Genomic DNA, 57,671 nt, shown 5'->3' with positions numbered 1-57,671 from the left:
TGACGTGCAGTATTGTCGGCACGAACGTTAAAGCCCAGCAGTACCGCTTCTGAAGATTCAGCCAGCGTTACGTCAGATTCAGTGATCGCACCGACACCTGAACCAATCACACGGACTTTCACTTCATCCGTTGAAAGCTCGGCCAGTGCCACGTGTAATGCTTCCAGCGTACCACGTACGTCAGTTTTCAGTACCACATTCACAATCGGCACATCTTTCTTGCCCATAGACGCCATGATGTTCTCAAGACGCATTGCAGACTGACGCTCAAGACGTTTCTGACGTTCACGATCCATACGCGCATCAGCAACTTCACGCGCTTTCTTCTCGTCATTGACCACTAGTACTTCATCACCCGCCATTGGCGCTTCTGGCAGACCCAGAATTTCCACTGGAATTGATGGACCAGCAGACTTGATGCGTTTACCGTTTTCATCGGTCATGGCACGTACACGGCCATAAGATGAACCGGCAAGTACCAAGTCACCCACTTTCAGGGTACCGTTTTGAACCAGAATCGAGGTCACTGCACCACGGCCTTTATCAACACGTGCTTCAATCACCACACCTTGTGCTGCACCTTCTTCAGAGGCTTTCAATTCCATCATTTCTGCTTGAATTGAAATCAGGTCAAGTAATTCGTCAATGCCGGCACCGGTATGCGCGGAAACTTTGGCGACTGGAACATCACCGCCCCATTCTTCAGGCACGATTTCCTTGGTGGTTAATTCGTTCAGTACGCGGTCTGGATCAGCTGAATCTTTGTCCATCTTGTTGATGGCAACAATGATTGGCGTACCCGCTGCACGCGCATGGTCAATCGCTTCTGCAGTTTGTGGCATCACGCCATCATCTGCTGCAACCACCAACACCACGATATCAGTCGCTTTGGCACCACGTGAACGCATCGCGGTAAACGCGGCGTGACCCGGAGTATCTAGGAAGGTGATGATACCTTTGTCTGTTGTCACATGGTAAGCACCGATATGCTGGGTAATACCACCGGCTTCGCCTTGTGCCACTTTAGCACGGCGGATACGGTCAAGAAGCGAGGTTTTACCATGGTCAACGTGACCCATGATGGTAACAACAGGTGGACGCGTAGTTTGCTCACCACGTGCTTCTTCAGCCGCTTCCAGCAGGTTGTCTTCTGCCGCAGTTTCAGACACCAGCACCGGATTGTGGCCCATTTCTTCAACCACAAGCACCGCAGTATCCTGATCAATGGCCTGGTTTTGTGTGACCAGCTCACCCATCTTCATCAGGGTCTTGATTACTTCACGTACTTTAATTGCCATTTTCGCAGCCAAGTCAGCCACAATAATGGTTTCACCAATTTCTACATCATAAACCTGTTTTTTCACCGGTTTTTCAAAGCCATGCTTGTTGGCCTGACTGGTTTTTAAACCACGTTTATGCGAGTTGTCACGGAATGACTGTTCTTCACCACGACGGCCGCCTTTCTTCTGGCCACGGGTATCTTTGGTTCCGCCACCACGTTTGATTTCACGGTCTTCTTTGGCAAATGAATCTTCATACGCCTGACCCACCAGACCTGCGGCCAATGGTGAATCATCAATTACGCGAATGGTCGGTGCAGCATCATCAGATGAATACTTCGATGCCATTTTACGCATTTGCTCAAGGGTACGTTGCTGCGCTTCTTCAGCTGCCTTACGACGTGCAGCTTCTTCAGTCGCTTTCAACTGTGCTGCCTGTTCTTCACGGGCGCGTTTTTGCTCAGGCGTTTCAACCACTTTAACCTGGGCTTTCACCACTGGCTTGTTGGTTGATTTACGCTTCACCACCACAGCGGCTTTAGAAGTTTCCTGTTTGGCGGTTTCCTGTTTCGCAGCAGCACGCATTGCTTCTAAGGCCTGTTTGGCTTTAGATTCGCCTTTGCTGGCAGCTTCTGGCGCAGCTTTTGGCTTCGCCGGTTCACGGGCTTGCTGTTCAGCTGCTTTGGCTTCTGCTTCAGCCTGTGCTTTAGCCAAAGCTTCTGCTTTGATTTGCTCAGGGTCTGGCTTGACAAATGTATGCTTCTTGCGCACTTCTACATTAATTGTTTTCGCCTTACCTGACGTACTTGCCACTTTAGCAGTACTGGTAGTTTTACGTTTCAACGTGATTTGTCCTGCATTACCCGCATCTTGACCATGTACTTTTTTCAAGTGGGTCACGAGGGTATCTTGTTGTTCAGTGGAAATAATGTCGTCAGCTTTACGTTGCGGTAAACCTGCATCACGAACCTGCTCCAGGAGTTTCTCAACTGGACGTCCTACGCTGAGCGCTAACTCTTTAATCGTCTTGTCCGTCATACATTACCTCCTAGTTAAACCATGATTCGCGTGCTTTCATAATGAGTTGACCCGCTTTGTCAGCACCTAGACCTTCAATATCTGCGATATCGTCGGTGGCCTGGTCTGCCAAGTCATCAACGGTCACTACACCACGAGCAGCAAGCGCATAGGCGATCTCTTGTGTCATCCCTTCCATTGCCAGAAGTTCGTCACTCGGATCCTGAATATTTTCTTGCTGTTTTAACGCATCTGCCAAAGCCACTTCTTTGGCACGACTTTGCAATAATTCAACCAGCTCGGCATCAAGCTCAATTTCATCAAATGTTTCTGCTGGTACATAGGCAATCTCTTCCAGTGAAGTGAAGCCCATTTCAACCAGTGCCATCGCCAGGTCTTCTGCAATGTCCAAACGCGATACAAACATATCCAGATATTGCTGCGCTTCATTTTGCTGACGCGCGTAATATTCTTCTTCCAGCATCATGTCCAGTTTATAACCGGTCAGTTCAGATGCCAGACGTACGTTTTGACCTTGTGAACCAATGGCACGGGCCAATTGATCGCTGGTGGCAAAAATAATGTCAGCAGTACGTGCATCTTCATCAATCACGATACTCGATACATCAGCCGGCTCTAAAGCGCTGGCAATGTACTGTGCCGGATCATCTGACCACACCACCACATCAATACGTTCACCATTAAGTTCCTGCTGGACTGCCTGGATACGCGTACCACGCATACCAATACATGCACCAACCGGATCAATACGATGATCGTTGGTTTTCACTGCAATCTTAGCACGAACGCCTGGTTGACGCGCAGCCGCCTTGATTTCAATGATTTCTTCAGAAATTTCAGGAATTTCTTTTTTCATTAACGCCATCAGCATTTCAGGTTTCGCACGTGACAATAGTAATTGCGCACCACGACCTTCACGGTTGACGTTAAATAAAATGGCATTCACGCGCTGTTTTGGACGCAGAATTTCCTTTGGAATCATTTCTTCACGTGCCAGATACGCTTCGGCATTGTCACCTAAATCAATGATAAAGCCATCTTTGGTCTGCTTTTTCACTTCACCGTAAATCAGCTCGCCCACTTTGGCTTCATAAGCATCGGCAACGAGTGCACGTTCTGCTTCACGAATTTTCTGAACAATTACCTGTTTGGCAATTTGCGCCGCAATACGACCGAAATCAATTGATTCCACTTCAAGTTCGCGAATGTCACCAATTGACCACTGCGCCGGATCGACATCAGAAATCGCATCCTGACATGCTGGCATTTCATGATCTTCATCCGCCACCACTTCCCATTGACGGAAAGTACGGTAGTCACCTGTTTTACGGTCGATTTCTACACGTAAACGTGCTTCTTCCGCATTTGTGCCTTCGTAAAATTTCTTTTTCGTCGCAGCAACAAGAGCCTGCTCTAGCGCCTCAAAGATTGCTTCACGACTTACACCTTTTTCGTTACTAACCGTTTCAACGACGGTAAGAATTTCGCGTGCCATAAGTCACCTATTTTAGATTCTTATTTATTGAATTAATCTTGATAAACCAGATTGGCCTTATCGATATTGTGGCTGTCAATTTCCAGCACTTGCTGTTTTTCAACTTCAACCTGAATGGTTTCATTTTCAAGGTCAACTGCCACCAGTTTCGCCTGGAATTTACGACGGTTTTCTACCGCGCTAATCAAACGCAAGGCAATGGTCTGGCCAATATAGGCAGGAAGCTGTTCCAGCTGGAAAAACGGACGATCCCAACCTGGTGAAGACACTTCGAGTGCATATTCACCTGAGATCGGATCATGAACGTCCAAAATGGCGCCCACTTGCTGAGTCACGCGCACACAATCCTGTACGCCTACACCACGACCCTGCTCGAGTTCACCGTCTTCATTCAGGACCGGTGCGGCATTTTCATCAACCGCTTTGTCGATATAAATACGCAATAGTGAGCGTTTACCTTGTGGCAGGAATTCAATTCCCCACAAATCTACATCACAGGCTGCAACTGCGGGTGCAATCAAGTCCTGGAGTGCCTGGGTTTTATTTGATAGCTTCATTTACTCTCGTCATATGGGTGCGATTCAATGGCCTGATCTGACCACTACAGTCTCATTCAAGCTATAGTAGTAGTGAAACATGACACTTGAGTTTATGCCGTATCCGGCTCATATCGACACTACACGATAGCCAATAAAAAAGGGCGTAAATCGCCCCTATTATTACACAGAAAAACCAATGTCCACTGTGCAAAAAGGCCCACCTTGTTGTGAGCCTCTTAAGAAACTTGGTAGCGGGAGCTGGATTTGAACCAACGACCTTCGGGTTATGAGCCCGACGAGCTACCAGACTGCTCCATCCCGCATCAACGTGCAAAAATTATATACAAAATATGCGCAATTTTCAATGAAAATCGTATGTCCTGTATATGGCGTTATTTATCGCTGAATAATGAGTAACAAGCGTCAGATTCAACCAACATGAAATATATTACTCAACCATTAAAAATGGTAGCGGGAGCTGGATTTGAACCAACGACCTTCGGGTTATGAGCCCGACGAGCTACCAGACTGCTCCATCCCGCATCAGCGTACAAATAACTCTTCTCAGCTCAAGAAACTTAAGCCGCCTTTTAAAGTTTGCATCTTTAAAAAGGATTGATTGGTAGCGGGAGCTGGATTTGAACCAACGACCTTCGGGTTATGAGCCCGACGAGCTACCAGACTGCTCCATCCCGCATCAACAGAAGTTTTGCTGCATACACCAAACTTATGTTCTGGATTATAAGTTTGGTGCGGAAGGGGGGACTTGAACCCCCACGCCCGAAAGCACTACCACCTCAAGGTAGCGTGTCTACCAATTCCACCACCACCGCAGCTGTGACGCATTCTAGTCGCATCACCGCGAAAAATAAAGGCCTAATTGCAATTATTCGCCAGTTTGAGGTGTAGTTGGTGAAGAATCAGGCAATGTTGCCGGCGCGGTTGTGGTCGCCGGAATTGATTTTAAACTGTAGGCATCGGTGGTTTGCTGTTTGGCAAATACCGCCAGGGTCAGACTGGTGATAAAGAACAAAGCCGTTAAAATTCCAGTCAAACGGGTCATAAAATTACCCGAACCAGAGGCACCAAATACGGTCGCCGCACCGCCGCCACCAAAAGAAGCACCAGCATCTGCCCCTTTGCCGTGCTGAACTAGAATCAGCACAATCATCAAGACGGCTAAAATAATATGTACTACCAGCACAAAAGTTTGCATGCTGAACTCCTAATTATTGTGTATTGGCAAAGGCCTGCGCAATTTGATGGAACGATGCCGCATTTAAAGAAGCACCGCCGACCAGCGCGCCATTAATATCTGGGCAGGCTGCTAACTCTACTGCATTTTCCGGCTTAACACTACCACCGTACAGAATAGCCATTTGCGGACCATAGCTGGTCAGCTGGGTCAGACCTTCACGAATTTTGGCATGCATGGCCTGTGCATCTTCAGGCGAAGCGGTTTTACCGGTACCAATCGCCCAGATTGGCTCATAGGCAATTACAATATTCTGCCACTGCTCTGCCTCAACCACTGCTGCAATGTCACAAATCTGCTGTAACACCACCTGCTCGGCCTGGCCACTTTCACGCTGCTGCAGGCTTTCACCGACACAGTAAATTACGGTCAGACCGGCTGCCAGTGCATTTTGAATTTTTGCATTTAGAATTTGCACATTTTCAGCAAAAATTTCACGGCGTTCTGAATGACCGACTAGTACAAAGCCAATCTGGCTGTCTTTTAATAGCTCGGCACTCACCTCACCAGTATAAGCACCTAAACCAGCAATACGTGAAACATCTTGTGCCACGGTATACACCGGACGTACCGCAGTTTTCAGCTGTTCCTGAACACTGCCCAATGCGATTGCAACTGGCGCAACCCCTAAATGACACTGTGCGGCATCAATGGCCTGCTGTTCTAATAATGTTTTAAATTCTGAAACCAGCTGTTGCGCTTCTGCTTGCACTGGGTTCATTTTCCAATTGCCAATCACCCAAGGCGTAATCGCCGAACCCGACATACAATACCTATTCAAATACCTATGTTTCAATCGCGCACATTCTACACGTAAATCGGTTCAGGGCAGAACAATTTGTTGCAGCATTTTTAGATCTACAGTCTAAATAAGCCCATCTGAACACCGGCTTAACAAAAAATCTTTGCCGATTAATTGCGACTGGTTCATGCTTTTAGGGGATACTTAGGTGGTGACATCATTTTCAGATATGGTATTTTTATGCAACAAAAGTATAATTTTGTGATACCAATTATAAACAAACTTTTTTGATTTTTTTTAAGGACGTTGGGGAATGTCAGTACAACAAGCAATGCCTAGATTTACAGGTTTTATTCGGCGACTGGTCGAAGAAGGGCTTGTGACGGCTGAAAATATGCAGCAAGCCATTGTCGCGGCGAAAAAAGCCGAGACCGATATTGTGCCGTATTTAATTCAGCAGTTGCAGATTTCACCGCTGACCATTGCTGAAAAAATTTCCTATGAATTTGGTGAACCGATTTTTGACTTGGCGGTGTACGATTCGCGTCTGATTGTACGTGAAGGTCTAGATGAAAAACTGTTCACCAAATACCGAATTCTGCCCATTTTCCGACGTCACAATCAGCTTTATATTGCTACCAGTAACCCAACCAATATCGAAGCCATTGATGCGATCCGCTTTAACAGCAAGCTGAATATTGAAGTGGTGATTGTTGAGCATGACAAGCTGGAACGGCTGATTGAACAGAACTTTACCGAAGACAGCACCTTTGACTTTGATGAAGACTTTGATCTAGAAGTTGGCGACAACGCTCCCGAAACACAAGAAGATAACGATGAGCCACAAGGCGATGAAGCCCCAATCGTCAAATATATTAACAAGTTACTGGTCGATGCAATCCGTATGGGTGCCTCGGATTTACACTTCGAGCCTTATGAAAAAAGCTACCGGGTCCGTTACCGGATTGACGGCGTTTTGCGCCAGATTGCCAATCCTCCGTTACAGCTGGCCACACGCCTCGCCTCACGTTTAAAAGTTATGTCACAAATGGACATCTCGGAAAAACGTATTCCGCAGGATGGCCGGATCAAGCTCAAGCTGTCAAAAAACAAAGCCATCGACTTCCGTGTCAACTCATTGCCGACCCTGTTTGGAGAAAAAATCGTACTGCGTATCCTCGATCCATCTAGCGCCATGCTGGGGATTGATGCACTTGGTTATGAACCGGAGCAAAAAGAGCTGTTTATGGAGGCGCTGGACAAACCACAAGGCATGTTGCTGATCACCGGCCCGACCGGTTCCGGTAAAACCGTATCTTTATATACCGGCTTAAACATTCTCAACCGCGAAGACACCAATATTTCTACCGCCGAAGATCCGGTGGAAATTAACCTGGAAGGCATCAATCAGGTCAACGTCAACCCGAAAGTGGGTCTGACCTTTGCCGCAGCACTAAAATCATTCCTGCGCCAGGATCCGGATATTGTCATGGTCGGTGAGATCCGTGATCTGGAAACTGCAGAAATTGCCATTAAAGCCGCACAAACCGGTCACATGGTCATGTCGACGCTGCACACCAACAGTGCACCCGAAACCCTGACCCGTTTACGCAACATGGGCGTCCCCTCATTTAACATCGCCACCTCGGTGAACTTGGTGATTGCCCAGCGTCTGGCACGTCGTCTGTGCCAGAAATGCAAGGCCCCGGTGGAGATTCCACGCCAGAGCCTCTTGGAACTCGGTTTTACCGAAGAAGATTTAAACCAGCCAGAGTTCCAGCTGTATCAGCCGGTTGGCTGCCCGGAATGTCGTGAAGGTTATAAAGGCCGTGTCGGGGTCTATGAAGTAATGAAAGTCACCCCGGAAATCTCACGCATTATTATGGAAGATGGTAATGCCTTGCAAATTGCAGCAGCCTCGGCAAAATCCGGGTTTAACAATTTACGCCGTTCAGGATTAATCAAGGTCATGCAGGGGGTCACTTCTTTACAGGAAGTGAATCGTGTGACCAGCGAATAGATGAAGCATTTAAAATAAGGATAAACACGCATGGCTGTCAAAAAAGCACAGATGATGCCCACCTTTATTTATGAAGGGATTGACCGCAAAGGGGCAAAACTTAAAGGGGAACTGCCAGCACGTAATATGGCGCTGGCCAAGGTCACGTTGCGCAAGCAAGGGATCACCATCAAAACCATCCGCCAGAAGAAGAAAAATATTCTTGAAGGCTTGATGAAGAAAAAAGTCTCGACCCTGGACATCACGATTTTTACCCGCCAGCTGGCGACCATGATGAAAGCCGGTGTACCGCTGGTGCAAAGCTTTGAAATTGTGGCTGAAGGTCTGGAAAACCCGGCCATGCGTGAAGTGGTATTGGGGATTAAAGGCGAAGTCGAAGGGGGCAATACCTTTGCTGGTGCACTGCGTAAATATCCGCAACATTTCGATAATCTGTTTTGCTCGCTGGTTGAATCGGGTGAACAGTCGGGTGCTCTAGAAACTATGCTGGACCGGGTAGCGATCTATAAAGAAAAGAGCGAATTACTCAAACAAAAAATCAAGAAAGCCATGAAATACCCGGCAACGGTGATTGTGGTGGCGGTGATTGTCACCATTATCCTGATGGTCAAAGTGGTGCCGGTGTTTGAAGAACTCTTCACCTCTTTTGGTGCCGACTTACCAGCCTTCACCAAAATGGTGGTGAATATGTCGCAGTGGACCCAGAAATACTGGTTTGTGCTGATTATTGTGGTCGGCTTTGCGATTGCAGCTTTTCTGGAAGCCAAGAAACGCAGCAAGAAATTCCGTGACCTGCTGGACAAAGCCGCCCTGAGAGCACCAATTTTTGGTGATCTGGTGTATAAGGCGATTATCGCGCGTTATAGTCGTACCCTGGCCACCACCTTTGCTGCCGGTGTTCCCTTAATTGATGCACTGGAATCCACTGCCGGCGCCACCAACAACGTGGTTTATGAAGAAGCAGTAATGAAAATCCGTGAAGATGTCGCCACCGGTCAGCAGTTGCAGTTTGCCATGCGGGTCACGGATAAATTCCCATCCATGGCCGTGCAGATGGTTGCGATTGGTGAAGAATCCGGTGCGCTGGATGCGATGCTGGATAAAGTCGCTACTCACTACGAAAACGAAGTCGATAACGCCGTCGATGGCTTAACCTCGATGATGGAACCACTGATTATGGCCGTTCTCGGGATTCTGGTCGGCGGTCTGGTGGTCGCGATGTATCTCCCAATCTTCCAAATGGGCTCTGTGGTTTAATGCAAGAATTCATTCATTATCTGATTCAACACCCAACTGCGCTGTATTTCGTAGTTGGGATTTTTAGTTTATGTATTGGCAGTTTTCTGAATGTGGTGATTTACCGCACGCCAAAAATGATGGAACAGGAATGGCGCAATGACTGTCAAATGCTGCTGCATCCTGAACAGGCCATCATTGATGAAAGTAAAATCAGCCTCAGTCAGCCAGCCTCGACCTGTCCGAAATGCCACAGCCCGATTCGCTGGTATCAGAATATTCCAGTAATCAGCTGGCTGCTTCTACGTGGCAAATGTGGCCAATGCCAAAACCCGATCAGTATTCGTTATCCTTTTATTGAACTGCTGACCGCAGTGTGTGCCTTAACCGTAGTCGCGGTTTTTGGCCCGACCCTGCAAATGCTGTTTGGCCTGGTGTTGACCTATGTGTTAATTGCCCTGACCTTTATTGATTTTGACACCCAGCTGCTGCCTGACCGCTATACCCTCCCCCTGGCTGCACTCGGCTTGGGGGTGAACAGCTATGCCCTGTACACCTCCGCTAGCTCTGCCATTTGGGGATATATCATTGGCTTTTTATGTCTGTGGGTGGTGTATTACCTGTTTAAACTGGTGACTGGCAAAGAAGGTATGGGCTATGGCGATTTTAAATTGCTGGCCGCCTTAGGTGCCTGGATGGGCCCGCTGATGCTGCCGCTGATTGTGTTGCTATCTTCTCTGGTTGGTGCAATCATTGGCATTATTTTGCTGAAAATCCGCAAAGAGAACCAGCCTTTTGCCTTTGGCCCTTATATTGCCATTGCCGGCTGGATCGCCTTTTTGTGGGGTGATGCAATCATGAAGCTTTATTTAGGTCAATAAGGACAACAGGATGACATTTGTTTTGGGTTTAACTGGCGGCATTGGCAGCGGTAAATCGGCAGCAAGTCACTGGTTTGAAACCCAAGGCATTGTGGTGGTCGATGCAGATGTGGTGGCACGTGAAGTGGTTGCGCCAGGCCAGCCGGCCCTGAACCAGATTCATCAGGCCTTTGGCGACTGGGTCCTGCTCAATGGCGAGCTCAACCGCCGTGCCTTACGCGAGCATATTTTTAAAGAACCGGCAGCACGCAAAACCCTGGAAGCGATTACCCATCCGGCCATTCGCCAGTCGATCATCCAGCAGTTACAGGCAGCCCGCAGTGCCTATGTGGTGCTGGTGTCTCCACTGTTATTTGAAAGCAACCAGCATGAACTGACCCAGCGCAACCTGTTAATTGATGCCTCTGAAGAACTGCAGATTCAACGCGCCTCACAACGCGATGGACAAAGTATCGAACAAATTCGCAAGATTATTCAGGTACAGATGTCACGCGCAGACAAACGCCAGCGGGCAGATGATATTGTGCTGAATGATGGTCATCTGGAGCATCTCTATGCCCAGCTTCAACCCTTACATCAACACTATCTGACTTTGGCGCAACAGCAGCAGTCGGTTTAAGACGGCTTGTTTTGTCGTTCGATTTGCTGGCTTAAGCTGTCTTTCCGGCCCCACCAGCGCCAAGGCTGTAACGCCCCAATGCCCATACCAAGCAGACCACAGACAATCGCCAGGCTCAATGGCTCATTCAGTAACGGTACCGCCAGAATAGCGGCAATAAACGGTGCCAAGGTCACAATACTGCCAGCCTTAAAAGCACCTAAACGCTTAATCGCTTCGACATAGCTGAGCGTGGCAATAATCACCACAAAAATTCCATGAAACAGGGTCTGGCCGATTAAATGCAGTGGTTCGGGACCACTCAGGTTTTTTGGAAAAAATAGGCAATAAATAGGCACATACACCAAAGCTGACCAGATGGCTACACTGGCCATAGAATGCCAGGCCGACAGCTTCCATTGCCGCAACAGCACCGTAAAGACGCCCCACCATAAGGCACTCAGGAAAAACAGCAGATCGCCAAAACCGAAAGCGACACCGGTTTCCTGATACATCAGCAGACTCATGGCAGCAATCGCCAGCAGCATGATCAATACGCTGATCCAGGTATGCCGGTCAAAGGGCTGTCGAAACAGCAACCAGGCCGCCAGTGCAGTACATAAGGGAATACAGCCATTCAAGAAAATCGCCGCATGCGCCGCTGGCACAAAATGAAATGCACTATAAGCCGTCAGGCAGTAACCGACACCGCCAATCATCGCCAGGATAAAGGACTGTCGGGTCCATAAAAATGCCGTATCTTTGCGATATAGCAAAACCGGCATCAGCAGGCAAAAGGCCAGCATAAAACGCAAGGCCACCAGATCCCAAGCACTAATGCCCCACAGGGCACTTAAACGGGTACTCAGGGTAAAGCCACCCCAAATACACATGGTGATGGCCAGTAACAGATAGCCTTGCTGACGCGCGTTGATCATTAAGATGGAAAGAGCGCTTAAGCCGGTTGACGCTGACGGCAGGCTTCATACAGCGCCATGCCGGTGGCCACACTAACATTCAGACTTTGCAGATTGCCCATCATCGGGATATACACGGTTTGATCGCACTGCGACTGGGTGATTGGGCGCAAACCGGTATCTTCGGCTCCCATCACCACACACACCGCTGTACCGGTGAAGTCAAACTTCTGGATTGGCAAGGCTTTTTCATCCAGCATAGTGCCGACCACGCGCACATTAAACTGCTCTTTAATTTGCCCCAAAGTACGGGCCAGATTGGTGACCTGAATAAATTTAACTTTCTCGGCACCACCAGCAGCCACTTTACGCGCCGTTGGGGTCAGGCTGGCTGAACGGTCACGCGGTACAATCACCGCTTCTACACCCATGGCTGCTGCCGTACGGATACAGGCGCCCAGATTATGCGGATCGGTGACCTGATCCAGAGCCAGTAACAGTGGCTGATTGGACTGCTGCAACAGCTGTTCCAAATCTTTTTCATTTAAGGTTGGATGCGGACGCACCGCAGCTACCACGCCCTGATGAAATGGCAAACCGGCCAGTTTTTCCAGGCTGTCACGACTGGCTTTTTGTACGCTAATACCAAACGGCTCTGCCAGTTCCAGAATACGCTGTAAACGCTGGTCATCACGACCTTTGAGGGTAAACAGGGTTAATACACGCTCCGGTTCAAGTTCTAACAATGACTCTACCGAATGAACGCCATAATAATATTCTGGTTTTGCCATGAATGACCTCAACGCTGTGCTGTAAATCCAAAAGAAAAATCCTGCAAAGGAAACTTTACAGGATTTCTGTGTCGGCCTAGTTTAACCGATTTGGGCTAAAAATGCTTAGCCTTCTAAATGACAAACGTAGTCCAGTACATCATCAGTTTCAATCTTAAAACGGCTGTTGCCCGGTACATAAAAAGACTGACCAGCGCGGAAAAGCTCACTTTCTTCACTATCGGCGATTTGCACACGACATTCACCTGAAATAATTTCCATCCGTTCAGGAACATGCGTTTCGAAAGTTAAGGCTTGTTCAGTCGGTAAAATCACACCCAGCGTCTTTTTGGTGCCATCTTCAAATTGCACCGTATGACTAATGCAGAGCCCGCCAAAATAAACATTGGATTTTTTTACCACTGATACATGATCAAACTGAGCTGACATGCGTATTCTCCAGCTAACGCGTTTTTATATTTTATGATTGAGGTAGTGTAATGTTGCCTACTGAACTAATCAATCAATCTTCATCTAAGGTAAATCACTCTATTTCCTGTCGTTTCAGGCAAGTCATTTTGCCCGGCACGCGAATAAATTCACCTCATTTTTGCGAGAGTCTAAATCAACTTTCAGGCAAGTACAAATACCTTTTAATCGCAGATGAACTAAAGTTCAACGCCCCCATTGCACTCTCCGACCATCTGTATTTTCAGCCTGACAAATCCTGCGCCGAACTGGTTCAATTCGGGTAATGCATCTGACTGATTTTCATCTGAATCTCTAAATATAGTGAGCCTTTTCTGCTCGTTTTCAGCTTGTCTGATAATCATAAAAAATTTGATGATTGGCAGATAAAGTTATGCAACATTCTGCCGACGCTGTATTGCAAGCACATGAAACTGGACACAGTTTTCTGTTTCAGATGAAGATAAGAGTAGATATTCCGATTGCAACAGTAGCGACTTGATCTACATGGTGGATATAGAACCTCTGCTCACAGCATGCCGCTGAATATTCTGTACCGAGAAGTTTTATTTTTCTGCAAAAATTAAGCTAGAATGATTGTGTTTTTTCAGTTGCTTAAAATAAAGGGTAATGCTTTGCACTGCCCAACCTGACACTCTTCAACTCAAACTTTTCGCAGCCTGGATGCGTTTATGCTGACACATTTAACCCTGATCAATTTTGCCTTAGCCGACCGTTTAGCCATTGATATTGAATCTGGTTTTAACGTCCTGACCGGGGAAACAGGTGCCGGAAAATCATTATTGCTGGATGCACTTTCGGCCTGTCTAGGCGAACGCACCGACACCAATTATGTTCGTTATGGCGCAGACAAGGCCGATGTCACTGCCACCTTTAGTTATCATGACGGTAGTCCAGAAGCCGAGTGGCTAAAACAGCAGGAACTGGATGATGAATCAGGCGAAATTCATTTACGCCGGGTAATTTTCGCCACCGGACGCAGCAAGGCCTGGATTAACGGCCGTCCGAGCAGTCTGTCTGAGCTCAAAGAAATTGGCCGTTTGCTGGTGCAACTGTATAGCCAGCACAGCCAGCAGCAGCTGTTAGAACCGCCTTATCCAAAACACTGGCTGGATCGTTATAGCAATTTTTATGCGCCAGCCCAGGCCGTACGCGATGCCTATAGCCAGTGGCAAAAAGATATTCGCCAGCATCAGGCGGCTTTGGATGCCCAGGCGACGCGTAAACAGCGCATCGACACACTGGAATTGCAGCTGGAAGAATTAGAAGAAGTGGTCCAGGTCGATTATGCCGATATTGAACAGGAATTTGATCGCTTAAGCCATCATGAAGCGATTATGCAGGATTGTGCCTATAGTCTGAACGGGCTGGATGAAGCAGAGCCAAACCTGAGCCAGGAACTGTCCTCGATTTTACGGCGTCTGGAAAGCCATGCCGGCCGCAGTGAACAGCTGTCAGAAATTTATACTTCCCTGCTGAATGCGCAAAGTGAAATTGAAGATGCCACCGCCAGTTTGCGTCATTTTATTGACCGGCAGAGTTTCGATCCGGAGCGGATGGAAGAACTGAATTCCAAACTGGAAATTTTCCATCGTCTGGCCCGTAAATATCGCACCCAGCCAGAATTATTGAAAACCGAATATGACAACTGGCAGGCCGAGCTGGAACAGCTGCATCAGCTGGAAGATCCGGAAACCTTGGCCGAACAGGTCGAAGTGTCCTATCAGGACTTTTTGGCCAAGGCCGAACATTTAGACCAGATTCGACGTGAAGCGGCCGGACCGCTGGCCAAACAGCTGACCGAACAGGTGAAACAACTGGCCTTACCGGAAGCACATTTTGAATTTAAATTTGAGCCTTTAGAGCAGCCATCGAGTGAAGGCTTAAGCTTTATCCAGCTGCTGTTTACGGCCAATAAAGGCATTCCAGCACAACCACTGGCGCGTGTCGCTTCGGGCGGTGAACTGTCGCGTATTGCGCTGGTGATGCAGGTCATGAATGCTGAAAAAACCGAAGCAGAAGTGCTGGTGTTTGACGAAATTGATGTCGGGATTAGTGGCGGTACTGCGGAAATTGTGGGTCGTTTACTGGCCGGTCTGGGGCAGCACGTACAAATTCTGTGTATTACCCATCAGGCGCAGGTTGCGGCTCAGTCTGACCAGCACCTGCTGGTGAAGAAACAGCAGACTGATCCGGCCAGTAGTACTATTTTAATGCTGCAAGAAGAAGAGCGGATTCTGGAACTGGCACGGATGACTGGTGGCGTCGAAATTAACGAAACCACCTTGCAGCATGCCAAGCAGTTACGTCAGCTCAAGTTTCAATCTGGCGCATAAAATCACTGAAAAACCACAAAAAATGTTTGGTGAAATAGCAATCCTCTTGTAACGTGATGATTAAGACCTATATCTATATCAGAACATACATTTTAGGAGAAAGGCTTAGGTGACCAAACAATATCTGACACATCGCTGTCTTATTGCGCCACCCGAGATAAATGATGACTTTTTTGCGAATACTGTCATTTATTTGGCGCGTCATGATGAAGACGGGGCGCAAGGCATTATTCTCAATCGTCCGGCAGGGATTCAAATTAAAGAATTACTGAATGATCTGGATATTGAAGCCGATCATGTCCATCCACATGAAGTGCTGCAAGGCGGGCCGCTGCGTCCGGAAGCTGGATTTGTGCTGCATACTGGCCAGCCAACCTGGCATTCATCCATTGCGGTTGGTGAAAATGTCTGTATTACCACCTCCAAAGATATTCTGGATGCCATTGCGCATAACGAAGGCGTAGGCCGTTACCAGATTGCCCTCGGCTATGCCAGCTGGAGCAAAAACCAGCTGGAAGAAGAAATTTCACGTGGTGACTGGCTGATCTGTGATTCAGATATGGACCTGATTTTTAATCTACCCTATAGCGACCGTTGGGATGCTGCCTACCGGAAAATTGGAATTGACCGCACCTGGCTTGCATCAGAGATTGGCCATGCCTGAGTCTACTGCACACCTGATTATGGCCTTCGATTTTGGCACCCAGAAAATGGGCATGGCGGTGGGTCAATCCCTGATTGAAAGCGCCACGCCGCTGGCCCTGTTTCCCATGAAAGATGGTATTCCAAACTGGGATGAACTGCTGAAACTGGTGAAACAGTATCAGCCAAATTTATTTCTGGTTGGCTTGCCACTAAACATGGATGATAGCGAGTCAGAGCTGTCGACCCGGGCGCGCAAGTTTGCCCGACGTTTACGTCATCAGACCAATATCGAAACCCTGATGGTGGACGAGCGTTTGACCACGCGTGAAGCCCGTGATGAACTGGATCATTATCAGGCTCAGGGACGCGGTAAAAAAATTGCCGCCGACAGTATTGCGGCCGCCCTGTTCATTGAAAGCTGGTATCGTTATCCGCAAGGCGTCCAGCCTTAAAATCTCGCTGTTGACGTCCAAATCCCCTTTCTCTTGGTTTTCAGCTCAATCCGGTCTGTTATGATAGTCAGTACCGGATTTTTTCATTGATCTTTTTTCACGTTGTAGAGTAATCACTGATGGCAATATCGAGTTTTGGCAAAATTTTGATGGTTCTGAATTTATTTTCAGTGTCACGTCCGGTGATTAATGTCGATATGATCAGTGAAGAACTGGGCCTGTCCAAACCGACCAGCTACCGCTATTTAAAAGAACTGGTTTCGGCCGAATTATTGCAGCGTTTAAGTGGGACTTCGGGCGATTACACCCTCGGCTCGAAAATTGCAGTGCTGGATTATATTTCCCGCACCACCGATCCACTGGTGCAAATCAGCATTCCGTTTATGCAGGATATTGTGCAGCGTACCGAATTTTGCTGCGTACTGACCTATCTGAATCAGGATGCCTGTATCGACCTGCATGATGAAGTATTCCAGCATATGAATCTGCTGTCCTATGGCCGCGGCTGCCCACGTCCGGTGTATATGGGTTCGTCACCGAAAATCATGCTGGCGCATTTACCAAAACAGAAAATGCTGAATTATTATCAGCGTTTTGCCGTGCAGTTCCGTCAGTCCGGTTTTGCCCAGGATGAAGCCGAGTTCATCAGCAAAATGAAAAAGATCAAAAAACAGGGCTATTACTATTCTAGTGGTGAACTGGAACCGCAACTGGCCGGCTTGTCGGTGCCGATCAGACTCTCCAATAAAACAGCACCATTCACCCTGACCTTACTGGCCTCCAAAAACCGCTTTGAATTTGTCAATGTCGAAAAGCTGATTGCCATTTTGCAGGAAAATGCCGCGCTGATTGAACAGAAAGTTGAAAGTCTGAATCCACATACCTAGATTGATCTTTATCAAAATACAGCTGTTAAGATCAGCGTGGTGAGATAAATCTCTGCCCTGCCCGGCCTTTGGATCACAACCAGCATTAGAGTGGATAAAAATAGCGAAAGGTTAAATTGATTCGCGGCGTCACCACACGGCTGGATTTGGGCAGGCTGTGCTTCCAGTAGCGCTGGGTCTGCCCACGCATCACAATTAATTGACCACTCTGTAGCAGCAGCTCGACTTTTGCTGCGCTGTGTTTGTGCTTAAAGCTAAATTTACGGGTTGCACCCAGACTTAAAGAAGCAATCACCGTTTCTGCACCCGGAGATGCGACCAGACTCGGTTCATCATCACTGTGCCAGCCCAGTCCCTGACTGCCATCTGCATATAAATTGGCTAAACAGGAATTAAATGGATGTCCCACGATCTGTTCAATCTGCTGTTTTAACTGCCACAAAGCCGGATGCCAACGCTGCGCCTGCTTCAAACTGCCCGAATAACGATACTGATAATACTCATCACCATACCAGGCAATTTTCCGCGCGGTGACATAATGTTTGCCAAATAAGGTGACTTCATCGGCTTGCCAGGCCAGCTGCTGTAAACATTGCTGCAAGTAAGCGTGACTGTCCTCAGCGGACAGAATCAGCCCATAATCCTGCACGATCCCCTCATAGGGCAACAGATTCTGCCGCGGCTCGGGCGGAAACAGTTCCAGATTCATTGTGGCGTTTTCCTGCGAAGCGGAACTTCAGTTTAAACCCAAAACGGCTTCACAAATCAAAACATTCTCTGTGCTTGTGAGCCACGCCAAATCGACATAGACTGAAAAACAGGTTTTAGAATAAAAAATAATTGCTTATGAACTTATGGCAGCTCTTTCAGAAGCTCAAGCCCTTTGTGCGGCCGTATCGGCTGCTGGTGATTGCCACGCTGATTCTGACTTTAATTGGTTCTCTGACCGCACAGGTCAATGCCCTGACCCTGCAATATGCCGTCGACAGCATTAACCGGCTGGTAGAAGCCGGTCAGGGGCTGGCTGAAGGCTGGCAGATTCTGATAACCATTAGCGCCATTTTACTGGGCAAGGAAATCATTAATGCCTTTGTCCAATTCGGGCAGAAATTTTATGGTGAAAAACTGCGGATTTTTGTGTCGCAGGATTTGGCTCAAGGCATTATTGAGAAGTTCCTGACTTACCGGCTGGCGTTTTTTAATCAGGATAACAATCAGGCCGGCAAGCTGCAAACCCGGATTGACCGCGGCATTGGCTCCCTCACCCGGCTGGTACAAATCTTTTTTATTGATATTTTACCGTTATTTACCAGCGCGATTATTGCCTTAGGGCTGATGTACTGGGCCAATTTCTATGTCGGACTGGTGGCCTCGGCCATTGTGCCCATTTACTTCTGGCTGACCTATAAACAGGCCCAGAAACTTGGCAGCTGGCGCCGCAATTTACGTGATGGCCGCGAACGGAAAAGCCAGGGTATTCTGAGTATTATCAACTCGATTACCGTGATCAAATCCTTTAACCGGGAACATATCGAATCGGACAAACAGCTAAAACTGCAAAAGGAACTGACCGATAACCAGATGCATACCCGGCAGACCAGCTTCCTGTTTGATGGCCTGAAAACCTTTATTGAACAGATCGGAATTGTGCTGATTATTATCCTGACTGCCTATTTTGTGCTGGATGGCCAGATGAGTATCGGCATGATCATGTATCACGTGTTGCTGTTTAATAACGTGTCGGCACCAATCCGTTCACTGCACCGGATTTATGATGAAGTGAATGATGCCATGATCTACTCGGAAAGCTTTTTCCAGATTCTGGAGGCCGATGATGAAATTGAAGCCAGCGGTGCACAAAAACCGGTAATTCGCGGGCAATTCAATTTAAGCGGGGTCGAGTTTTATTATCCGAACGGGCATCATGCCTTAAAAAATATCGAGATGTGCATTCAGCCCAACAAGATTACCGCACTGGTCGGCCTGTCCGGTGCAGGGAAATCGACCCTGATCAGCCTGCTGGATAAATTCTATGAACCACAGCAGGGCAGCATTCAGTTAGATGGAGTGGATTTAAAAGACATCGACACCCAATACCTGCGTGACCATATCGGGCTGGTGCTGCAAAAAAACCATATTTTCCAGGGCAGTATTTTTGACAATATCCGCTATGGCAAAACCGATGCTTCTCAGGAAGAAGTGATACAGGCTGCCCAGAAAGCCTCGATTCATGAGCAGATTTTGCAGCTCCCGCAAGGCTATGACAGTGATGCCCTGATGCTCTCGGGCGGTCAGCAGCAGCGGATTGCACTGGCGCGGATGTTCCTGAAAAATCCACCGATTATTTTTCTAGATGAACCAACCGCCAGTCTGGATGCCATTGCCACCGAGCAGATCAAGCAGAGTCTGGATGAAATTAAACAGGGCCGTACCGTGGTGATTATCTCACACAGTCTGTCGCAGATTATTGATGCCGATTACACCTATGTCATGAAAGAAGGCGCGATTGCCGAACACGGCGAACATGACACGCTCTACCATCAGGACGGTGTCTATAAAGAAATTTTTGATGCGATGGCCAAAAGCCTGAATATTGAAAAGATTGCCCGAACCTTTGAAGATGACGCAGAAGAAGAAACCCATAGTTAAACCGCAATCCGGTTAAAGATGAAGGAATGATTCTGTATTTTTTAATCCATAAAAAAAGCTCCTGTACAGGAGCTTTTTTGCCTTAAGGCTGTTTTAAATACGGCCAGGCGGCTTTTAAATAAATAAACATCGACCACAAAGTCAGCACCACCGCAGTATAGAGTAAGGCATAACCAAGCAATTCCAGTGGCTCCCAGTTCAGCAAGAACACGGAAATCGCAATCATCTGAAATGCAGTTTTATATTTCCCGACGGTAGAGACCGCCACGCTGGTACGCGCGCCAAGTTCTGCCATCCATTCACGCAAGGCCGACACGGTAATTTCACGTGAAATAATTACAATCGCGGCAAAGGCCATGGAAATGGTCGGCTGCCATTGCACCAAGACAATCAGGGCGGCTGCCACCATCAGTTTATCCGCCACCGGATCCAGGAAACGGCCAAAGGCTGAGGTCTGGTTTAAGGTTCGTGCCAGATAGCCATCAAACCAGTCAGTGACGGCAGCAATCACAAAAATCGCGGTCAGAATCAGATGCCGGGTCATCCCTGCATCATGATCATGGATTCCCATGGCAGGCGGCCAGTAGGCCACCAATAAAAATACGGGAATTAAGGCTATACGCGCTAAAGTTAAAATATTTGGAATATTCAGGATTCGACCTGTTGTCATAGACACCGCCAATGCTTCCCCGTTATGCACGAGCTAAATGCACATATTTTTTGAGGGTTTATCCATCGTTAATAGGCTTCACTTTATACGAAATGGCAGAAAGTGTCACTAGGCAAAGACCGTTACGGTTTGCCGCGAAATGGCAATCAGCCGGTTTTCAGCATCCCAAAGATGCGCCATTTCAGTAGAATAGCCATCTGCCGAATGCTCGGTAATCACTTTATATTTAAACCAATCATGCACTTGGTGGCGGATCGGATGCACATAAGTAATATGCCAGGTCAGCGAACTGGCCGGTGACAAGGTTTTAAATAAAGGCAGTACACCCGGTGGCCAAATGTCCATCAGTGTGACCAGATCGGCCACAGTAAAGTCGCGGTTGGCATGTTTTTCTGGCGTATAGCGGCACCAGCCACCAAAATCGGACTGCTGGCTGCCGGTACACGGATAATCGCCTTCGGCCCAGCACACCTCAAACTGCTGATAACATTCCGGCATCAGCTGATGCACCGGTAAATAGTTAAGCTGCGCTGGTGCAGGATAATCCGGCGCCAGCGGTTCCTGCTGTATCTGAATACTGGACTCGCGCGCCGCACCAAAGCTGGCCAGCAAGATGCTTTGTACCCCATCATCCTGCCATAAGCGCACTTCCAGCGTGGTCACCGACTTGCCCTGTCGCAAAATTTCTGCACTGATTCTGGCCCGGTCTTCCCGCACCGGCCCGACAAAGGTCACCGATGCACTGAGCAGGCGTTTATCCGGATCGGCAATCATCGAAAGGGCTTTCTGCATCATCAGTCCGGCCACCAGTCCGCCATAGATGGTTCGGCCCTGTAACCAGCCTGTTGGAATCTGAATCCATTCATCCTGCTCGATTGCGACAAATACAGAACGCAGCGACATATATTTTCCTTTTTATTGAGTGCGCTTCATCTTGCAGTTTTTCAGTAGGGTTGTGAATGGTCAATCGTATACTGGCCAGTGACTATTTTTGCCAATAGGTCAAATATGCCGGACTTATTCGTGCAGAATTTTATAGATGGTGCGGGCCATGACCTGCCCTAGTCCCGGCACCAGCATCAGGTCTTTTTCCGAGGCTTTTAGCACGCCCTGAATCCCGCCAAAATGGGTCAGCAAATCACGGCGGCGTTTCGGGCCCAGGCCCGGAATCACTTCCAGCACCGAACTGCCGCGTTTTTTATCACGTTTGGCCCGATGCCGGGTAATGGCAAAACGGTGTGCTTCATCCCGCACCTGCTGAATCAGATGCAGAGCTTTATGATCTTCCGGCAGCTGGATTTTGCTGCCATCGGTAAAATGCAAGGTTTCCAGTCCGGGTTTACGCCCCTCGCCTTTGGACACGCCGACCATAAAGGCTTCCAGTCCCAGTTCCTGCATCACTTCCATCGCCATATGCAGCTGGCCTTTACCGCCATCAATCAGCAGTAAATCCGGCAGCATGGCTTTTTTATAGCGTCGGGTCAGGGCCTGACGCATTGCGGCATAGTCATCGCCTTCGGTAATGTCATTGATGGAAAACTGGCGATAATCGCGTTTGCGCGCACCGCCCGAATCAAACACCACACAAGACGCCACGGTCGCTTCGCCCATGGTGTGGGAAATATCAAAACATTCAATCCGGTCAATAGGACGCCCCACCACCTGCTCCAGCTGATGAAAACGCTCATTCAGCTCGAAGTGATTGGCCAGCTTGCCTTTAATCGCGTGTTGCACGTTCATTTGTGCCAGTTCTTGCCATTCGGCCCGGGTTTCGCGGACTTTGTGCTTGATCTGGACTTTCTGCTGAAACTGCTGCTGTAGCGCCTGCTCCAGCTCTTTGGCATCTGGCAGTTCTACATTGACAATCAGCTCGGCCGGTACTTCATCGGCGACCTGAAAATAGAAGTTGGCGATAAAATCGGACAGCATCTGGCCCTGATCATCTCCGAGCATATCCGGAAAATAGCTTTTCCCGCCCAGCATCTTGCCATTGCGCACATGCATAATCTGCACACAGGTCACCCCGGCCTGATAGGCAATTGCCAGAATATCGGCTTCGCCTTTGACCTTATAAATTGCCTGCTGTGCCTGTACATCGCGCAGCAAGGCCATTCGGTCCCGATAAAACACCGCTTTTTCAAATTCCAGTGCTTCAGCCGCGGCTTCCATTTTGGCAATCAGTTCCTGATTCAGTTCACGGGTATCGCCCTGTAAAAAACGGATCGAGTTCTGCACATCTTCCTGGTAGGCTTCCGGTGAAATCAGCCCGACACAAGGCGCCGAACAGCGTTTGATCTGATATTGCAGGCAGGGACGTTTGCGCTGGGAAAAATAGCTGTTTTCGCACTGGCGCACATTAAATAGCTTTTGCAGCACAATTAAGGTATCACGGGCGTTGTAGGCACTTGGATAAGGCCCGAAAAATTTACCCACCTGATGCTTGCCTTTGCCACGGCCACTGGCAATCCGCGGATAAGGCTTGTCACTGGAGACAAAAATATAGACATAAGATTTGTCATCGCGCAGCATGATGTTATACGGCGGCCGATGCAGCTTGATCAGGTTCTGTTCCAGCAGCAAGGCTTCGGTTTCAGAGCGTACCACCAGCGTTTCAATATCATAAATCCGCGCCACCAGCGCCTGGGTTTTCGGATGTTCGATGGTTTTTACGAAATAGCTGGACACGCGATTTTTAAGATTCTTGGCCTTGCCCACATATAACAGTTCCCCATCTTTACCCAGCATGCGGTAAATACCGGGCAAGGTGGTCATATTGGCCAGAATTTTGACAATATGTTCGCGTGCGTTTTCGTTCACATTCAGCCTATTTATCAATCTCGTCTGCTCTAGCATGATGTGATGGTGATTCTGCTATTTTCAAGCATTGCCGCGCAAGCATGCCGGCAGAAATGACATGATTGCTACAAAGTCTTAGTGCCACAGACAAATTTTGCTATGCTGAACAGCTTGTCCCGCTCAGGATTCAGTTTATGCACACCGCCCACTCTGCCATGCATATTATTCAGCCGACCACCTCAACAGATGCGACATCGGAAAAAGACCGCCTGATTGGCAAACCGCGCTTTCATTTTGAACCGCGTGAAGTGATGCAGCTGCTCAGAACCCGGATTATTGGACAGGACACAGCCTTAACTGAAATTGAAAAAATGCTGCATGTGGTCAAGGCAGATTTTTCCAGCCCGGAACGTCCGCTGTCGGTGACGCTAATGCTGGGGCCAACTGGCGTCGGTAAAACTGAAACTGTCCGGCTGATCAGTGAAGCGATTTATGGCCGCCCGGATGCTTTTTGCCGGATTGATATGAACACGCTGGCACAGGAACATTATGCAGCAGCACTCACCGGTGCACCGCCGGGCTATGTTGGCTCCAAAGAAGGCCATAGCCTGTTTGATGAAACTGCGATTGCAGGCAGTCACACCCGCCCCGGCATTGTGCTGTTTGATGAACTGGAAAAAGCCTCGACTGAAGTACTGCGCGGGCTAATGAATGTGCTGGACACCGGCAAACTGACCCTGACTTCTGGCACCAAAACCATCGACTTTCGCAATTGCATGATTTTCATGACCAGTAATGTCGGTGCTCAAGCTGCGCAGCAATATCTGGACAAGCTGAATCTGTTCCCGAAAAAAATGCAGGACCTCTGTCTAAAACGTCTGCCGGCCAGACAGATTATTGAAAAGGTGATGCAGCGCCGTTTTGATCCGGAATTTCTCAACCGGATTGACCGGACCCTGCATTATGCGCCGGTCCAGGAAAATGCCCTGCCGCAACTGGTCGAGATTGAACTGGAAAAACTGAACAAACGCCTGCAGCATCAGAAACGTCAGGTGCAGCTGACCGATGCCGCCAAGGCTTATTTTTATCAAGGACATGATATTCGCTATGGCGCCCGGCATTTGGGCCGCCGCATGCGCACCGAACTGGAACCGATTCTGGCGCTGTATTTCCTCAGTCATCCAGAGCAGCTTAGTCTGTGTCTGGACTGTCAGGATCAGCAGCTGTTGATTCAGCCGGACCCAGCGACCAGCACTGAATCAGGACGATAAAGGCTGTTTAATCGCGGCGCAGAATTGCTCCGGATGCCGCGGCGACACCAGCACAAACTTGTTCACGCCATCTTGCTGATAGTCAATCTTTAAGCGTTTTAAGGACATGGCCGGAGATGCCACCGAGTTATTGGTCGGTGATACTTTTTGAATCTGCGCCAATGGGATGCGCCAGCTTAAAAACAGGCAGCGGATGGTCAGGCAGTCTTCGCTCACACGATAGCGGGTATTCCACACCGGCCACCAGATCACCACAATGGTCAGCAGATACACCGCGGTATGCACCGGATACGCTTGCATGGTGCCTTTGGCCTGCATGGTCAGTAACAATTGCACCAGCAGCCCGGTCATACAGATCAGAAAGGCTAGCACCCACCAGTCAATTTTGGAACGAAATTTCTGCATTATTTTCCCCTTTACTGTCTGTATCTTACACAAAATTTATGGGGGCTGCTGTATTGGGCCGTGCAGAAAAAAACGCCCATGTGGGCGTTTTGGTTGGAGTGCAAAAGATCAGAATGTCATCTTAAAACAGATAAGGCCGGATAAAAATCAGGAAGAATAGCCCCAACATCAGCACCCATTTTAAAATGTAATATAGGGTCCGGTTTCTGGCTTTCAGGGCCTTGGCTTGAATCCGGATCTGATAAACATAGGCAAAGACTTTATTCAGGCCGCCAGTGCGGTCCCCGACTTCATTGGGCGAGCTGGCCGCCGTCATCACCTTTTTACCAAACCAGTGATTAAACTTTTGCATCCAACGGGTAGTTAACGGCCGCTCGACATCGGCAAAGAAAATAATCCGGTTCTGCGTAGTGCCGTTTTCAGCATAGTGAATATAGGTTTCATCAAATACCACACTTTCCCCATCGCGCCATGAATAGCGCTGGCCATCGACATCAATAAAGCAGCGCTCATCATTCGGGGTCATTAAACCCAAATGATAACGCAGCGAACCGGCATAAGGATCGCGATGCCGGACCAGGCGGCTGTCTGGTGCCAGTTCGGTAAACATTGCCGCTTTAATACTTGGTAAGGTTTTTAATAAGGCCGTGGTTTTCGGGCACAGCTCGGCCGCAGAAGGATGCGCGGTGTCATACCATTTCAGGTAAAAGCGTTTCCAGCCGGTTTTAAAGAAAGAGTTAAACCCCAGATCATCATATTTGCTGGAGGCCTTGATGCCGCCTTGTTCATACAGCGCTTTGGCCTCATCGCGAATCATCTCCCAATGTTCATCCAGCACTTTTAAATCCTGAAAATGCTGGGTGTCGATATAGGGCTGATTCGGTACGCGCGAAAAACGGTACATCAGAAAATTAATCGGGGCGAACAGGGTCGAATGGTCAAAGAACTGACGATAAAACGAATGCCGAACTTTGCCGCGTTGCTGGATATAAAACGCTGAAATGACAAAGATGGCCAGAATAATCCACTTAAGCATAGCAACATCCGGGAAATTGCCGCCCTGTACAGGGACAACAGACAAGCCAAAATATCGGCGAGTATAACAAATTTAGCCAGGCCAATCAGCCAGGCGTTTAAGACACAGCGTTGCAAAACTGGCGCTGTTCAGGTGCTTGCAATGCCCTGTCCATTCACACAAATTGACTTTTTTGACCAAAACACCACAACTCCGGCATGGGCAGTAGCAGCTTTTTCCGTTATAAACAGAAGGCAACCGCGCCAAAAAAGTAAAACTGAAACAAGTACTTCATCTGCTTTTAAGCGAAATAAGCAGGAGAAGAAAGGGAACAAGACCTTGATTGGGCATAGAAAAATTGATGACCCTTGCGTCACGGCTTGATACAACTTGTTATGTTCTTTTTCGATATAGTTATCGTAAGATTAGCGAGGCATAGAAGTGTGCGGGAAATGCACACTCGCTTCACAACATCAACTTAGAAATCCTCCAAAATAAAGGAGATCAGGCATGATCCACGCTGGCAATGCCATTACCGTCCAAATGCTTTCGGACGGAATTGCAGAATTCCGCTTTGACTTACAAGGTGAGTCGGTCAACAAATTTAACCGTGCAACGATTGAAGATTTTAAAGCTGCAATTGACGCTGTCAAAGCCAATAGTGAAATTAAAGGCTTGGTGGTCACTTCAGGCAAATCGACCTTCATCGTGGGTGCAGATATCACTGAGTTTGGTGAAAACTTCGCACAAGGCGAACAAGCAATTGTGGAATGGGCCTTGCCTGTTCACGACATCTTCAATAGCTTTGAAGATTTAGATATTCCTAAAGTCGCTGCCATTAATGGTATGGCGCTGGGTGGCGGTTTTGAAATGTGTCTGGTTTGTGACTACCGTGTCATGTCCGAACAGGCGCAAGTCGGCCTGCCAGAAATCAAGCTGGGAATCTTCCCGGGCTTTGGTGGTACGGTACGTTTAAGCCGTTTAATCGGGATCGACAATGCGGTGGAATGGATGGCAATGGCTAATCCGAAAAAACCAGCCGCAGCATTAAAAGATGGTGCAGTAGATGCCGTTGTTGTCGCAGACAAACTGACTGAAGCAGCGGTTGATCTGGCTAAACAGGCAGCAGCTGGCCGTCTGGACTGGAAAGCAAAACGTCAGGAAAAACTTGATCCTGTAAAACTGAGCATGCTTGAGCAAATGATGGCGTTCAATACTGCCAAAGGTGCAGTACTGGCAAAAGCAAACCCTGCTCAATACCCAGCGCCTAAGCTGATGCTGGATTCTTTACAGGCAGGTGCAAGCCTTCCACGTAACGATGCACTGAAAGCTGAAGCTCAAGGTTTCGCCAAAGCTGCGGTCACCCCACAAGCGGGTGCGCTGATCGGCCTATTCCTGAACGACCAGGTGGTGAAGAAAACTTCCAAGAAATATGAAAAAGGTGCGCATCCTGTAAACCAAGCGGCTGTTCTAGGCGCTGGTATCATGGGTGGTGGTATTGCTTACCAGGCGGCAAGCAAAGGCACCCCTATCATCATGAAAGACATCGGTAACCCGCAACTTGCACTGGGTATGTCTGAAGCAAACAAACTGCTGACCAAGCAGGTTGAACGCAAGAAGATGAAACCGGCGCAAATGGGTGAAACCCTGGCGCGCATCCGTCCTACTTTAAGCTATGACGAGTTTAAAGAAGTGGATATCGTGATCGAAGCGGTTACTGAAAACCCGAAAGTGAAAGGCATCGTACTGAAAGAAACTGAAGCGAAAGTGCGTGAAAATACGATCATTGCTTCTAACACGTCTACCATCTCAATCACACGTCTGGCTGAAAACCTGGAGCGTCCTGAGAACTTCGTGGGTATGCACTTCTTCAACCCGGTACACATGATGCCACTGGTAGAAGTCATCCGCGGTGAAAAAACTTCTCCTGAAGCAATCGCGACTACCGTTGTTCTTGCCCAGAAAATGGGTAAAACACCAATCGTGGTAAATGACTGTCCGGGCTTCCTGGTAAACCGTGTACTGTTCCCTTACTTCGGTGCATTTGACCTGTTACTGAAAGACGGTGCTGACTTCCAGCAAGTTGACAAAGTGATGGAAAAATTCGGCTGGCCTATGGGCCCTGCTTACCTGATGGACGTGGTTGGTATCGACACTGGCGTTCACGGTGCAGAAGTCATGGCGGAAGGCTTCCCGGACCGTATGAAGCCAGACTTCAAAGGTTCAATCCAGGTGATGTACGAAAACAAACGTCTAGGTCAGAAAAACGACGTTGGTTTCTACAAGTACGAACTGGACAAGAAAGGCAAGAAAGCGAAACAGGTTGACCCAACTGCTTACGAACTTGTGGCTTCTGTTGCAACCGCTGAAAAACGTGAATTTGATCCGCAAGAGATCATTGACCGCATGATGCTGGCATTCTGTAACGAAACTGTTCGTTGTCTGGAAGACAACATCGTTGCAACACCTGCTGAAGCAGACATGGCAATGATCATGGGTGTAGGCTTCCCTCCATTCCGTGGTGGCCCATGCCGTTACATCGACCAAACTGGTGTAGCTGAGTACGTTGCGCTTTGCAACAAGTACGCACATTTAGGGAAAGCTTATGAAGCGCCGCAATCTCTGCGCGACATGGCTGCTAACAATAAAAAATTCTACGGTTAAGGAGCAACGTGAATGGCTACTTTAAATCCACGTGACGTTGTCATCGTTGATGGCGTACGTTCAGCAATGGGTAAATCCAAAAATGGTATGTTCCGCAATGTACGTGCTGACAGCCTTTCTGCTGAACTGGTACGTGCGCTGGTTGCTCGTAACCAATTCGATGTCAACGAAGTTGAAGACGTGATCTGGGGTTGTGTCAACCAGACGCTTGAACAAGGCATGAACATCGCGCGTAACATCGCGTTGCTGGCGGATCTTCCTAAAACTGTTGCAGGTCAAACGGTAAACCGTCTGTGTGGTTCTTCTATGCAGGCAATCCACACCGCAGCTGCGCAAATCGCAACTGGCCAGGGTGATATCTTCATCATCGGTGGTGTAGAACACATGGGTCACGTTGGCATGATGCACGGCATCGACCTGAACCCAGAAGCATCTAAACACTATGCAAAAGCATCTAACATGATGGGCTTAACTGCTGAAATGTTAGGTCGCATGAATGGCATTACCCGTGAAGAACAAGATGCGTTCGGTGTTGAATCTCACCGCCGTGCTTGGGCTGCAACTCAGGAAGGCCGTTTCAAGAACGAAATCATCGGGATCGAAGGTCATGATGCGAACGGCTTTAGAAAACTGTGCGACATCGACGAAGTAATCCGTCCAGATGCGAACCTGGAAGCGTTCAAAGCACTGAAACCAGTATTCGACCCTAAAGGTGGTTCGGTAACTGCTGCGACTTCTTCTGCGCTGTCTGACGGTGCATCTGCAATGCTGCTGATGTCTGCTGAACGTGCTCAGGCGCTTGGTCTAAAACCACGTGCAGTGATCCGTTCTATGGCGGTTGCAGGCTGTGACGCTGCGATCATGGGTTATGGTCCTGTACCAGCAACTCAGAAAGCGCTTAAACGTGCTGGCCTGAAAATTGAAGACATGCAGACCGTTGAGCTGAACGAAGCGTTCGCTGCACAAGGTCTGTCTGTTCTGAAAGGCTTAGGTCTGTATGAAAAACAGGACATCGTGAACCTGAACGGTGGTGCGATTGCGTTGGGTCACCCATTGGGTTGTTCTGGTGCACGTATCACGACTACCCTGCTAAATGTAATGGAGCAGCAAGATACTCAAATCGGTCTTGCGACCATGTGTATTGGTCTGGGTCAAGGTATCGCGACCATTATCGAACGTGTTTAATTCTTAAATACTTCGATCAAAAAATCCTCGCTTCGGCGGGGATTTTTTATTTTCGCGAAAATTATTCAAAACAAAACGCCCCATGTGCTACATCGGGCATTTTTAAATTGCATCTCAATCACGACTGAAGCAAGCTTCAGCTCATCGCCTTAATGTTCCGGCTTGGCCACTGTGGTTAACACTGGCTCAACCGTTGTCTTTTTACCAAAATGAAGATGGTTAAACAGGATATTCAGGAAAATCGCCATCACACAGGTCGAGCTAATGCCCGAATGGAACAGGGTTTTAAACCAGGTTGGAAACTGGGCATAGAAAGAATGATCAATAATTGGAATCATCCCGGCAGCCAGAGACGTCGCGACAATAATCAGGTTTTTCTGATCGCTATAGTCCAGTTTAGATAAAGTACGAATTCCGCTGGCCGCCACTGTACCAAATAGGACCAGACCAGCGCCGCCTAATACCGGCGTAGGAATGGAAGCAATAATACGGCCCATAATCGGTAGCAGGCCCAAAATCACCAGAATCAGGCCACCGGCAGCTACCACAAAGCGGCTTTTCACACCGGTAATCGCCACCAGTCCCACGTTCTGGGCAAAGGCACTTTGCATAAAGGTGCCAAAGAAGGGCGCTACTGCTGAGGAAATCATATCGGCGCGCAAGCCATTGGCAATACGCTTGTCATCGACTTTGGCACCGACAATATCTCCCACCGCAATAATATCGGCCGTGGTTTCAGTTAACACCACCACCATCACAATGGTCATGGACAGAATTGCGGACAGGTTAAAAGTCGGTGCACCAAAAGCCAAAAAGTCAGGAAAGGCAAACCAGGCGCCCTCACCCACTTTGGAAAAATCTCCAAAACCCAGCGCATAGGCCAGAATCGAACCGATCAGAATTGCCAGTAAAATTCCGGTACGGCGAATGGTTTCAGAACCAAAACGGCTTAAAAGCAGCAAAATCCCCAAGGTCATGGCGGCCAGACCAATATTCTGCATAGAACCCCAGTCAGGTGCATTGCTATTACCACCCATAATCCAGCGCACGGCCACCGGCAATAAAGACAGGCCGATGATGGTAATCACACAGCCGGTCACCACCGGTGGAAAGAAACGGATAATCTTGGCAAAGAAAGGTGCCAGCAATAACCCGATTAAGGAGGAGGCAATCACCGCGCCCAGAATGGCATTAAAACCGCCACCCGTGGTGGCAATACCGACCATGGTGGCCACGCCGGCAAAGGACACGCCTTGTACCAGTGGCAAGCGTGCCCCGAAATATTTCACGCCTAAGGTTTGTAACAGGGTCGCCAGTCCGCCCATAAATAATGAGGCAGTAATCAAAATCCCAATTTGCGCAGCAGTTAAACCGGCCGCTGTGCCGACAATTAACGGCGGTGCCACAATACCGCCATACATGGTTAATACATGCTGTAAGCCATAAGTCAGGCTTTTTCCTGCCCCTAAAAATTCATCTTCGGGCGAAATATTCTGTTTGCTCGTTGTCATATGTAGCCCCACGCCGCAGCTCAGTGATGCTTTTCTCTGAAGCCATCTTTTAAAAATATACTGGCCCTTGCCTGCATGTTGCAGACAAGCGCTATTCCTGCGGGATTGGAGCAATTACTATGCCATTTTAAAAAAAAATCTGCCGGATTTTGCTGGTAAATCGGCACCAACATGAGGAGGAGATGAACTAGTTAAAAACAAGGAAGAATAGAAAGATAATTTCTTAAATTTTAGAATTTTATCAATTACTTATACCAATATTTTTTCATTCATAATTTTATTCTTTTCCTCTTTTTAAATGGATCACGCACGATGCTGTCCATGTATATAACTCGTAGCCATCCACACCCTTAAAAAGCGCTAGAGGCTGTACACTCACAGTGCATTTTCACAGCCATCGCGGCCAGCAGCAGTACTAAAATATGTCCTGAGCCCGTGACTCTATGATCATTAAGGATACACCTTACATCTACCGATACTGCCCCATCACGGTATTGGGGCAGTATTAAGCTTTGGCTTAAAACAGGTGTAAGAAGTTGAGCTGTTACTTACAGTTTTTCAGCCAATGCCTGCTGATGCGCCTGGGTAATCTCCTGCATTTGCTGATTCAGCTTGAGCATGTCCTGATAGGCCTGATTAAACTGTTTCAGGCCTGCATCTTCATAGAACATAAACAGGTTGTTTTTCATTTCCCAGCGATTATTTTTTAGAATCCCAAGCAGCACATAGGCCTGACTCAGGCTCTGTTTTTCCAGCTCAAACAGCACTGTGCCTTCATCATTCTGGCGGCTTTCCAGCAGAGATTCACTTAACTGACGGCGTAGATGCGATTTAATCGGTAATTCTTCAATTTGGGCCAGCGCCTGTGCTTCATGTTCAGTCAGATGCTCCTGATATAGCTCCATCATAGCCTTGACCTGTGACAGCATGGCTTCGGTTTCGGCATAGTCCTGTTTTTTATCTTCATTCAGGCGTTTAATATCCAGAAACTGATCCCATTGCAACGCTTTCAGTTCGCGTAAATAGCTGTTACGCGCTTCGGCACTTTGCACCAGATGGCTAATCACAAATTCAGCCATCAGGGCATAATCACCGCTTAAACGCGGATCGGACGGATCAACCTGAATCGGGGTCGACCAATCCTGCGCCTGTATATAAATCTGCTCGGCCTTGTCATACAGTACGTTCTGATATTCGTGTAATTGGGTCAGTTCTTTTTGTTGTGCCTGATATTGATAAAACATCAATCCAAACACGGCACAGGTCACGAGGACGATGATCCACACTATACGTCGCATATCCTGTCCTCTTGTTGTATTTCTCGTTATCATAACGCTTTGTTGTTGTATCGCCTGTTTTTTAGACAAAATTATTCAACAAAGCACACAAAAGATCAAACAATAAAAATGACTTAAGTGATTTATTTTATTCAGCTAATTTTTTATTGTTTAGCTCATTTTCAAAAAATATAAAGTGATGAGGATGAAAAATACGGTTTGCTGGCGGCAAAGTACCCATCTCGGCTTTAATTCAGGCAAATCATCCCCATCAATAGTTGAAAACAATGCAAAGAGAATATTCATGCGTGTAGATATCTGGTCCGATGTGGTCTGCCCTTTCTGTTATATCGGCAAAAAACGTCTTGAAGCCGCGGCAGCACAGGTCGGCGTAGAACTTGAGGTGCACTGGCACAGCTTCCAGCTTGACCCGGAGGCACCGGAACGTCAGGAAATTTCCAACTCTGAACGTCTGGCACAAAAATATGGCCGTACCTTGGCAGAAGTAGAAGACATGCAGCGCAATATTGCCAGCATGGCTGCTGAAGAAGGCATCCAGTTTAACTGGGAACAGGCCAATTCCGGCAATACCTTGAATGCCCACCGTCTGATTCATCTGGCGCAAAGCAAAGGCTTGGGCAATGACGCCAAAGAGGCTTTTTTCTACAGCTATATGACCCAAGGTCTGGCCATTGGCGAACGCGAAACGCTGGAAGATGTCGCTGCACGTATCGGTTTAAACCCGGTGGAAGTCGATGATGTGCTCGATTCTGATGCCTATGCCGATTTTGTGAAATTTGATCAGGATGTAGCACGTGATCAGCTTAAAGTGACGGGCGTACCCTTTTTTGTATTTGACCAGCGCGTTGCTTTAGCCGGTGCCCAGCCACGGGAAGTGTTTGAACAGGTGCTGAAAAAAGCTTTGGAAACACCTACAGACAACGGCGCGCAATGTCAGGATGACCAGTGCGATGTACCGGAACAATAAGTAGTTACATCCTTAAGCATCGCTGCCATAAAAAATCCCCTTACGGGGATTTTTTTCTATGTACTTTATTCCACCAGGAAACTGATTTTTAAATTAACCCGATACTCGGTAATCTTATTGTCCTTAATCACCACTTTCTGTTCATTAATCCAGGCACCCTGCAGGTTTTTGACTGTTTCACCGACTTTGGCAATGCCGCTTTGAATGGCATCTTCAAAACTTTTATTACTGCTGGCATTCACTTCTACTACTTTTGCAATCGCCATGATTGATCCCTCAGTGTTGGTATAAACGTTCATCTTAGAATAAAAAATAGACAATAAAAGAGCGCTTAACCATACCGCGTCAAAAACTTACATCTCTATACAGATCAAGGGATTTGTACAGAGATGACGCGTGGATGGGGCAAAAAATCTGGAGATTTTTTCATCTTAAAACAGGATGATCTCGTTCTTGTAAAAATCATCATTAATTTAAATCTTGTAGCTAAATGATTAGAGCAATTATTCTAATTTATTGTTTTTAAATGTTATTTTTTAACAAAAAGTCTTAAACTTGCCGATATGATCATTTTCTCTCAATCACAACGCGCTATCATAGCCGTTGTTTGAATACACTCTCCCACGATGACTTTTCTCCCAAGTCATCCTTTTTTTGTGAAGGTAAGATTGATGAACGTTTTAAAAGCGCTTGGCCTGTTTATGGTCACCCTGTATGCAGCCAATGTATCAGCAGAAATGGTTTATGTACCAAGCTTCCCGACTGAAAAAGCCCACACTGAAACCGTGAGCAATGATCAGCCTGCAAGCGCTGAACAGAACAAAGAAGCTTAAGCACTTCTTTAAATACAAGCAGACCTCAGGTCTGCTTTTTTTATTGCAGTTTGGGGCCATTCTGTGCCTTGCACCTGATCCGACCGGACAATTTGAGACTGACATTTTTTGTCAATTCGGCAGCATGATCTGTTTATTCTCTGATTTAACTGAAATTTATCTAAAAAATTTTTTAATATTTCTTATATTGAAATCCCAATTTCTGTCATAAATGCCTAAAAATCCACAAAAGCTGACATTTTTTTTCATGTAATTTTTAGTGAAATACCTATAATCAAAGTGATCCAAAACAATTATTTAAGTCCAGGTTGATGAGAGAGCAATGCACGAACTTCAAGCCCTGATTCAGAGAAAAATTTCTCCACAAGAGATTAATGTAGAAAATCTGGTGGCGCTGGCGGAACATTATTCACAGCCGCATTCTGCCGAATACAAATTGGTTGAACTGGCCCTGAATATTGTCCTGGCCAGTTATCTGGAAAAAGCACAACAACTGGTTTAAGTTTCCACCATGAATACTTTAGAAAAATCCCGGCTGATTAAAGAACTGCACGACCTAACGGGCGCGCTGGAGCGCCGTTCCTTGAGTCTGTATGAAACCGCCAAGGCCAAAAGCCGGATTAAAAGTATTTTTGTTGAATGCGACCAGCCTCTGTTTAAAAAGCAGATTCTGGCCTATAAGACACAGGTGCAGCCGGAACGTTCTGCCGAAGAATTTGCGCGTGACACCATTTATGCACGTTCTTTTCGGGGCGTGTTTCAGCAGGTCGAGGCGCTAGAACAGGCCTTATATGCCCAGCCCGATTCAGGTTGGGCCATCTTGTATCAGCCCGCCTCCGGCTGGCAAATCTGGCTGATTCCGGCACCCGCACGTACTGCCCTGCTCAGTGACTGGGGCAATCTGGAACAGGTCTATCGCTGGATGTTGCAACAGCAGCATCAGTATCGCAGTCTGCACACCGATCTGGAATTACTTAACCAGCAAAACTATGCCGCAACGCAGGCCTTTCAGCATACCGTCGCAGCACGTTCATCTGTAGCGATAGAACCTGAAGCAGCAGCTCAGCAGTTCAAGCCTACCAAAGCCGCACCTGTTCAGCCTGAACAGCAAGCAGATTCCGTACCCGAAGCAGAGTCTAGCGCCCGTCATCTGCTGCTCAATCAGCTCAGCTGCCCGATTTCCGAATTACCCCTGGACCATCTGCCGGCGGAAAAACTGTGCCGGGTATTTTTACCAGCCCGGCCTGAAGTGATGCAGTATGCCGATGTGCTGGTTCATGATGCAGAGCAAGCAGCTCTGCTCAAGCGCCCCGGTTATGTGGCCGAGCAGATCAATGCCCAAGGTCGTTTTATTAAATATCTGGTCTTGTTTGGCGCCTTGGATGCCATGCAAGCCACCCGTTTTGCCCACGCCTTTAGCCAGCAGCATGAACATGAAATTGCCGCAATTCGTGAAATAGACAGCGCTGTACTGGAAAGCCAGCTGTTTGCGCTGGACAGTCTGTTTCAGTGCTATCAACATGCCGAGCAGATGATCTGGCACAAAGAAGATTATTATCCGTTTATTCCGCTGCACCTGATTCATACCCAGAAATTTATCCAGTTTGAGGAAACAGCAGCCACGCTGGCCACCCCGCTGATTTTATTAAAAGAGCGACAAAAAATTCGCCTGATTCATGGCCAGCAGCGTTTACAACTGGCGCGTACCGAACCGGCCTATCCCTATATTCTGCTCGATCGTCAGCAGGGCGTGAGCTGGCAAATCATTCAAAAAGTCTTGAATCACCTGCCTGCGCCGGTCGACCCTTTACGTCTGGTTCAGGCCATTCAACGGCTCACCGCCAGTTAATGTTTATGTTTTTGTAGCTGCATCTTGCTTTTCGCCTGAAGATTTTCAACACTAGCAAAAAGAGCTTAAAGATCAGTAAATAATGCCAAGAAAAGTACATTTTATAGCGCCATCATTATTATTATTTTGCCTGTTAGGCAGTGGATATACGGTTGCAGACAACAATACCAACCTGGAGACAGAACCGCAGACCGCACCACCAGGTTATGAGGTGCCACTGGTGCCCGAAACTGAGGCGGGTAATGGTTTTTTCTATACCCTGCCGCGGCTGATTGATGCCACCCCGACCATTTTGCCGGAACAGTCGAATGAACCGATTGTGCCGCCCACGCATGAAACCGAAGAACAAAGCTGGGTAGACCGGCGCCAGAAACAGATTCGCCACTGGGCAGACAATACCGCACATAAAATTGATAACTGGTTTGGAGAAACCAGCCCCGAAGAACCCGCCTCTGCGACCTTGCGTATTCTGGTCGACAGTCGCTGGAACAAATATGATGACTACGATATTAAACCGCGGGTACGTGGCCGGATTAAACTGCCGACGCTGGAACGCAAATTAAGTCTGGTCTTTGGTGATGACTCACTGGATAACGAACTGCAAAATAGTGTTGCCATTACCAATGAAAACCCCAGCAACAGCCCGGACAAAACCCTGGATGGCCGACGGGCACGTGAAGACAACAGCTCTCTGGCCTTACGCTGGTCTGACTTCACTGAACGCTTACCCTTTGAAACTGATGCCGACCTCGGGGTGCGTTCTGGCGATGATATTTATGCCCGTTTAAAAATTGCCAAGGACTGGGAACTGGTCAATGATTTTTCCTTTCATGCCGAGCAGATTTACCGTTACGGTCTCGACAGTGAAAACTATTTAAGAACCAACCTGGAACTTATTCATGCCCGGCCTGATCATCCGTTTTTAAGCAACCAGTTTAGCCTGACCTATGCCGATGAACAGGATGATGACCTCAGATGGGACAATTACAGCTTTAGACAGCACCAGTTCTTCCACGGCAACCGTTTTAACTACGGACTCTACACCGGCGGTTATTATCATAATGATGATTTACGCCTGAACAGCTGGGGACCGTTTGTGTCCTGGCGTCAGCCGTTCTTGCGTGAATGGTTTTTTGTGCAGGGCGACCTGAATTACTATAATGATGACCGTGAAGACCGCAGCCATTACCCGAGTGTCTTGCTGCGTTTAGAAGCCCTGTTCTAAAGCCGTCAACAATATAATCGTGCATTAAAAAACCTCCCGCAGGAGGTTTTTTGATGGGCTTATTTCAATAATAAGCTGTTGATCCGTTTCAGGTACTCTGCCGGATTTTCTGGCAGTCCCCCTTCTGCAATCAGGGCCTGATCAAAAATCACATTGGCCAGATCATCAAACTGAGCCGAACCTTGCAGTTTTTGCACCAGTGGATGCTGCGGGTTAATTTCCAGAATCGGCTTCATTTCTGGCACCGGCTGACCGGCATCTTTCAGCATCCGGATCAGCTGTGGCGACAATTCCCCATCAGCCGTAACCAGACAGGCCGGAGAATCAACCAATCGTGTGGTCACGCGCACTTCTTTGGTTTTATCTTTCAGTGATTCAGACAGCTGCTCCACCACTGGCTTAAACTGCTCTGCCGCCTGTTCCAGTGCCTTCTTCTCTTCAGCATCTTGCAGATCGCCCAAATCGACCGCACCTTTAGACACGTTTTGCAGCGGTGTACCATCAAACTCATGTACGAAGTTCATGGCCCATTCATCAACACGTTCAGTCATCAGCAGGACTTCAATGCCTTTTTTCTTGAACAGCTCCAGCTGCGGCGAGTTCTTGGCCGCGGTCAGGCTATCTGCGGTTACATAGTAAATGGCTTTCTGGCCGTCCTGCATCCGCGCTTTGTAATCTGCCAGTGAGGTACTGACCTCATCCTGGGTGGAGGTCGCATAGCGTAATAATTTCAGGATACGCTCACGGTTACCAAAGTCTTCGCCCAGGCCTTCTTTTAAGACCGAACCAAATTCACGATAGAAAGTCTTGAAGTTGTTCTGGTCTTTTTCATCTTCAGATTTGGCCAGACCATCCAGCATGGTCAGCACACGGCGTGCGTTACCTTCACGGATAGTTTTCACGTCGCGGCTTTCCTGTAGCAGTTCACGGCTGACGTTCAGTGGTAAATCGGCGCTATCCACCACACCCTGTACAAAACGCAAATAGTTTGGAATCAGGTTGTCAGCATCATCCATAATAAATACGCGTTTGACATACAGCTTGATGCCAGCTTTGGCTTCGCGGGTAAAAATATCATGTGGTGCTTTTGGCGGAATATACAGCAACTGGGTATATTCGGTGCTGCCTTCGACACGGTTATGCGACCAGGCCAGCGGTGCCTCAAAATCATGGCTCAGGTTTTTATAAAACTCGATATACTGTTCTTCGCTAATCTCGTTTTTACTGCGGGTCCATAAAGCACTGGCCGAGTTAATCGCTTCCCATTCATCAGTTTTCACATACTGGCCGCCTTTTGGCTGTTCACCTTCCGCTACTTCCTCTTCCTGCCAGACTTCTTTTTGCATTTGAATGGGCAGGCTGATGTGATCAGAATATTTATTGATAATCTGCTTCACTTTATAGCTTTGCAGATAGTCCAGCGCATCTTCACGTAAATGCAGGATGATGTCGGTACCACGACCTTCCTTGTTGATTTGCTCGACTTCAAATTCACCGGTGCCACCGCTGATCCAGCGTACACCTTCCGATGCGTCCAGACCGGCACGGCGTGATTCTACGGTAATTTTATCGGCCACAATAAAACCGGAGTAGAAACCCACCCCAAACTGGCCAATCAGCTGGGCATCGGCTTTTTGATCACCGGTCAGCTTGGACATAAAGTCTTTGGTGCCCGATTTGGCAATGGTGCCCAGGTTATCAATCGCTTCCTGCTGGCTTAAGCCAATACCGTTATCGGAAATGGTCAGGGTATGGTTCTCTGCATCCAGACGCACACGCACGCGCAGGTCCGGATCATTTTCATAATATTCAGGATGGTTGATGCCTTCGAAACGCAATTTATCGCAGGCATCAGAGGCGTTAGAAATCAGTTCACGCAGAAAAATTTCAGGGTTGGAATAAAGAGAATGCGTCACCAAATGTAAAAGCTGAGCCACTTCAGCCTGGAAACTGTGTTTTTGTGCGCTTTGTTCGCTCATTCATCACTCCTTAAATTGACAGCATTGTTGTATTGGAATGCCTTATGAATTGGAGTGAGGCGACAATTTTTCAATAGGAAAACAAAAAAATATTAAAATGGGCCCTGCTGATAGACCCGCTGCATATACTGCTCCAGCTTTTGCTGACGCATCTGGTAAACCTGAGCCAGACATTCAATCGACTGGCCACAGCGGTCACGCAGGGCCAGCCAGCGCACCTGTTCATCCCGTATGGCCGAACGTGTCCCCATCGGTACCAGACGGTTAATAATTTTATAGGTGGTAGCCATTTTCACATCAGCATCATTAACATTACGATGTTCACAAATGGCATGTTCGGTTGGGGTTTGAGCACGTTCACAATTAAAGCTGGCTGCAGCGGCAGGCAGGCTGATCAAACTGGCGAAGACCAAGGCAAAGGTTGTATTTCTATTCATATTTGATCTTCTCACTTTTTTCATTTCTTTCATTTCATTCACTACAAATTAAATGAAAACGAATACTTAACTCAATATTCTGATTTTGTTCTATTGTTATCATTTTGCAATAAAAAGGCCCCATCATCAGGATGGGGCTACGCTGAATTTTATTATTGGTACTTTTTTATAATTAGAATTTGTAGCTATAACCGATGGTGTACACCATTGGATCAATATCCAGATCAAATTTAGCTGCTGTATCACCTGCAGCCGTCTTAGCAGTTACTTCTGGGCTAAGCTGCGCATAACGTGCATCAAAGAATACGCCCCAGTTCTTGGCATCTGCTGGCTGGAAATTAAAACCAATCTGGCCGGCAAAACCAAAATCTTCTTTTACTTTTACATCTAAACCAGTTAGCGCACCTTTTGTTTCTTCATCCCATGCTACAAACGCGGTACCACCAACACCAATATACGGCGTGAAACCAGTGCTGTTTTTAAAATGGTATTTTGCCGTCAGCGTTGGTGGTAAATGTTTAATACGTACCACATCTGTACCCGCTAACTGAACATCATGGTTGATTGGTGCAGCTAAAAGCAGTTCTGTCGAAATATTGTCATTAAAGAAATATTCAACCGACGGGGTAAATGCATATTCATGATCAGCTTCAAAGGTACCCAATCCATCCACAAAAGTATCTTGCGTTGGCGCAACAACCGAACCGCCCAGCTTGACTTGCCATTGGCCTGCCATCGCAGAAGCAGAAAGACCCATTAATGCAACGAGTGTAATTTGCTTTAACATTTTAATACCCCACTGGAAGATTATTTATTCAAAAATTAAACATTAATTAATAATAAACACGTTAGAAATTAATATGCAACACTTACCCAATATAATAATTTTATATTATTTTTAAACCATTGATTATTAAATTAATTTATTTTAACCAACCACGCAGCTTGGTTTTAAATACCAACCTGTTTTATCAAGATTAAATAATATTATTCAGATTAAAATACTCAGGTTTATTTTAAAAACTTTATAATATATATTTTAAATACATCTATTATTATATTATCAAAATGATTATAAGATTTATTATAAATACATCTATGATTCAAAAAAAATCCCGGGATTTTATTCCCGGGATATTTCAGGTTAAAGCACCATGGCGGCAATCCAGCCAAAAATCATCAGCGGGATATTAAAGTGAATAAAGGTCGGTACCACACTGTCTTTCATATGGTCATGCTGACCATCCATATTCAGGCCTGAGGTTGGCCCCAAGGTCGAATCCGAAGCAGGTGAACCGGCATCGCCCAGTGCAGCCGCAGTCCCAATGATCGCAATAGTTGCTGCAGGACTAAAACCAAATTGAATACAGAGCGGTACATAAATAATCGCCAGAATCGGAATGGTAGAGAATGATGAACCGATACCCAGAGTAATCAGCAAACCAATCAACAACATTAAAAAGGCTGCAAGTGCCTGGCTATTACCAATCCAGTCAACCGACGCTTCAACCAGTGCAGAAACCTGTCCTGTTGCCTCAATCACGGCAGCAAAACCTTGCGCAGCAATCATAATAAAGCCAACCAGTGCCATCATCCGCATACCGGTAATAATAACATCGTCCGCTTCTTTCCACTTAAAGATCCCGGCACAGCTCAGAATCGCTACACCAACCAGACCGGCCAGAATCATCGAATCTGAATACAGCTGCACGCCAAGGGTTACCAGAATCGCAATGACTGCCATCCAGATGGTGAACGTCGCCACTTCAGGTTGACCTGATTTTTGTGCCACACCCATTTCAGCCGAAATGCTTTGCTGCTCTTCAATATGCACGTCTTTATATTCACGTGGCTTACGGTATGAGAAAAACACCGCGATCAGCAAACCGACAAACATCCCGAATACCGGAATGGCCATCGCTGTTGGAATCTGGTCATAGCTGATCTCAAATCCATACGGCTTGCCAAAGGTATTAATATTATGGCCCAGAATATCATTCAGGAAGATGGCGCCAAATCCGACCGGCACCAGCATATAGGTGGCCACCAGACCAAAGGTCAATAAACAGGCCACCAGACGACGGTCCAGTTTCAGGTGGTTAAATACCATCAACAATGGCGGAATCAATACCGGAATAAAGGCAATATGTACCGGAATCACGTTCTGGGAGAATACCGCGGCAATGGCCACCACCAGGAAAATAAAGTATTTGACCCGGTTTTGCGCTTTCAGATCGGCCTCACCCTTTAAGGTGTGAATCATTTTATAGGCCAATAAATCAGGTAAACCTGAACGCGCCAGAGCCAGTGCAAAAGCACCTAAAATACCGTAGGCCAAAGCAATTTTAGCACCACCGCCCAGGCCATTATTAAACGCCTCTAAAGTACCTTGCAGGCCCAAACCAGCCAGCAAACCACCCGTAACGGCACCAATGACCAGTGCAAAAACAACAGGAACACGTGCCAACGACAGCCCGAACATGACTGCGATGGCGGCAAGAATTGCAAACATAAGAAAAGACGGATCGAGAAAAAACGCTATTTTATCAGAGATTGATCGCTATTTAGCTGCTGTTGTTGCGCTGTTCGATATTTGTCTTGACCTTGCCAGTAACAGTCAAATTAACTGCCTGATTTTGAAAATGCAAAATCCCGAAGATGTTGAGCAATCCGCTCCGGCTGGCTTAAAATTGCCCAGTGATTGGCCGCAATCTCCACTCGCTGGAAGTCTGCTGCCCAGTTCGGCACTTCATCAATCAGCTCCGGACTGACAAAGCGGTCTTCGGTCAGTACCACGGCCTGTACCGGACAAATCGCCACACGCTGACGTGGTTTAAGCAAACGCGGGATAAAATTGGCCCGATACAGATTGACGCCATATTGACCATCCTGCTGGATATTCGGGTTTAAGGCCAGACCCGGGCTTTGCTCCAGCTGCTGTAGCATTTTGCCCCAGCGCTCTGCACTCATGTATTGCCACACCGTCGGTGCCAGTAAGGGCAATTGAAACACAGCGATATACCAGGACTTGCCCAGCTGTTTTAAGAATTTGGCCTTACCCTGCTGTAACTGCGCACGCATCCAGAATGCAGCATGATCTAGACAAGGCCCGGAAATGCTGCTGTAAGAGAGAATCCGCTGGCGAAACCGGGCATCGGTCACCGACTCCCAAGACTGAATTGAACCCCAATCATGCGCGGCCAAATGAAATGGCCGGTTGGGTAGCACCGCATCCACTACGGTCACTAAATCTTCAGACAGGCGTGCCAGCCGATAATCACGAATATGCTTCGGAATGGAAGACTGACCGGCCCCACGCACATCATAGGTCACAATATAAAAATCCTGAATCAGCTGGGCAATAACAGCTTCCCAGACTTCCTGATTGTCGGGATAACCATGAACCAGTACCAGCGCCGGATTGTCGGGATTGCCCCAGCTTTTGACATACAGGCGCTGCTGGTCTGAGGTATGAATCCACTGCGTATGAGCGTGCATGATGACATCCTGTTCTGTTTATGGGTGATTTCTTGTATTGGCTGTTTATTGGCAAGCGCAGTCAATCAAATCAATGCCACCTGCCGGTTTCTGTTCTAGTATGCAGATCAGTGCAATAAAAATAATTGACCCTTATGAGCCTTTTAAAAAAACTACAGACAATTCCGACCCTGTCCAAATTCCTGATCAATCGCTATGCCCCCTATCGCGGCGCCGGTATTGCGGTCGAGAAAATGGATCTGGCCAATTACCACATTCGTGTCAAAATGCCACTGACACGTAAAAACCAGAATATTGTCGGGGTACATTTTGGCGGTAGCCTGTATGCCATGGTCGATCCGTTTTATATGCTGCTGTTGATGCATCATCTTGGCTCAAAATATATTGTCTGGGATAAAGCCGCGACCATCCGCTTTTTAGCGCCCGGTCGAAGTATGGTCTATGCCGATATCCGTCTCAATGCCATGGAGGTCGATACCATTCGGGAACTGGCCGAGAATTACGCACCGGTGTATCGCAACTATCACCTGAATATTTTTGATGAAGCCGGCGTACGTATTGCCGAGGTAGAAAAGACGGTATACATCCGCCGCAAAAAGCCGCATGCTGCCGGCTAAATAAAAAAGCGCTTATCTTTAAGCGCTTTTTTTATGTGAGATCGTCTAAACCAGACTTAGCGGTTCTGCTCAATCGCGGCACCTGCACCGCCACCAATCGCACCACCAATCGCTGCACCAGTACTACCACCGAAGATGCTTTTACCTACCGCAGAACCAATTGCACCGCCGACACCACTATAGGTCGCGTTACGGTTTGAACCATCCTGGGTTTTACTACCCACTGCTGCACCGGCACCACCACCAATGGCTGCACCTGCAGTACCGCCGACATTACCACCAACACCACCACCAATTGCACCACCTAAGGCCGCTGCACCAATACGCTGTTCATTTGGAGACATACTTTCACAGCCGGCCAGCATAAAGGTAGATAAGGTGGCGGCTGCCATAACACCGATAACTTTTTTCATGATCGCTCTTCCCCTGTTTTGGTCATAGCTTTAGCTTATTCGATATTGATGGGTCGAATCTGAGCAATATGTTACCAACTTGGTAACCAATAGAGGATTTATGTAAAAACACCCGCTTTGCAGCAGCAACCCGGCCCATCTAACGCCAAAGTACAGCGCGATACCCTTTTTTCAGGCATAAAAAAAGACGCCCGAAGGCGTCTCTTGGTTGTCATTTCACCAGCTTAGAATTCCTGGTTAAATGCCTGACTTAATGCTTGGTCTACATCAGAGAAGTCATTTTGCAGTTCAAATTCTGCAGCTTCTGCTTCCTGACGACGACGCTCTAAGTGGTAAGCCAAACCTGTACCCGCTGGGATCAAGCGACCTACAACGACGTTTTCTTTCAGACCACGTAGATCATCTTCTTTACCGGTTACAGCCGCTTCAGTTAACACACGTGTGGTTTCCTGGAACGATGCAGCAGAGATGAACGAATCCGTCGACAGCGATGCTTTGGTAATACCCATCAACTGGCGATCAAACTTCGCTGGGAACTTGTTCTGTGCAAGTACAGCCTGGTTTTCTTGAACCACGCGGATGTAATCCACCTGTTCGCCTTTGATGAAGCTGGTATCACCACCGTCAGTGATTTCAACTTTACGCAGCATTTGACGTACGATAACTTCAATATGCTTATCGTTGATTTTTACACCTTGCAGACGGTAAACGTCCTGAACTTCATTCACGATGTAGTTGGTCAACGCCACTTCACCTTTCAGACGTAAGATGTCATGCGGATTTTGTGGACCATCAGAAATGGTTTCACCACGATTCACATGCTCACCTTCGAACACGTTAATGGTACGCCATTTCGGAATCAGCTCTTCGTAGATCTCTGAACCATCATCCGGTGTAATCACCAGACGGTTCTTACCTTTGGTCTCTTTACCGAAGCTCACGATACCGGACACTTCTGCCAAAATCGCATGCTCTTTTGGTTTACGTGCTTCGAACAAGTCAGCAACACGCGGCAGACCACCGGTAATATCACGGGTACGTGAAGATTCTTGTGGTACACGACCAATAACGTCACCAACACCAATGGTTTCGCCATCGCGAACCGAAAGAATAGTGTTTTGTGGCAGGAAGTAGAACTGTTCACCACCGTCCACGGTGTCTAACACAACAGCAGGACGTAAATCTTTACCTGACGCAGGACGTGAAGTCACCGGCAAGATTTCGATGGTTGACATACCGGTTGCATCATCTGTTTTCGAGGTTACGGTTACGCCATCAGCGATCTGGCTGAAACGTACTTTACCTGCAACTTCGGTTACCAGTGGATGGGTATGCGGATCCCAAGTCGCCACGATACCGCCTGCTTCTACCGCTTCGCCATCTTTCAGCAAGATTGACGCACCGTAAGGCAGTTTATAGCGCTCGCGCTCACGACCTAAGTCATCTGCAATACCAATTTCACCTGAACGAGAGGTCGATACCAGGTGACCTTTGGCATGTTGTACAGTTTTCACGTTGTGGAAACGTACGGTACCTTTGTTTCGTACTTGAACGCTGTTGGCAGCCGAAGTTCGGCTTGCCGCACCACCCACGTGGAAGGTACGCATGGTTAACTGTGTACCTGGCTCACCAATTGATTGCGCCGCCATTACACCCACAGATTCACCCGGGTTCACCAAGTGACCGCGTGCAAGGTCACGACCATAACATTTCGCACACACACCGAAGGTCGATTCACATGATACGACTGAACGTACTTTCACTTCGTCGACACCTTGCTCTTCCAGGAAGTTGGCAAGTTTTTCGTCAATTAAGGTGTTACGTGGCAGGATCACTTCATCTGAACCGGCTTTCTTCACGTCTTCAGCAACCACACGACCCAGTACTCGCGTACCCAGGTTCTCGATCACATCACCGCCCTGAATGAATGGTGTCATGACTAAACCAGCCATGGTGCCACAATCTGGCTCAGTGATGACCAAGTCTTGCGCAACGTCAACCAGACGACGCGTCAGGTAACCCGAGTTCGCAGTTTTCAGTGCAGTATCGGCCAAACCTTTACGCGCACCGTGCGTTGAAATGAAGTACTGAAGTACGGTCAAACCTTCACGGAAGTTCGCCTTAATTGGCGTTTCAATGATCGAGCCATCCGGCTTCGCCATCAGACCACGCATACCTGCAAGCTGACGAATCTGAGCTGCCGAACCACGGGCACCAGAATCCGACATCATGTAGATGGAGTTGAATGATTTCTGCTTCTCGTCTTCACCCTGTTTGTTTTTCACAGTAGTGAAAGACAAGTTGTCCATCATCGCTTTCGCCACCTGGTCGTTGGTACGTGCCCAGATATCGACGACTTTGTTATAACGTTCACCGGCAGTGACGAAACCTTGTTCGAACTGTTGTTCGATTTCACGAACTTCAGCTTCTGCCTTATCAATGATCGCCTGTTTGCTTGGTGGAATAACCATATCTTCCATACCAACCGATACACCTGAACGCGTCGCTTGACGGAAGCCCAAGTACATTAATTGGTCAGCAAAGATGACCGTATCTTTCAGGCCCAGTTTACGATAGCAAGAGTTGATTAACTTGGAGATGTTTTTCTTGGTCATCTCAACGTTAATTTGCTCGAAGCTTAAACCTTCTGGCACAACTTCCCACAGCAGGCAGCGACCTGGTGTCGTATCCACAACAATAGTTTGTTGCTCACGCTCACCGTTGTCATTGATCACAGTTTGGTATACACGCGCTTTTACGCGAGCATGCAGATCAACCTGACCGGTTGCAAGGGCACGGTTAACTTCATGCGTATCCGCGAACACCATGCCTTCACCTTTGGCATTTACCGCATCACGGGTGATGTAGTAAAGACCCAAGACCACGTCCTGAGACGGTACGATGATTGGCTCACCGTTGGCTGGAGACAGAATGTTGTTGGTCGACATCATTAACGCACGCGCTTCTAATTGCGCTTCAAGTGTTAATGGTACGTGTACCGCCATCTGGTCACCGTCGAAGTCGGCGTTGAACGCAGCACAAACGAGCGGGTGCAGACGGATCGCTTTACCTTCAATCAGGATCGGTTCAAACGCTTGCAGACCCAAACGGTGAAGGGTTGGCGCACGGTTCAACATCACTGGATGCTGACGAATCACAGATGCAAGAACGTCCCAAACTTCTGGCGTCTCGCGCTCAACCATTTTCTTCGCAGCTTTAATGGTAGTGGCTTGACCAGACGCTTGCAGTTTCGCAAAGATGAACGGCTTGAACAGTTCCAGCGCCATTTTCTTCGGAAGACCACATTGGTGCAAACGTAAAGTAGGACCTACGGTAATCACCGAACGGCCTGAATAGTCAACACGTTTACCCAACAAGTTCTGACGGAAACGACCTTGCTTACCTTTGATCATATCGGCCAAAGATTTCAGCGGACGTTTGTTCGAACCGGTAATTGCACGACCACGACGACCGTTGTCTAACAATGCATCTACAGACTCTTGTAACATACGTTTTTCGTTACGTACGATGATGTCTGGCGCTGCAAGGTCAAGAAGACGCTTCAAACGGTTGTTACGGTTAATCACACGACGATAAAGGTCGTTCAGGTCAGACGTTGCGAAACGGCCACCTTCAAGCGGAACCAGCGGACGAAGGTCTGGTGGAAGTACTGGCAGTACATTCATTACCATCCATTCTGGCTTGTTGTTCGACTCTTTGAACGCTTCCATCAATTTCAAACGCTTAGACGCTTTTTTCAGTTTCGTCTCAGAGGTTGTTTGTGGAATTTCTTCACGCAGGCGTGAGATTTCGTTTTCAAGATCGATGTCTTTTAACAGATCCTGAACCGCTTCTGCACCCATTTTCGCTGTGAATTCATCACCGTGCTCTTCCAACGCATTGAAGTATTCTTCATCGTTCAGAAGCTGGTATTTCTCAAACGGAGTCATACCTGGGTCAGTCACCACATAAGATTCGAAATACAGAACACGTTCGATATCACGTAAGGTCATGTCTAATAACAGACCGATACGGCTCGGCAGTGATTTTAAGAACCAGATGTGTGCTACTGGAGAAGCAAGCTCAATGTGACCCATACGTTCACGACGAACTTTTGCAGTTGTTACTTCAACGCCACATTTTTCACAGATGACGCCTTTGTATTTCATACGCTTGTATTTACCACACAAGCATTCGTAATCTTTGACTGGACCAAAGATTTTGGCACAGAACAAACCGTCACGTTCTGGTTTGAAGGTACGGTAGTTAATGGTTTCAGGCTTTTTAACTTCACCATGAGACCACGACTTAATCATTTCTGGTGACGCAAGACCAATACGGATGCGGTCAAACTCTACAGGAGCATGACCGTCTGAGTCCGTCTTTTTGCGCATGATATCGAGCAAGTCTTTCAATTTTTTTCTCCGTGTGCCGGTAAGATTTTCACTTTCCGACTGGGTCACAAATATTGTTTTTTAACTGAATTTTAATCTCCCTCAGTCCCCCTTTGTTAAGGGGGAAGCCCCTCTTTTATAAAGAGGGGTTTGGGGAGATTTAATGGAGATTCTTAGTCACCATTTTTCAGTTCAATGTTGATACCTAAAGAACGGATCTCTTTGGTCAATACGTTGAACGATTCAGGCATGCCCGGATCCATATAATGGTTGCCATCTACAATATTCTTATAGATGCGGGTACGGCCTTCAACGTCATCCGACTTCACAGTGAGCATTTCTTGAAGCGTATAAGCTGCACCGTATGCTTCCAGTGCCCAGACTTCCATCTCACCGAAACGCTGACCACCGAATTGTGCCTTACCACCCAGCGGCTGCTGTGTTACTAATGAGTAAGAACCAGTTGAACGCGCATGCATCTTGTCATCAACCAAGTGGTTCAGTTTCAGCATGTACATGTAACCAACAGTGACAGGACGGTCGAAACGCTCACCCGTACGGCCATCATACAATACGGTTTGACCGGTACGTGACAGACCCGCAAGTTCAAGCAAGTCTTTGATCTGACCTTCTTCAGCACCGTCAAATACAGGTGTTGCCAATGGAACACCAGCACGCAGGTTGCCAGAAAGCGCCAAGATTTCATCATCCGTCAGGCTGTCAAGATCTTCTTGCTCGCCACCCACCTTGTTGTAAATCTTGTCTAAGAATTCACGCAGTTCAAGAATGGTGCGCTGTTCTTTCAGCATCTTGTCGATCTGATCACCCAGACCTTTGGCTGCCATACCTAAGTGCGTTTCTAGAATCTGACCCACGTTCATACGCGATGGTACACCAAGCGGGTTCAGTACCACGTCTACTGGTACACCGTTGGCATCGTATGGCATGTCTTCAACTGGCAGAATGTTGGATACAACACCCTTGTTACCGTGACGACCCGCCATCTTATCACCCGGCTGGATACGACGTTTCACTGCAAGGTAAACTTTAACCACTTTCAGTACGCCAGTGGTCAGTTCGTCACCTGTAGACAGTTTGCGTTTCTTCTCAGCGAATTTCTCGTCAATTTCAAAGCTTTTCTCTTTCAGGAAGGTTTGAATTTGCGTTAAACGTTCCGCAATCGCTTCGTCACTTGGCTGGATTTCAAGCAGATCAACCAGTTCAAGACCCGACAGCATATCTTCAGACAGTTTGTCGCCACGTTTAGTGCCGCCACCGCCATTCGATTCCTGACCTTTTAACAGACGAACAATACGTTCACGTGCTGCTTCTTCGAAGATTTTGTATTCTTCTTTCAAGTCTTTACGGTATGCATCAAGCTGCGCTTTCTCAATCGCCAGTGCACGTTCGTCTTTTTCCAGACCATCACGGGTAAAGACCTGAACGTCGATGACTGTACCTTTGGTGCCCGATGGAACACGTAAAGAGGAGTCTTTTACGTCCGCTGCTTTTTCACCGAAGATGGCACGAAGCAGTTTTTCTTCAGGCGTCAACTGGGTTTCACCTTTTGGCGTAACTTTACCCACCAGGATGTCACCGGCAGTCACTTCTGCACCGATGTAAACAATACCTGATTCGTCCAGTTTAGACAGCGCAGCTTCACCGACGTTTGGAATATCAGCCGTGATTTCTTCAGCACCCAGTTTGGTATCACGTGCAACACATGACAGTTCCTGAATGTGAATCGACGTTAAACGGTCTTCTTGAAGTACACGCTCAGAAAGCAAGATCGAGTCTTCGTAGTTGTAACCATTCCAGGTCATGAACGCCACGCGCATGTTTTGACCCAGTGCCAGTTCACCGCCATCTGTCGATGGACCATCCGCCAGGATGTCACCACGTGCAACTTTATCACCCAGACGTACCACAACGTTCTGGTTGATACAGGTGTTCTGGTTTGAACGCGTGTATTTGATCAGGTTGTAGATATCTACACCTGCTTCACCCGCGATCATTTCATCTTCATTCACGCGAATTACGATACGTGATGCATCAACAAACTCGATCACACCACCACGGCCTGCAACCACACACACACCGGAGTCACGTGCCACGTTGGCTTCCATACCGGTACCAACCAGCGGTTTGTCCGCGATTAATGTAGGTACGGCCTGACGTTGCATGTTGGAACCCATCAATGCACGGTTGGCGTCATCGTGTTCAAGGAATGGAATCAGCGATGCTGCAACAGAAACCACCTGCTGAGCAGATACGTCCATATGGGTCACTTTTTCAGGTGACATACGTACGAATTCACCGTGGTGACGTACAGAAACGAATTCTTCAGTCAGGTTGCCGTCCTGATCTACAACCGAGTCGGCCTGTGCAATCACAGTACCCACTTCTTCAATCGCAGACAGATATTCAACTTCGTCTGTTACACGACCATCAACCACTTTACGGTATGGTGTTTCCAGGAAACCAAAGCTGTTGGCTTTGGCATAAACAGACAGAGAGTTGATTAAACCAATGTTTGGACCTTCAGGCGTTTCAATTGGACACACACGACCATAGTGAGTCTGGTGTACGTCACGCACTTCGAAGCCTGCGCGTTCACGGGTCAAACCACCAGGACCAAGCGCCGATACACGACGTTTGTGCGTGATTTCAGACAACGGGTTGTTCTGGTCCATAAACTGAGACAACTGGCTTGAACCAAAGAATTCTTTGATGGCTGCAGCCACTGGCTTCGCATTGATCAGATCTTGCGGAGACAGATTGTCAGTTTCAGCTTGAGATAGACGCTCTTTTACAGCACGCTCAACACGTACCAGACCGACACGGAACTGGTTCTCAGTCATTTCGCCCACTGAACGAACACGACGGTTACCCAAGTGGTCGATATCGTCGACTTCACCTTTACCGTTACGGATTTCAACCAATGTTTTCAGTACATCCGTGATGTCTTCGTTGGACAGGATGCCTTCAACTTCGCGCGACTTCTGGTCAGTACCGACTTCATAAGGACGACCCAGACGACGGTTGAACTTCATACGGCCGACTGGAGACAGGTCATAACGCTCAGAAGAGAAGAACAGGTTGTTAAACAGGTTCTCAGCTGCTTCTTTGGTTGGTGGCTCGCCTGGACGCATCACTTTGTAGATTTCAACCAGTGCTTCTTCACGACCAGTAGTCGTATCGGCACGTAGCGTATCTGCAATGAATGAACCGCAGTCGATGTCGTTGGTGAACAGGATATTGAACTGCTTCACGCCGCCTTCAGCCAGCTTCACCATCACTTCATGGCTTAACAGTGTGTTGGCCGGAATCACATCGCCATCTTTCAGCACGATGTCTTCGGCAGTAATGCGCTCATACAGGTATTCATCCGGCACTGACAGTTTGGTCAGACCAGAGGCTTCCATTTGACGAACATGACGTGCGTTGATACGCTTACCTTGTTCAACAATGACTTTACCATCAGCATCAGTGATATCGAATTGTGCCATTTCGCCACGCAGACGTTCTGGAATCAAGTCGATCTGATAGCTACCCATATCCAGGTAAACAGGAACTTTTTCGTAGAACAGGTCAAGAATCTGTTCGTTGTTATAGTTCAGGGCACGCAGAACCACAGTCGCCAGTAATTTACGACGACGGTCGATACGTACATAGACTAAATCTTTGGCATCAAATTCAAAGTCTAACCATGAACCACGGTAAGGAATAATACGCGCTGAATACAGCACTTTACCGCTTGAGTGAGTCTTACCTTTGTCATGGTCAAAGAATACGCCTGGTGAACGGTGTAATTGCGATACGATTACACGCTCGGTACCGTTGATCACAAAAGTACCGTTATCCGTCATCAATGGCATTTCGCCCATATAGACTTCTTGTTCACGTACGTCTTTGATTGATTTCGTTTCACGATCTTTCAAGATCAAACGAATTTTAACGCGCATTGGTGCCGCATAAGTTGAGCCGCGAAGAATACATTCGCGCACATCAAACTCTGGTTTACCAAGACTATACTCAACAAATTCTAAAGCAGCATTGCCAGAATAACTTTCTATAGGAAAAACTGAACGAAATGCGGCTTGGAGACCGATATCTTCGCGGTTTTTTGGAGATTTGCCATCTTGCAAGAAAGTACGGTACGAGTCGACTTGAATCGCCAACAGGTACGGTGCTTCCATGACTTGGGGCAATTTACCAAAATTCTTACGGATCCGTTTCTTTTCGGTATATGAGTATGCCATCTGGAGTCCTCGGAAAGTAAACCAAGCCCGCCTGCAGAACGGGCTCAGAAGGAATTACGCAGGCCGATATGGCCACCACTCTTTACAAATGCTGCAATTTTTAGTGGTATTAAAACGCTTAACAATATTTTTTAACATTGAAAAATATTGGTAAGCGTTTGATTGTTATCTTTATTTTTAATTTGTATGAAATTTATATCATGCAAACAAAAATCGAGCCGATTATTGTAACGCAAAAAGGCTGATGACCCAAGAGCCATCAGCCATTTTTTGGAGTCGATTATAAAAAAATCGACTCCGCTTAAGCTATTACTTAAGTGTAACTGTAGCACCAGCTTCTTCAAGTTTCTTCTTAAGCTCTTCGCCTTCTTCTTTAGAAACGCCTTCTTTAAGTACTGCTGGAGCACCTTCAACCATGTCTTTCGCTTCTTTAAGACCAAGGCCAGTCGCTTCACGAACTGCTTTAATTACTGCAACTTTGTTTGCACCGAAAGAAGTCAACTCAACGTTGAATTCAGTTTGCTCTTCAGCAGCAGCAGCGCCAGCGCCTGGAGCAGCAGCAACTGCAACAGCAGCAGCAGATACGTTGAATTTCTCTTCGAAAGCAGAGATCAGTTCAACAAGTTCAAGAACAGTTTTTTCAGCAACTGCGTTTAAAATTTCTTCGTTAGTTAAAGCCATGAGAATAACTCCAAATGGAAATTGAATGGTGTGTAAATTGATTTAAGCTTAAGCTGCTTCTGACTCGTTTTTCTCTTTGAGTGCTGTAATAAGGCGACCCAATTTCGAAATAGGAGCTTGAAGAACGTTTGCAAGCATAGTAAGCGCTTTTTCCTGGTTCGGAAGATTTGCAATCACGCTAACTTCAGCACCTTGATAAACCTTGCCGTCAAATGCAGCAGCTTTAAGTTCAAATGCTTTGTTTGTTTTAGCGAAATCTTCGAACAAGCGTGCAGCTGCACCCATGTCGTCTTCAGAAGTCGAGAAAGCTAAGATTGTTGGACCAACAAGAGTTGCATTCAAGATATCGAATTGAGTACCTTCGAATGCACGCTTAGCCAAAGTATTACGCACGATACGAGTCGTAACACCAAGCTTACGCGCTTCAACACGTAAAGCAGTTAATTGCTCAACGGTTAAACCTTGATAGTCAGCAACAACAGCAGAGAACGCGCGAGAAGCAACTTCGTTTACTTCTGCTACGATCTGTTTTTTGTCTTCGATAAGAAGAGCCATTGTAAAACCTCCTAACGGTGATTTATGTACCCACAAGGGATACACTCCCAATTCGTGAATTCATCACTGAACTCACACGCGGAGGAGGAATAAATCACACCACCGCGTCTACGCAGGCTGGGATTTTAAGAGAAGAGCATAAAACTCCCCTCGCCTGAGGTCTTTGACGCTGATAAATTCTCATTTACCAATTCAAAGTCCGCCTGAATGTCCCCTCTCCTTTCAGGAGAGGGCTAGGGAGAGGTTTAACCCTCATCCCAACCTTCTCCCAGAGGGAGAAGGAGACCTTTCAGGACTTTAAAATTCTGTCTAAGTTAAACTTAGTTAGAAACGTTGTTTACATCAACAGTCAGACCAGGACCCATAGTTGAGCTTAGAGTGATCTTTTTGATGTATACACCTTTAGAAGTCGCAGGTTTTGCTTTCTTCAGGTCAGCTACAAGAGCTTCAACGTTTTGACGAACAGCTTCAGCAGTGAAACCTACTTGACCGATCGCAGCGTGGATGATACCCGCTTTGTCTACACGGTAACGTGCTTGACCAGCTTTTGCATTTTTAACTGCAGTTGCTACGTCAGGAGTAACCGTACCCACTTTAGGGTTTGGCATTAAGCCACGTGGACCAAGGATTGTACCTAATTTACCTACAACGCGCATTGCATCTGGAGCAGCAATTACCACGTCAAAGTCAAGGTTACCCGCTTGGATGCTTTCAGCCAGGTCATCAAAACCAACTACGTCCGCGCCTTCAGCTTTAGCAGCTTCAGCAGCAGCGCCTTGAGCAAACACAGCTACACGTACAGTTTTACCTGTACCTGCAGGAAGTGTAGTCGCGCCACGAACAACCTGGTCAGATTTACGAGGGTCAACACCTAGGTTTACAGATACATCCAAAGATTCTTTGAATTTAGCTGCAGGAAGGCTGTTAAGAACTTGTACCGCTTCTTCCAAAGTATAAACTTTGTTTGCTTCTACAGCAGCAGCAATGGCTTTTTGACGTTTAGTTAACTTTGCCATGTCTTATAGCTCCACTTCCAAGCCCATAGAACGTGCAGAACCAGCGATGGTACGTACACGCGCGTCTAAGTCAGCACCAGTTAAGTCTGGTTCTTTCGTAGTCGCGATCTCTTCTAACTGAGCACGAGTCAACTTACCAACTTTAGTTTTGTTTGGCACAGCTGAACCCTTCTGGATACCAGCAGCTTTCTTAAGCAGAATAGCAGCAGGTGGAGTTTTCATGATGAATGTGAACGACTTGTCGTTGTACACAGTGATCACTACTGGAATTGGAAGACCAGCTTCAACTTTTTGTGTCGCAGCATTGAATTCTTTACAGAATGCCATGATGTTAACACCACGTTGACCTAGTGCAGGACCAATTGGTGGAGATGGATTTGCTTTACCAGCTGGAACTTGCAGCTTGATATAGCCGTCAATCTTCTTAGCCATTTTCAATTACCTCTGGGTACAAACGCCGCTAGGCTCCCCAATGATTTCTAAGTAACGATACCGTTACAACAACAATGCCCGATCCATAACAAATCGGGCGTTTTCAACCAGCAGTGAATTAAACTGATTTTTCGACTTGGCGAAATTCCAGCTCAACCTGTGTTGGTCGATTGAATACATTAATCGTCAACGTTAAACGCGACTTGTCGTAAAGGACTTCTTCCACCACGCCTTTAAAGTCGGTGAATGGACCGTCAATTACCAGTAATTCTTCGCCTGGTTCAAACATCGTCTTCGGACGCGGTGCTTCACCAGTATTGCGTACACGTGCAAGAATCGCATCAGCTTCACGCTGCGTAATTGGCGCAGGTTTTTCCGGTGTACCACCAATAAAACCTAATACTTTTGGACATTCTTTTACAATGTGCCAAGTATCATCATTCATTTCCATTTCGACTAGCACATAGCCCGGAAAGAATTTACGCTCAGATTTACGTTTCTTGCCATCCTTCATTTCTACCACTTCTTCGGTAGGAACCAGGACTTCACCAAAGCTATCGGCAACAGCGCTACGCTGGATTCGATCATTAAGCGAACGCATCACTTGTTTTTCATAACCAGAATAGGCATGAATAATGTACCAACGTTTCATAGCTCTCTTACCCGATAATAAATTTAATTGCCCAACCTAAAACGTAGTCAAAACACCACAATAAAATGGATGCTACAACTACAACTGCAAGTACGTGCCAAGATGTGGTCACTGTCTCTTGCTTGGTTGGCCAAGTCACTCGACGCAGCTCGATTCGTGAATCTTTCAATAAACGAACAAAGCCTTTGCCTTGATGGGTGGCGTATAATAAACCTAAAGCCACTACGATACAAGCCAAAATTACCCCAACGCGCACCCAAATATCATTTGCCGATGCCCAGTACGCTGGTAGATGCTGATTCACCATGGTTGCCGCAATGAATAAAATCAAGGCGATAATCCACAACACGTAGTCTAATGGAGAACCCGAATTTACAACTTCAGCAGGATTATTTCTTTGAGGAATTGGCGCTTCGCTTAATGCGTCACGCGATTTATCATTCGACATTTTTGTACTCGTCGTAGGATTCGCGACTTATTATATGACCAGTTTTGCCAGCATCAAGCTTTTTTTGAAAAATGGCAGGCCAGGAGGGACTCGAACCCCCAACATTCGGTTTTGGAGACCGACGCTCTACCAATTGAACTACTGGCCTGTAGAACAAGCCGAAATCCGCAAACTTCGGCTTGTGAAACTTATTTTATAATTATGCAGTTACTTTAGCAACTACACCCGCACCTACAGTACGGCCACCTTCACGGATCGCGAAGCGTAAACCAGCGTCCATTGCGATTGGGTGGATTAATTCTACTGACATTTCAACGTTGTCGCCTGGCATAACCATTTCAACGCCTTCTTTCAGCTGGATCGCACCAG

Annotated in this window: 49 protein-coding genes, 5 tRNA genes and 2 pseudogenes (1 of these 56 running past the window's edge); 19 read left to right on the top strand and 37 right to left on the bottom strand. The window is 47.3% G+C overall.

Annotated elements, in window-relative coordinates:
- The 9 genes from infB to tpiA all read right to left on the bottom strand — a co-directional run.
- On the bottom strand, positions 1 to 2,318 hold the 5' portion of the coding sequence (gene infB, locus FTU50_RS03645; protein WP_005181788.1) for a translation initiation factor IF-2. The gene continues 403 nt to the left of window position 1, outside the view; the window shows 2,318 of its 2,721 coding nt (coding positions 1–2,318); it begins with the start codon at positions 2,316 to 2,318; its stop codon lies beyond the left edge, outside the window.
- A 10-nt stretch (positions 2,319 to 2,328) separates the two neighbouring features.
- The gene (nusA, locus tag FTU50_RS03640) at positions 2,329 to 3,813 is read right to left on the bottom strand and encodes a transcription termination factor NusA (protein WP_005181786.1); all 1,485 of its coding nucleotides are present in this window, start codon (positions 3,811 to 3,813) and stop codon (positions 2,329 to 2,331) included.
- 32 nt (positions 3,814 to 3,845) lie between these two features.
- Positions 3,846 to 4,370 carry a ribosome maturation factor RimP gene (gene rimP, locus FTU50_RS03635; RefSeq protein WP_005181784.1) on the bottom strand — a complete coding sequence of 175 codons (525 nt, stop codon included), beginning with the start codon at positions 4,368 to 4,370 and terminating at the stop codon, positions 3,846 to 3,848.
- 228 nt (positions 4,371 to 4,598) lie between these two features.
- Positions 4,599 to 4,675, bottom strand: a tRNA-Met gene (locus tag FTU50_RS03630).
- 143 nt (positions 4,676 to 4,818) lie between these two features.
- Positions 4,819 to 4,895: transfer RNA gene (locus FTU50_RS03625), tRNA-Met, on the bottom strand.
- Positions 4,896 to 4,972: 77 nt separating this feature from the next.
- Positions 4,973 to 5,049, bottom strand: a tRNA-Met gene (locus tag FTU50_RS03620).
- A 51-nt stretch (positions 5,050 to 5,100) separates the two neighbouring features.
- Positions 5,101 to 5,185 (bottom strand) — tRNA-Leu (locus tag FTU50_RS03615).
- A gap of 53 nt (positions 5,186 to 5,238) precedes the next feature.
- On the bottom strand, positions 5,239 to 5,568 hold the full coding sequence (gene secG, locus FTU50_RS03610; RefSeq protein ID WP_005181783.1) for a preprotein translocase subunit SecG: 330 nt from the start codon (positions 5,566 to 5,568) through the stop codon (positions 5,239 to 5,241).
- A 13-nt stretch (positions 5,569 to 5,581) separates the two neighbouring features.
- Entirely contained in the window at positions 5,582 to 6,373 is a 792-nt protein-coding gene (tpiA, locus tag FTU50_RS03605; RefSeq protein WP_005181780.1) for a triose-phosphate isomerase, read from the bottom strand.
- A gap of 289 nt (positions 6,374 to 6,662) precedes the next feature.
- Here tpiA and pilB point away from each other — a divergent pair, with 289 nt between their 5' ends.
- The 4 genes from pilB to coaE are packed head-to-tail and all read left to right on the top strand — an operon-like array spanning position 6,663 to position 11,105.
- Positions 6,663 to 8,369: a type IV-A pilus assembly ATPase PilB gene (pilB, locus tag FTU50_RS03600; RefSeq protein WP_016659655.1), complete on the top strand. Its 1,707-nt coding sequence runs from the start codon at positions 6,663 to 6,665 to the stop codon at positions 8,367 to 8,369.
- A 30-nt stretch (positions 8,370 to 8,399) separates the two neighbouring features.
- Positions 8,400 to 9,626 carry a type II secretion system F family protein gene (locus FTU50_RS03595; RefSeq protein WP_016659656.1) on the top strand — a complete coding sequence of 409 codons (1,227 nt, stop codon included), beginning with the start codon at positions 8,400 to 8,402 and terminating at the stop codon, positions 9,624 to 9,626.
- The gene (locus FTU50_RS03590) at positions 9,626 to 10,486 is read left to right on the top strand and encodes an A24 family peptidase (RefSeq protein ID WP_005181774.1); all 861 of its coding nucleotides are present in this window, start codon (positions 9,626 to 9,628) and stop codon (positions 10,484 to 10,486) included. Before FTU50_RS03595 ends, FTU50_RS03590 begins: the two co-directional genes overlap by 1 nt.
- A 10-nt stretch (positions 10,487 to 10,496) precedes the next feature.
- The gene (gene coaE, locus FTU50_RS03585; protein ID WP_180054582.1) at positions 10,497 to 11,105 is read left to right on the top strand and encodes a dephospho-CoA kinase; all 609 of its coding nucleotides are present in this window, start codon (positions 10,497 to 10,499) and stop codon (positions 11,103 to 11,105) included.
- Here the strand turns inward: coaE and FTU50_RS03580 are convergent.
- The 3 genes from FTU50_RS03580 to FTU50_RS03570 all read right to left on the bottom strand — a co-directional run bounded on the left by FTU50_RS03580 (position 11,102) and on the right by FTU50_RS03570 (position 13,221).
- On the bottom strand, positions 11,102 to 12,022 hold the full coding sequence (locus tag FTU50_RS03580; RefSeq protein ID WP_005181771.1) for a DMT family transporter: 921 nt from the start codon (positions 12,020 to 12,022) through the stop codon (positions 11,102 to 11,104). The genes coaE and FTU50_RS03580 overlap by 4 nt on opposite strands.
- A gap of 17 nt (positions 12,023 to 12,039) precedes the next feature.
- Positions 12,040 to 12,792: a 23S rRNA (guanosine(2251)-2'-O)-methyltransferase RlmB gene (gene rlmB / locus FTU50_RS03575; RefSeq protein WP_005181769.1), complete on the bottom strand. Its 753-nt coding sequence runs from the start codon at positions 12,790 to 12,792 to the stop codon at positions 12,040 to 12,042.
- A 105-nt stretch (positions 12,793 to 12,897) separates the two neighbouring features.
- Positions 12,898 to 13,221, bottom strand: a complete 324-nt coding sequence (locus tag FTU50_RS03570; RefSeq protein WP_005181767.1) for a pyrimidine/purine nucleoside phosphorylase — start codon at positions 13,219 to 13,221, stop codon at positions 12,898 to 12,900.
- A gap of 710 nt (positions 13,222 to 13,931) precedes the next feature.
- Here FTU50_RS03570 and recN point away from each other — a divergent pair.
- From recN to FTU50_RS03550, 4 genes are all read left to right on the top strand, one after another.
- A complete protein-coding gene (gene recN / locus FTU50_RS03565) occupies positions 13,932 to 15,596 on the top strand; it encodes a DNA repair protein RecN (protein WP_104989178.1) in 1,665 nt (554 codons plus the stop codon).
- Positions 15,597 to 15,705: 109 nt separating this feature from the next.
- Positions 15,706 to 16,260, top strand: a complete 555-nt coding sequence (locus FTU50_RS03560) for a YqgE/AlgH family protein (RefSeq protein ID WP_005181761.1) — start codon at positions 15,706 to 15,708, stop codon at positions 16,258 to 16,260.
- The gene (gene ruvX, locus FTU50_RS03555) at positions 16,253 to 16,693 is read left to right on the top strand and encodes a Holliday junction resolvase RuvX (RefSeq protein WP_016659659.1); all 441 of its coding nucleotides are present in this window, start codon (positions 16,253 to 16,255) and stop codon (positions 16,691 to 16,693) included. The genes FTU50_RS03560 and ruvX overlap by 8 nt, the downstream gene beginning before the upstream one ends.
- 119 nt (positions 16,694 to 16,812) lie before the next feature.
- Positions 16,813 to 17,580 (top strand): IclR family transcriptional regulator, encoded by a 768-nt coding sequence (locus tag FTU50_RS03550; RefSeq protein WP_016659660.1) that lies wholly within the window; start codon positions 16,813 to 16,815, stop codon positions 17,578 to 17,580.
- Positions 17,581 to 17,665: 85 nt separating this feature from the next.
- Here the strand turns inward: FTU50_RS03550 and FTU50_RS03545 are convergent, their stop codons facing one another.
- Positions 17,666 to 18,289, bottom strand: coding sequence for an alpha-ketoglutarate-dependent dioxygenase AlkB (locus FTU50_RS03545; protein ID WP_016659661.1), 624 nt, complete (start codon positions 18,287 to 18,289; stop codon positions 17,666 to 17,668).
- Positions 18,290 to 18,426: 137 nt separating this feature from the next.
- Between FTU50_RS03545 and FTU50_RS03540 the strand changes: the two genes are divergently transcribed.
- Entirely contained in the window at positions 18,427 to 20,229 is a 1,803-nt protein-coding gene (locus FTU50_RS03540) for an ABC transporter ATP-binding protein (RefSeq protein WP_005181751.1), read from the top strand.
- An 82-nt stretch (positions 20,230 to 20,311) separates the two neighbouring features.
- Here FTU50_RS03540 and pgsA read toward each other — a convergent pair whose 3' ends face one another.
- The 3 genes from pgsA to uvrC form a co-directional block, all read right to left on the bottom strand.
- On the bottom strand, positions 20,312 to 20,899 hold the full coding sequence (gene pgsA / locus FTU50_RS03535; protein ID WP_034598126.1) for a CDP-diacylglycerol--glycerol-3-phosphate 3-phosphatidyltransferase: 588 nt from the start codon (positions 20,897 to 20,899) through the stop codon (positions 20,312 to 20,314).
- Between the two features lie 108 nt (positions 20,900 to 21,007).
- A complete protein-coding gene (locus tag FTU50_RS03530) occupies positions 21,008 to 21,802 on the bottom strand; it encodes a thioesterase family protein (protein WP_180054585.1) in 795 nt (264 codons plus the stop codon).
- 114 nt (positions 21,803 to 21,916) lie between these two features.
- The gene (uvrC, locus tag FTU50_RS03525; protein ID WP_005181732.1) at positions 21,917 to 23,716 is read right to left on the bottom strand and encodes an excinuclease ABC subunit UvrC; all 1,800 of its coding nucleotides are present in this window, start codon (positions 23,714 to 23,716) and stop codon (positions 21,917 to 21,919) included.
- Between the two features lie 173 nt (positions 23,717 to 23,889).
- Here uvrC and FTU50_RS03520 point away from each other — a divergent pair, with 173 nt between their 5' ends.
- Entirely contained in the window at positions 23,890 to 24,966 is a 1,077-nt protein-coding gene (locus FTU50_RS03520; RefSeq protein WP_180069498.1) for an AAA family ATPase, read from the top strand.
- Here FTU50_RS03520 and FTU50_RS03515 read toward each other — a convergent pair.
- Positions 24,955 to 25,371 carry a PH domain-containing protein gene (locus FTU50_RS03515; RefSeq protein WP_005181729.1) on the bottom strand — a complete coding sequence of 139 codons (417 nt, stop codon included), beginning with the start codon at positions 25,369 to 25,371 and terminating at the stop codon, positions 24,955 to 24,957. The two genes, FTU50_RS03520 and FTU50_RS03515, sit on opposite strands and share 12 nt — an antisense overlap.
- Positions 25,372 to 25,492: 121 nt before the next feature.
- Positions 25,493 to 26,407: a lipid A hydroxylase LpxO gene (gene lpxO / locus FTU50_RS03510; RefSeq protein ID WP_075167599.1), complete on the bottom strand. Its 915-nt coding sequence runs from the start codon at positions 26,405 to 26,407 to the stop codon at positions 25,493 to 25,495.
- A gap of 141 nt (positions 26,408 to 26,548) precedes the next feature.
- Between lpxO and FTU50_RS03505 the strand changes: the two genes are divergently transcribed.
- The 3 genes from FTU50_RS03505 (at position 26,549) to fadA (ending at position 30,235) form a co-directional block, all read left to right on the top strand.
- Positions 26,549 to 26,770 (top strand): hypothetical protein, encoded by a 222-nt coding sequence (locus tag FTU50_RS03505; protein ID WP_034598125.1) that lies wholly within the window; start codon positions 26,549 to 26,551, stop codon positions 26,768 to 26,770.
- Between the two features lie 126 nt (positions 26,771 to 26,896).
- Entirely contained in the window at positions 26,897 to 29,050 is a 2,154-nt protein-coding gene (fadB, locus tag FTU50_RS03500; RefSeq protein WP_180054587.1) for a fatty acid oxidation complex subunit alpha FadB, read from the top strand.
- Positions 29,051 to 29,062: 12 nt separating this feature from the next.
- On the top strand, positions 29,063 to 30,235 hold the full coding sequence (fadA, locus tag FTU50_RS03495) for an acetyl-CoA C-acyltransferase FadA (RefSeq protein WP_034588021.1): 1,173 nt from the start codon (positions 29,063 to 29,065) through the stop codon (positions 30,233 to 30,235).
- A 149-nt stretch (positions 30,236 to 30,384) separates the two neighbouring features.
- Here the strand turns inward: fadA and FTU50_RS03490 are convergent, their stop codons facing one another.
- Together FTU50_RS03490 and FTU50_RS03485 are read right to left on the bottom strand one after the other, a co-directional pair.
- Positions 30,385 to 31,746, bottom strand: a complete 1,362-nt coding sequence (locus tag FTU50_RS03490; protein WP_180069495.1) for a nucleobase:cation symporter-2 family protein — start codon at positions 31,744 to 31,746, stop codon at positions 30,385 to 30,387.
- A gap of 548 nt (positions 31,747 to 32,294) precedes the next feature.
- Positions 32,295 to 33,044, bottom strand: coding sequence for a hypothetical protein (locus FTU50_RS03485; protein WP_180069492.1), 750 nt, complete (start codon positions 33,042 to 33,044; stop codon positions 32,295 to 32,297).
- 283 nt (positions 33,045 to 33,327) lie between these two features.
- Here FTU50_RS03485 and FTU50_RS03480 point away from each other — a divergent pair, with 283 nt between their 5' ends.
- Positions 33,328 to 34,011 carry a DsbA family protein gene (locus tag FTU50_RS03480; protein ID WP_180054590.1) on the top strand — a complete coding sequence of 228 codons (684 nt, stop codon included), beginning with the start codon at positions 33,328 to 33,330 and terminating at the stop codon, positions 34,009 to 34,011.
- A 65-nt stretch (positions 34,012 to 34,076) separates the two neighbouring features.
- Here FTU50_RS03480 and FTU50_RS03475 read toward each other — a convergent pair whose 3' ends face one another.
- Positions 34,077 to 34,277 (bottom strand): dodecin family protein, encoded by a 201-nt coding sequence (locus tag FTU50_RS03475; protein WP_005181715.1) that lies wholly within the window; start codon positions 34,275 to 34,277, stop codon positions 34,077 to 34,079.
- 405 nt (positions 34,278 to 34,682) lie between these two features.
- Between FTU50_RS03475 and FTU50_RS03470 the strand changes: the two genes are divergently transcribed.
- The 4 genes and pseudogenes from FTU50_RS03470 to FTU50_RS03455 all read left to right on the top strand — a co-directional run.
- Positions 34,683 to 34,844, top strand: a complete 162-nt coding sequence (locus tag FTU50_RS03470; protein ID WP_168369786.1) for a hypothetical protein — start codon at positions 34,683 to 34,685, stop codon at positions 34,842 to 34,844.
- 322 nt (positions 34,845 to 35,166) lie between these two features.
- Positions 35,167 to 35,346: a hypothetical protein gene (locus tag FTU50_RS03465; RefSeq protein WP_005181710.1), complete on the top strand. Its 180-nt coding sequence runs from the start codon at positions 35,167 to 35,169 to the stop codon at positions 35,344 to 35,346.
- Positions 35,347 to 35,355: 9 nt separating this feature from the next.
- Entirely contained in the window at positions 35,356 to 36,693 is a 1,338-nt protein-coding gene (locus FTU50_RS03460) for a hypothetical protein (protein ID WP_180046148.1), read from the top strand.
- Between the two features lie 262 nt (positions 36,694 to 36,955).
- Positions 36,956 to 37,918 (top strand): annotated as a pseudogene (locus FTU50_RS03455) (hypothetical protein); the annotation flags it as partial.
- A 59-nt stretch (positions 37,919 to 37,977) separates the two neighbouring features.
- On the opposite strand, the gene htpG reads toward FTU50_RS03455, so the two are convergent.
- The 5 genes from htpG to FTU50_RS03430 all read right to left on the bottom strand — a co-directional run bounded on the left by htpG (position 37,978) and on the right by FTU50_RS03430 (position 43,832).
- Entirely contained in the window at positions 37,978 to 39,897 is a 1,920-nt protein-coding gene (gene htpG / locus FTU50_RS03450) for a molecular chaperone HtpG (RefSeq protein ID WP_180054592.1), read from the bottom strand.
- 92 nt (positions 39,898 to 39,989) lie between these two features.
- On the bottom strand, positions 39,990 to 40,334 hold the full coding sequence (locus tag FTU50_RS03445; protein WP_180054594.1) for a lysozyme inhibitor LprI family protein: 345 nt from the start codon (positions 40,332 to 40,334) through the stop codon (positions 39,990 to 39,992).
- Positions 40,335 to 40,506: 172 nt separating this feature from the next.
- A complete protein-coding gene (locus FTU50_RS03440; protein WP_168398350.1) occupies positions 40,507 to 41,121 on the bottom strand; it encodes an OmpW family protein in 615 nt (204 codons plus the stop codon).
- Between the two features lie 357 nt (positions 41,122 to 41,478).
- Positions 41,479 to 42,846: a Na+/H+ antiporter family protein gene (locus FTU50_RS03435; RefSeq protein ID WP_005181697.1), complete on the bottom strand. Its 1,368-nt coding sequence runs from the start codon at positions 42,844 to 42,846 to the stop codon at positions 41,479 to 41,481.
- 110 nt (positions 42,847 to 42,956) lie between these two features.
- A complete protein-coding gene (locus FTU50_RS03430; RefSeq protein WP_180054596.1) occupies positions 42,957 to 43,832 on the bottom strand; it encodes an alpha/beta fold hydrolase in 876 nt (291 codons plus the stop codon).
- 134 nt (positions 43,833 to 43,966) lie between these two features.
- Here FTU50_RS03430 and FTU50_RS03425 point away from each other — a divergent pair, with 134 nt between their 5' ends.
- Positions 43,967 to 44,449, top strand: a complete 483-nt coding sequence (locus tag FTU50_RS03425; protein WP_163143096.1) for a DUF4442 domain-containing protein — start codon at positions 43,967 to 43,969, stop codon at positions 44,447 to 44,449.
- 56 nt (positions 44,450 to 44,505) lie between these two features.
- Here FTU50_RS03425 and FTU50_RS03420 read toward each other — a convergent pair whose 3' ends face one another.
- The 11 genes and pseudogenes from FTU50_RS03420 to FTU50_RS03370 form a co-directional block, all read right to left on the bottom strand.
- Entirely contained in the window at positions 44,506 to 44,862 is a 357-nt protein-coding gene (locus FTU50_RS03420) for a hypothetical protein (protein WP_005181692.1), read from the bottom strand.
- Between the two features lie 224 nt (positions 44,863 to 45,086).
- Positions 45,087 to 49,277, bottom strand: coding sequence for a DNA-directed RNA polymerase subunit beta' (rpoC, locus tag FTU50_RS03415; RefSeq protein WP_075167624.1), 4,191 nt, complete (start codon positions 49,275 to 49,277; stop codon positions 45,087 to 45,089).
- A gap of 152 nt (positions 49,278 to 49,429) precedes the next feature.
- Complete coding sequence (gene rpoB / locus FTU50_RS03410; RefSeq protein ID WP_180069489.1) at positions 49,430 to 53,518, bottom strand: DNA-directed RNA polymerase subunit beta; 4,089 nt, start codon at positions 53,516 to 53,518, stop codon at positions 49,430 to 49,432.
- 309 nt (positions 53,519 to 53,827) lie between these two features.
- Complete coding sequence (rplL, locus tag FTU50_RS03405; RefSeq protein ID WP_004774018.1) at positions 53,828 to 54,199, bottom strand: 50S ribosomal protein L7/L12; 372 nt, start codon at positions 54,197 to 54,199, stop codon at positions 53,828 to 53,830.
- Positions 54,200 to 54,247: 48 nt separating this feature from the next.
- Entirely contained in the window at positions 54,248 to 54,754 is a 507-nt protein-coding gene (rplJ, locus tag FTU50_RS03400) for a 50S ribosomal protein L10 (RefSeq protein ID WP_075167586.1), read from the bottom strand.
- A gap of 320 nt (positions 54,755 to 55,074) precedes the next feature.
- Positions 55,075 to 55,770 carry a 50S ribosomal protein L1 gene (rplA, locus tag FTU50_RS03395; RefSeq protein WP_005181684.1) on the bottom strand — a complete coding sequence of 232 codons (696 nt, stop codon included), beginning with the start codon at positions 55,768 to 55,770 and terminating at the stop codon, positions 55,075 to 55,077.
- Between the two features lie 3 nt (positions 55,771 to 55,773).
- The gene (gene rplK, locus FTU50_RS03390) at positions 55,774 to 56,202 is read right to left on the bottom strand and encodes a 50S ribosomal protein L11 (protein WP_004868049.1); all 429 of its coding nucleotides are present in this window, start codon (positions 56,200 to 56,202) and stop codon (positions 55,774 to 55,776) included.
- Positions 56,203 to 56,320: 118 nt separating this feature from the next.
- Positions 56,321 to 56,854, bottom strand: coding sequence for a transcription termination/antitermination protein NusG (nusG, locus tag FTU50_RS03385; RefSeq protein ID WP_005181681.1), 534 nt, complete (start codon positions 56,852 to 56,854; stop codon positions 56,321 to 56,323).
- Between the two features lie 7 nt (positions 56,855 to 56,861).
- Positions 56,862 to 57,302 (bottom strand): preprotein translocase subunit SecE, encoded by a 441-nt coding sequence (gene secE, locus FTU50_RS03380; RefSeq protein WP_180055197.1) that lies wholly within the window; start codon positions 57,300 to 57,302, stop codon positions 56,862 to 56,864.
- Positions 57,303 to 57,374: 72 nt separating this feature from the next.
- A tRNA-Trp gene (locus tag FTU50_RS03375) sits at positions 57,375 to 57,450 on the bottom strand.
- 51 nt (positions 57,451 to 57,501) lie between these two features.
- A pseudogene (locus tag FTU50_RS03370) lies at positions 57,502 to 57,671 on the bottom strand (elongation factor Tu); the annotation flags it as partial.

Source organism: Acinetobacter sp. YH12112 (assembly GCF_013418945.1).
Lineage (GTDB): Bacteria > Pseudomonadota > Gammaproteobacteria > Pseudomonadales > Moraxellaceae > Acinetobacter > Acinetobacter indicus.
This window is presented reverse-complemented; position numbering and strand designations above follow the sequence as displayed.

What these genes read in the sequence shown, in the direction of transcription:
- nusA (WP_005181786.1), bottom strand. Translation starts at nt 3,813, where the DNA reads ATGGCACGCGAAATTCTTACCGTCGTTGAAACGGTTAGTAACGAAAAA.
- rimP (WP_005181784.1), bottom strand. Translation starts at nt 4,370, where the DNA reads ATGAAGCTATCAAATAAAACCCAGGCACTCCAGGACTTGATTGCACCC.
- secG (WP_005181783.1), bottom strand. Translation starts at nt 5,568, where the DNA reads ATGCAAACTTTTGTGCTGGTAGTACATATTATTTTAGCCGTCTTGATG.
- tpiA (WP_005181780.1), bottom strand. Translation starts at nt 6,373, where the DNA reads ATGTCGGGTTCGGCGATTACGCCTTGGGTGATTGGCAATTGGAAAATG.
- pilB (WP_016659655.1), top strand. Translation starts at nt 6,663, where the DNA reads ATGTCAGTACAACAAGCAATGCCTAGATTTACAGGTTTTATTCGGCGA.
- FTU50_RS03595 (WP_016659656.1), top strand. Translation starts at nt 8,400, where the DNA reads ATGGCTGTCAAAAAAGCACAGATGATGCCCACCTTTATTTATGAAGGG.
- FTU50_RS03590 (WP_005181774.1), top strand. Translation starts at nt 9,626, where the DNA reads ATGCAAGAATTCATTCATTATCTGATTCAACACCCAACTGCGCTGTAT.
- coaE (WP_180054582.1), top strand. Translation starts at nt 10,497, where the DNA reads ATGACATTTGTTTTGGGTTTAACTGGCGGCATTGGCAGCGGTAAATCG.
- FTU50_RS03580 (WP_005181771.1), bottom strand. Translation starts at nt 12,022, where the DNA reads ATGATCAACGCGCGTCAGCAAGGCTATCTGTTACTGGCCATCACCATG.
- rlmB (WP_005181769.1), bottom strand. Translation starts at nt 12,792, where the DNA reads ATGGCAAAACCAGAATATTATTATGGCGTTCATTCGGTAGAGTCATTG.
- FTU50_RS03570 (WP_005181767.1), bottom strand. Translation starts at nt 13,221, where the DNA reads ATGTCAGCTCAGTTTGATCATGTATCAGTGGTAAAAAAATCCAATGTT.
- recN (WP_104989178.1), top strand. Translation starts at nt 13,932, where the DNA reads ATGCTGACACATTTAACCCTGATCAATTTTGCCTTAGCCGACCGTTTA.
- ruvX (WP_016659659.1), top strand. Translation starts at nt 16,253, where the DNA reads ATGCCTGAGTCTACTGCACACCTGATTATGGCCTTCGATTTTGGCACC.
- FTU50_RS03550 (WP_016659660.1), top strand. Translation starts at nt 16,813, where the DNA reads ATGGCAATATCGAGTTTTGGCAAAATTTTGATGGTTCTGAATTTATTT.
- FTU50_RS03545 (WP_016659661.1), bottom strand. Translation starts at nt 18,289, where the DNA reads ATGAATCTGGAACTGTTTCCGCCCGAGCCGCGGCAGAATCTGTTGCCC.
- FTU50_RS03540 (WP_005181751.1), top strand. Translation starts at nt 18,427, where the DNA reads ATGAACTTATGGCAGCTCTTTCAGAAGCTCAAGCCCTTTGTGCGGCCG.
- pgsA (WP_034598126.1), bottom strand. Translation starts at nt 20,899, where the DNA reads ATGACAACAGGTCGAATCCTGAATATTCCAAATATTTTAACTTTAGCG.
- FTU50_RS03530 (WP_180054585.1), bottom strand. Translation starts at nt 21,802, where the DNA reads ATGTCGCTGCGTTCTGTATTTGTCGCAATCGAGCAGGATGAATGGATT.
- FTU50_RS03520 (WP_180069498.1), top strand. Translation starts at nt 23,890, where the DNA reads ATGCACACCGCCCACTCTGCCATGCATATTATTCAGCCGACCACCTCA.
- FTU50_RS03515 (WP_005181729.1), bottom strand. Translation starts at nt 25,371, where the DNA reads ATGCAGAAATTTCGTTCCAAAATTGACTGGTGGGTGCTAGCCTTTCTG.
- lpxO (WP_075167599.1), bottom strand. Translation starts at nt 26,407, where the DNA reads ATGCTTAAGTGGATTATTCTGGCCATCTTTGTCATTTCAGCGTTTTAT.
- FTU50_RS03505 (WP_034598125.1), top strand. Translation starts at nt 26,549, where the DNA reads ATGCCCTGTCCATTCACACAAATTGACTTTTTTGACCAAAACACCACA.
- fadB (WP_180054587.1), top strand. Translation starts at nt 26,897, where the DNA reads ATGATCCACGCTGGCAATGCCATTACCGTCCAAATGCTTTCGGACGGA.
- fadA (WP_034588021.1), top strand. Translation starts at nt 29,063, where the DNA reads ATGGCTACTTTAAATCCACGTGACGTTGTCATCGTTGATGGCGTACGT.
- FTU50_RS03490 (WP_180069495.1), bottom strand. Translation starts at nt 31,746, where the DNA reads ATGACAACGAGCAAACAGAATATTTCGCCCGAAGATGAATTTTTAGGG.
- FTU50_RS03485 (WP_180069492.1), bottom strand. Translation starts at nt 33,044, where the DNA reads ATGCGACGTATAGTGTGGATCATCGTCCTCGTGACCTGTGCCGTGTTT.
- FTU50_RS03480 (WP_180054590.1), top strand. Translation starts at nt 33,328, where the DNA reads ATGCGTGTAGATATCTGGTCCGATGTGGTCTGCCCTTTCTGTTATATC.
- FTU50_RS03475 (WP_005181715.1), bottom strand. Translation starts at nt 34,277, where the DNA reads ATGGCGATTGCAAAAGTAGTAGAAGTGAATGCCAGCAGTAATAAAAGT.
- FTU50_RS03470 (WP_168369786.1), top strand. Translation starts at nt 34,683, where the DNA reads ATGAACGTTTTAAAAGCGCTTGGCCTGTTTATGGTCACCCTGTATGCA.
- FTU50_RS03465 (WP_005181710.1), top strand. Translation starts at nt 35,167, where the DNA reads ATGCACGAACTTCAAGCCCTGATTCAGAGAAAAATTTCTCCACAAGAG.
- FTU50_RS03460 (WP_180046148.1), top strand. Translation starts at nt 35,356, where the DNA reads ATGAATACTTTAGAAAAATCCCGGCTGATTAAAGAACTGCACGACCTA.
- htpG (WP_180054592.1), bottom strand. Translation starts at nt 39,897, where the DNA reads ATGAGCGAACAAAGCGCACAAAAACACAGTTTCCAGGCTGAAGTGGCT.
- FTU50_RS03445 (WP_180054594.1), bottom strand. Translation starts at nt 40,334, where the DNA reads ATGAATAGAAATACAACCTTTGCCTTGGTCTTCGCCAGTTTGATCAGC.
- FTU50_RS03440 (WP_168398350.1), bottom strand. Translation starts at nt 41,121, where the DNA reads ATGTTAAAGCAAATTACACTCGTTGCATTAATGGGTCTTTCTGCTTCT.
- FTU50_RS03435 (WP_005181697.1), bottom strand. Translation starts at nt 42,846, where the DNA reads ATGTTTGCAATTCTTGCCGCCATCGCAGTCATGTTCGGGCTGTCGTTG.
- FTU50_RS03430 (WP_180054596.1), bottom strand. Translation starts at nt 43,832, where the DNA reads ATGCACGCTCATACGCAGTGGATTCATACCTCAGACCAGCAGCGCCTG.
- FTU50_RS03425 (WP_163143096.1), top strand. Translation starts at nt 43,967, where the DNA reads ATGAGCCTTTTAAAAAAACTACAGACAATTCCGACCCTGTCCAAATTC.
- FTU50_RS03420 (WP_005181692.1), bottom strand. Translation starts at nt 44,862, where the DNA reads ATGAAAAAAGTTATCGGTGTTATGGCAGCCGCCACCTTATCTACCTTT.
- rpoB (WP_180069489.1), bottom strand. Translation starts at nt 53,518, where the DNA reads ATGGCATACTCATATACCGAAAAGAAACGGATCCGTAAGAATTTTGGT.
- rplL (WP_004774018.1), bottom strand. Translation starts at nt 54,199, where the DNA reads ATGGCTTTAACTAACGAAGAAATTTTAAACGCAGTTGCTGAAAAAACT.
- rplJ (WP_075167586.1), bottom strand. Translation starts at nt 54,754, where the DNA reads ATGGCTCTTCTTATCGAAGACAAAAAACAGATCGTAGCAGAAGTAAAC.
- rplA (WP_005181684.1), bottom strand. Translation starts at nt 55,770, where the DNA reads ATGGCAAAGTTAACTAAACGTCAAAAAGCCATTGCTGCTGCTGTAGAA.
- rplK (WP_004868049.1), bottom strand. Translation starts at nt 56,202, where the DNA reads ATGGCTAAGAAGATTGACGGCTATATCAAGCTGCAAGTTCCAGCTGGT.
- nusG (WP_005181681.1), bottom strand. Translation starts at nt 56,854, where the DNA reads ATGAAACGTTGGTACATTATTCATGCCTATTCTGGTTATGAAAAACAA.
- secE (WP_180055197.1), bottom strand. Translation starts at nt 57,302, where the DNA reads ATGTCGAATGATAAATCGCGTGACGCATTAAGCGAAGCGCCAATTCCT.